Here is a 45,644-nt window from a genome sequence, read left to right on the forward strand (position 1 = left end):
CCGTCCCACACGGTTGGGTTTCGCGTCGGCCTTGTCGAGTTCCACATGGGCTTCGATGTGGCGTTCGGCCTCGCCGAGCGCCTGCAGCACCATCTGGCAGCTCTTGACGAAACAGCCCGCGACCGCGGCCGCCAGGAAATCGACCGGCGTCCACGCATCGGTCGCCCCCCCCGCGTCGGGTCCGTTCCCGGCAAGGTCGAGCCGAAGCTCTCCCCCTTGCGAGAGTTGTGCGGTCATCCTCCACTGCATGCGAGCAATCTCCCTTTTTCCTGAGGCCGAGCTTAGGAAAACCGGGACCGCGCCGGGACGCGAAGAGAGATAGGTTTTTCGTTTTATGGGATAGGTTATCGGCTGATCAGGCCGCGTTTGACGGCCTCGACGATCGCCGAGCCCCGGTCCGCGGTTCCGAGCTTCCTGTACAGGTTCTTGAGGTGGAACCGCACCGTGGGGACCGACACCCCCAACCGTCGCGAGATCGTCTTGTTCGGCGCATCCTCCGCCAGGAGAAAGAGGACCCGCTCCTCCTGTCCCGTCAAACCGCTCCCGACGCGGCCGGAGGGTTTCGCTCCCGCCGACATCACCCGCAGGAAGCGGGCCAGCCGCGACGAGTGTCCCAGCCTTGCCCGCGCCGACCTGTTGCCGATCGCCCGTTCGATGACGGCGCGGTTCTCCTCGATCAGCGCGGGCAGGCCACGGCTTTCCTGCAACTCGAAGAACTTGACGAGGGCGTCGCGCCGCCCTTCATCCTCGCCGGTTTCCAGCATCGCCACCGCCATCCACAGCAGGGCCTGCGCCTGCTGGCGCGCCGTGGCCTGGGGCGCCGCGGCGATGTCGGAAAGGGCGGCGGCGGCAGCCGCGTCGCCGGGGTCGGCGTCAAGCGCGCTGCGCGAAGCGGCAAGAGCAAGGTCGATGTCCTCGGTCTGCCCGTGCAGCATGCGACGCGCGGCAGCGATGTCCGGGGCCGGAAGCGAGGCCCGGTCCGCCGCCGCGCGCGCAAGCAATTCATCGGCCTCCTGCCATCTGCGATGCATCTGGAGAACGGCGATTTCCTGAGCGTTGACGATGCGGAGGAACCGGTCGGAGCGCCAGCCCTGCAGGCGCCAGCGATCCAGGAACGACCTTGCCGCCGCGAGGGTGGAATGCGTCGCGAGCGCCAGAGACCCATAGGCGATGATCGGTTCGGCGACAGCCGGCCAGATCTCGCCGAACCGCGCCTCGGGATCGTCCAGAAACGCGAACGCGATCAAGGGTTGCGGATCGCCCCCTTCGTAGGCGGCGATCAGCTCGAAGGCGGACAGGAGGCGGCGGTCGTTCGGCGAGCCGTCGCCCGAGGAGGAAAGACGGGCCGCCGCGCGTTCGAGCTGGCGCGCGCCTTCGCTCACCCTTCCGCGCGCGAGGTCGATCAGAGCAAGGTAGAGATCGGCATAGAAGGCGAGCAGGGTGGCGTTGGCGCGCTCGTAGTGATGGCGGGAACGAAGGGCGGCCTCGACCGCCGTCTCCCAATTGTGCTGGCGGACGAAAACGTCCGCAGCCACGTTGTAGAGCAGGCCGCGCTGGATGTGGCCGTCAAGCGGCAACCGGCCGAGAAGGGCGAACAGATGCGCCATCTCGCGCTGGCCGATCGTCTCCTCCATGTAGATCGCGTAGATGAACCGGAAGCACTGAAAATCGGTCCCGTGGGCATCGAGAGGCACGCGGCTTGTGGAAAGGCGGGCGCCCGACACGCCGAAACGCTCCTGCACGATGAACTCGGCCCGGCCCACATTGCCGGATTTCAGCGCGTTGACGGCCGCCGCCAGGATGAGCGTCTCGTCGCTGTTGCGAATCTCCTCCGGAAACTGCCGCAGGAGCGATGTCGCCGCGTTCAAGCCGTGAACCATGGAGAGGAACGCGCCGCCCTCGCGGCAGAACTGGACGAGCGCCTCGTCCAGCGCGCCTGACCGGATCAGGCCGTTGATGTTCGGCAAGCCCCGCGTTTCCCGCCCGGCCGCCCGCCGCAGCCTGCGCAACGCCGCCTCCACCACCCCCGCCGCGTCGGGATGGCGGAAGCCGATCACGCCTTCGGCCCGGTCGACGGCGACCAGCGAAGGCAGCAGAAGCTCGATGTCGAGGCGCAGTTCCGCGTCGACGCCGTCCAGGGGCTGGACGCCGCCCTTCGCGGCGAGCCGGCTGAGAAACTCGACGAGTTCGGGCCGCAGGACGCCGAGGAGGTCGCCGGCAAGCGCCGCTGCCACATCGGCGTCTTTCACCCGTCGCCCCATTTGAAGCTGGTGAGTTCCAGCGCCCGGTTTTGCAGGATGGCCTCCATCGAGAAGAGGCCGGTCACCGTCGCTAGGTCGAAATCGGTGATCAGCTTCTGATAGAAGGCGTCGTAGCCGACGATCCCCTTCGCGGTCACCTTGATCAGATAGTCCCAGTCGCCGCCGATGCGGAAGAAATCCGTCACCTCGGGCAGGCCGGTCACATGAGCGCGGAACCGGTCCGCCCATTCCTTCGAATGCTGACGGGTGCGGATCATCACGAACACCGTCAGGTCGAGGCCGAGCGCGGAGAGGTCGATCTCGATCCTGGTGCCGCGAATGATCCCGGCCGCACCGAGCCGTTGCAGCCGGCGCCAGCAGGCATTCTGCGACATCCCGACCCGCTCCGCGAGGTCCCGCTGCGATATGCCGCCATCCTTCTGCAGCGTCGTCAGGATTTTCAGATCATTCCGGTCGATCTTCTGCATTGAAATCTATCATATGACCCAATTTCCTCCGAACCTCGCACAAGAATGGTGAGGTTTCAACCAGCCGCCGTTGTTATGCTGGCGCATCGAAACTGGAGACGGCGACATGTCCGGCACATCGGCTGCACACTCGAACGGGCTTCTTGCACGCTTCGGCGAGCATCTGAAGCAGGGCGACGTTCTCGCCGAGCTCGCCGGAGGGCTTGTCGGCAGGGATGCGACCATCGACGGTCCGTTCGGCCGCAAGCCGCTGGTCTATGCGGACTATGTGGCCTCGGGGCGCGCGCTGATGCAGATCGAGCGCTTCATGATCGAGGAGGTTCTGCCCTTCTACGCCAACAGCCACACCGAGGCGTCCTATTGCGGCGGCTTCATGACGCGGCTGCGCCAGGAGGCGCGCGCCGTCATCGCCGCCCATTGCGGAGCGGGACCCGAGCACGCGGTGATCTTCACGGGCTCCGGCGCGACCGCCGGGATCAACCGCCTGTCCGCCCTGTTCGGCGTCGGGCCGGACACGCTGGTCGTCATCGGTCCCTACGAGCATCATTCCAACATCCTGCCGTGGCGCGAATCCGGCGCCGAGGTCGTCGAGATGCCGGAAACCGAGGCCGGAGGCCCCGATCTCGCCCTTCTCGCCGAGGTCCTGGCGACCGCCGGCAAGGACCGGCGGGTCGTCTGCGCCTTCTCGGCGGCGTCCAACGTGACGGGCATCCTGACCGATGTTCCTGCGGTCACCCGCCTCGTCAAAGATGCTGGCGCCCGGATGATATGGGACTATGCCGGCGGCGGCCCCTACCTTCCCATCGCCATGACCCCGAAACCCGGTGCCGAGATCGATGCGATCGTCGTCTCGCCGCACAAGTTCATCGGCGGGCCGGGCGGATCGGGTCTGCTGGTCGTCAGGCGCGACGCCGTCGTCGCGACGCGCCCCACATGGCCGGGCGGCGGCACGGTCCGCTTCGTCTCGCCGGCCGGGCACGACTACAGCGGCAGCCTGGAAGCGCGCGAGGAAGCCGGAACGCCCAACGTGGTCGGCGACATTCGCGCGGCGCTGGCCGTTCTCGTGAAGGAGGCGATCGGCGCGAAGGCCATGCAGGAGCGCAACAGCGAGCTCGTCGCCCGCGCCGTCGCCGCCTGGTCCGGCGTCGACCGGATCGAACTCCTCGGCTCGCTCTCCGCCCAGCGACTGCCCATCTTCGCCTTCCGGGTTCGAGACGGCCACGGCGGCCATGTGCATCAGCAACTGGTGACGCGGATGCTCAGCGATTGCTACGGTATTCAGGCACGCGGCGGATGCGCCTGCGCCGGACCCTATGTCCACCGCCTCCTCGGCATCGGCTCCGATGAATCCGAAACGATGCGGCAGGCCATCCTCGCCGGCGACGAGGTCCTGAAGCCCGGCTTCACGCGCCTGAATTTCAGCGTCCTCCTGCCGGACGAGAAGGTCGACTTCATCCTCGACAGCGTCGTTCGGCTCGCCTCCGAAGCGCCCGCCCTCGTCGGCCGCTACGAGGTGGACCCGGCGCGGGCGGTGTTCTTTCCCACAGCGGCATGACGGCGCCGCCTCCGCAGCCTGCCGCCGAGATGGGGGACGAATCCTTGCAGAGCCCGAACGTCGCCGCATTCCACGATCCCCGCACCGGGTCGCTGCAATACGTCGTCAGCGACCCCGACACGGGCGACTGCGCGATCATCGATCCGGTTCTGGATTTCGACGAGAAGTCGGGCGGCGTCGCGACGACAAGCGCCGACCGCCTTCTCGAGCATGTCCAGAGCCACGGCCTGCGGCTGCAGTGGATCCTCGACACGCATCCGCATGCCGATCATCTCACCGCCGCCGACTATCTGAAACGCTGCACCGGAGCGCCGACCGCGATCGGCGCCAAGATAACCGCTGTCCAGAAGCTCTGGGCCGACATCTACGACCTGCCCAGCCTGGCAACCGACGGCTCGCAGTGGGACCGGCTGTTCGACCACGGGGATGCGTTCGAGATCGGCAGGATGCCGATGCGCGTGCTGTTTTCTCCGGGCCACACCCTCGCCTCCATCACCTATCTCGTCGGCGACGCCGCCTTCATCCACGACACCCTTTTCATGCCCGACAGCGGCACGGCGAGGGCCGATTTCCCCGGCGGCGATCCGGACGCGCTCTGGAACAGCATCCAGGACATTCTCGCCCTGCCGCGCGGAACGCGGCTGTTCACGGGGCATGACTATCGCCCCGGCGGACGGGAAGCCCGGTGGCAGAGCAGCATCGCCGAACAGAGGACCGCCAACATCCACCTGCCGGAGGCGATCTCCCGGGACGACTTCATCTCCTTCAGAAAGGCGCGCGATGCGGGCCTGCCGATGCCGCGGCTCATCCTCCACGCCCTGCAGGTGAACATCAATGCGGGCCGCCTCCCGGAGTTGGAACGGAACGGGCGGCGCTACCTCAGATTCCCGCTCGACGCCTTGTCCGGCGCCGCCTGGAACTGACGCCCCTTGCGAATGCGACCGAAAGCCGCCGAACCATGGATCCAGACCTCGCACAGCATCTCCTCGGGGCGGCGTCCGGCCTGCTGGTGGGCACGAGCCTCGGGCTGTTCGGCGGCGGCGGGTCGATCCTGGCGGTTCCGCTCCTGGTCAGCCTGCTCGGGACGGGCCAGGTTCATCTGGCCATCGGCACGAGCGCCGTGGCCGTCGCCACCAACGCGCTGTCGGGACTGATCAGCCATACGCTGCGCGGCACGGTGAGATGGCGCTGCGCGATCGCCTTCAGCGTCAGCGGCGTGGCCGGGGCACTGGCAGGTGCGGCGATCGGCAAGATGATCGACGGGGACCGTCTTCTCCTGATGTTCGCAGGCCTCATGGCGGTCGCAGGCGCATTCATGCTGCGACGAAGCCACCCGCGCGCGGGAACCGGCGGCGACTGCACCGGGCGCACCCTGCCCGGCGTTCTCGCCTGCGGTGCGGGCTGCGGAGGCCTTGCCGGCTTCTTCGGCATCGGAGGCGGATTCCTGGTCGTTCCCGGCCTGGTCTGGTCGACCGGCATGCCGCTGATCAACGCCATAGGCACGTCGCTCGTGGTGATCTTCGCCTTCGGCGCGACGACCGCCGCCAGCTATGCGGTTTCCGGCCTCGTCGACTGGGCCCTGGCCATTTCGTTCATGCTGGGCGGCGCGGCCGGCTCCTGGCTCGGTTGTCAGGCGGCGCACCACATCGCGCAGCGTCGAGACCTGCTGCAGCACCTATTTGGAGGCATCCTCTTGATCGTCGCCGCCTACCTCGCCTGGAAATCGTTGTCAGCCCTGTCGACCGGCTAAAGAGGCATCCTGCACCACCACGCAAGCATCTACTACTTGCGCAAACAAGACTGGGCAAGCTTGCGATCGGGTCTAACACCAGCGATTATTTGTCTGGCCTGCTGCCGGTTTCGTGGACACCGAGATAAGGTGTTTTTGACGAAACCGGAGTTTGTGAATGAGAGAAGGAAGTTCAGCCGCGAGTTCAAGCTTGAGGCGGTGAGGTTGGTCAAGGAGCGGGGCGTTTCGGTCGCCCAGGCCTCCCGCGATCTTGATCTCCATGAGAATGTGCTGCGCAAATGGATCAGGGACCTGGCCACTGACCCGCAGCATGCGTTTCCCGGTCACGGGCAGATGAAGCCGGAGCAGTTTGAGATCGAGCGGCTGCGCAAGGAGGTCGCGAAGCTCAAGGCGGAGCGCGACATCCTAAAAAAGGCCGCAGCCTACTTTGCAAAGGACGCGATATGAGGTTCGCCTTCATTGCAAAGCACCGCTCGATCTGGCCGGTGGCATGGCTCTGCGAAGCGCTGGATGTGTCGCGGTCGGGCTTTCATGCCTGGCTCACCCGGACTCCCAGTGCACGGTCGCGGCACGACGAGGTGCTCGTCGGCGCGATCGACCGCAGCTTCAAGAGCAGCGATCGCACCTATGGCGCACGCCGCATCTGGCACGATGTCCTCGCCGACGGCTTCGCCTGCGGTCTGCACCGCGTCGAGCGGCTGATGCGGGAGAACGGTCTGCGGGCGCGACCACGCCGGCGTGGGCTGCCGAAGGACACGGGCGAGCGTGCAGCGGTATCGCAGAACCTTCTCGATCGTGCCTTCGAGGCATCGGCTCCGAACCGGAAGTGGGTGGCCGACTTCACCTACCACTGGACCGCGGAGGGATGGCTTTATGTCGCCGCCGTCATCGACCTGTTCTCGCGCCGCGTCGTCGGCTGGGCGATGAAGGCCGAGATGACGGCGCAACTCGTTACCGACGCCCTCATCATGGCGATCTGGTACAGGGGCAGACCCGACAGCCTCATGCATCATTCGGATCAGGGGAGCCAATATACGAGCGAGCAGCTCCAGCGCCTGATGGCCGACCACGGCATCACCTGCTCGATGAGCCGATCGGGCAATGTCTGGGACAATGCGGCGATGGAGAGCTTCTTCTCCTCGCTCAAGACCGAGCGCACAGCCCGCAAGGTCTACAGGACGAGGGACGACGCCAGGGCGGATGTGTTCGATTACATCGAGCGCTTCTACAATCCGAGACGACGGCACACGACACTGGGCTATCTGAGCCCCGTGGAGTTCGAGGAACGAGCTATGTTAGCTTAACCTCGTGTCCGAAAAACCGGCAGCAGGCCAGTTCGCAATTCTTGCCGCATAATTGACCTCCAATCAGGCCTCATTGGGCTTCCATTCAGCCTTTGCAGCAAAACCCTTCCCGCTCCAACGCTAATTGGCGCTTTGGTCGAACAGGCGAATGGCGTCGAGCATCACCTGCGCGCCCCTGGCCAGCGCCTCCTTGTCGGCCCATTCCTCCGGACAATGGCTGCGCCCCTTCAGGCAGGGAATGAAGATCATTCCGGCCGGCCCGACCTTGGCCATATAGGCCGCGTCGTGCCCCGCACCGCTCGGCATGTGGATGTGCGACAGGCCGTTGGCGCGCGCCGCCTCGGCAAACGCCTCCTGAACCTCTTCGCTGCAGGCCACCGGCGTGCCGGTGCTCACCTTCGTCAAGTCGATATCCAGCTGCGCCTCGGCACATGTGCAGCGTGCGAAGTCGATGAACGCCTCGGCAAAGCGCTCGATCTCGGCACTGCGGTTGGATCGGATTTCAATGGAGAAATCGACGCGGCCCGGCACAACGTTGGAACCGTTCGGCGTCACGTCGAGCTTGCCGATAGTCGCCACCAGATAGGCGCCGCCGGTGTCCTGCGCGCACGCCAGCCTTTCCGCCTCGGCAATCAGCCTGGCCGCACCGACGAGCGCATCGCGCCGACGATTCATCGGCGTGGTTCCGGCGTGCGCCGCCTCGCCGACAATGGTCAGATGGTAACGGGCGATGCCAACGATGTCGGTAACAACGCCGATGTCGACGCCATCCTCCTCAAGTACCACGCCCTGCTCGATGTGCAGTTCAAAAAAGCCAGCCACATCGCCGGCGGCGCGCAATGGAGCTGTCAGGTGTGCCGGATCACCACCCATGGCGGCAATCCCTTCGGCGGTGGTGGTGCCGTCGGGCGCGACAAAGCCAAGCTGCTCCGGGGTCAGCACGCCGGCAAGCGCGCGGCTGCCGATGCACGACAGCCCATACTGATTTGGTTCCTCCGCCAGGAAGTCGACGACCTCGAGTGGATGGCGAAACAGCTCGCCGCTTTCCGAGAGGGTCTCGGCGACTTCTAGCGCAACCAGCACGCCGGCAATGCCGTCGAAACGCCCGCCGCGCGGCACGGTGTCCGTGTGCGAGCCGCAGACGATCGGCGCGCGTTCGTCCTCCGCACCGGCCAATCGTCCGATCAGGTTCGCTCCCGCATCCGTGCTCACGGCGAGGCCGATTGCCTCCATCTCGCCCGTCAGCCATCGACGGCCCTGTTTGTGCAGATCGCTGAAGGCGACGCGGGTCCAGGGCCGGTCGGGTTCGGTGATCTCCGCCAGCGCCTCGATGCGCCGCCACAGGCGGTCGGCGTTGATCGACAGGCGATGCTCGCCGTCCGCAGTCTTGCTTATCGTCATGCCCCCGCCCTCATGCCCGGCCGAACGGCTTGACGAAACCGCCAAACCCTTGATCGACGACAACCTGCTTGCCGTCCCACACCTTCTGTCCGCGCAGATAGGTGGCCTTCACCTGCGGCAGGGACATGCCGTCGTAGAGGCTCCAATCGGAGACGGTCTGGCTGTTCTCAACGCTCCAGCGCGCCTCGCTGGGGTCGATGATGCTGAAATCCGCATCGGCACCCGGCGTCAGCGCGCCCTTGCGCGGCGCAAGCCGGAAGTGCGTGGCAGGGTTGGCCGCAAGAACGCGGGCGGCCATCGACAGGTCGATCCCGCGCGCCAGGCATTGCTTGATCAGGACCGGCACCATGACTTCGATGCTCGGTCCGCCGGAGGCGTTCTTCAGCATGTCCGGATCGTTCTTGCGATCGAGCGACCAGGCGACGTGATCGGTCGATACCAGGTCGATATTGCCAACCGCAAGGTGCCGCCAAAGAGCCTCGCGCTCGCGCGACGGGCGGATAGGCGGGTTGATCTTGCCGAGACCACCGACACGGGCGACGTCCTCGTCCTCGCTGAAAACCAGATAGTGGATGCAGACCTCGACGCTGGCAGCAAAACCCTGGCGGCGGTAGCTTTCGCAGATCTCGATGCCGCGTCCCATGGAACAATGCACCACATGGGCGCGGCAGCCCGTATAGGCGCCGATCTCGTAGATCTCGGCCATGGCCAGCGCCTCGGCGAAATCCGTATGGCTCTTGCCATGCGCCGTATAGTCGGTGAGGCCCGCAGCCTTTACCTGAGCCAGGTCATGCGCCACGGTCTCATGATTTTCATTGTGCACGCCGGCGGCAAGCCCGGAAGGGGCAATGGCGGCGAAGGCGTCGCGCATCAGCCAAGGCGGGATGCGCGGAAAACGGACCGGATCCGTGCCGAAGGTTGAGAATTTGAAGCCGCAGACACCGGCCTCGATCTGCTCGGCGATCTTGCCGACGCCGTCATTGGGATGCACCGTGCCGTAGAGCGCGACATCGACATGAGCCTCGCGCTCCACATCGCCGGCCTTGGAACGAACGGCATCGGCGCTGCACACCAGCAGGCCTTCGTCATAGGGCATCTCGACCATGGTCGTGACGCCGCCGGCGGCTGCCGCCCGCGTACAATTGGCCAGGCCCTCGCTGCCCTTTTGCGAGCGCGAATGCACCTGCGCATCAACCGCGCCGGGAAAGACATAGGCGCCGTCGGCATTCAGGCGCTCCCGCGCGATACCGGGATCCTCGGCAGTGATCGAGACGACCCGCCCGTCCAGAATGCTCAGGTAATGCCCCGGCAAGACCGCGCGCGGCGTCACCACATTTGCGCGCAGAACCAGATCAAACATTTCGCCACCTTTCATTTGATTGTTGCCAGCGCGGGCTGGCCATCCCTTCAACGGGTCAGAATTTCGCTGACGGCGCGCGACGCGCCCGCCTGCACGGGATCGATCACAGCGATGCCGAGCGCGTCCTGAAGCGCCCGGCGGTGCCTGGCCATGCCGGCGCAGCCCAGAACGACGGCACCTGCGCCATATTCGTCGCGAAGCGTCTTGGCGCGCGCCAGAATGCGCGGATAGACGGCAGCATCGCCGACCGCCTCGGCCACGCTAATCTCCAGCGGCAGTTCGCCGGCCAGGCGGTCGCCGACGCCAAGCCGGCGGTAGATCGGTTTGTGCCGCGCAACGGAGGCCCGCGACAGGGCCAGAACGCCGAACTGATCGGACTGCGTCAACGCCGCGTAGATCGCGCACTCGCCAATGCCGAACACCGGCTTGCCTGCCACCTCCCGGCAGGCATTCAACCCCGGATCGAGAAAGCAGCCAATGACGAAGGCGTCGTATCGCGGCCCCTCCTGACGCAGGAGCTCAGCCAGCATCGGCGCCACGGTCACCGCGTCGGTCTCGCTTTCGATGCCGAAGGGCGCGCCCTCTAGCGTCCGCGCTTCGATGCCGACAGGTGCGCCGGCAAGCGGGGCAAGCGCTTCGGCCATGGCTGCCGTGACGGCGGCATTGGCGTTCGGATTGACAACCAGGATCTTAGGTTTCCGGTTAGGCATCTTGCGTGACGCTCCCTCGGGCTTCGTTGCGGGCGGCGACATAGTTGCCGATGATGATGGCGAGGCTCACGACGGAGGCGGCGACAATCAGTTCCACCTTGTCGAAGACGAGACATATACCGCACAGGAGCAGGATTCCGCGCAGCAACCGGCTCATCGGACGGAACGCGAAGCCGGTAAAGCCAATCGCCAGCGACGTGATCGACAGGATGCCGCTGAACAGCGCCAGTGAGAAACTCACCGCGTCGAAATCGATCAGCAGCAGCGTCGGGCTGTAGACGAACATGAAGGGCACGAGCAGCTTCGCAATCGACAGGCGGAACCCGATGAACGCCGTCTTCATCGGATCGGCCTGCGCAAGGGCCGCCCCCGCGAATGCAGCCAGCGCGAAGGGTGGCGTTAGATCCGACAGCAGACCAAAATAGAACACGGCGAAATGCGTCGCAAGCAGCGGCACGCCGAACTCGAATAGGGCGGGCGCGACGATGGCGGACAGGATGATGTAGAGCGGCACCGTGGGAATGCCGCAGCCCATCAGGATGCAAGCGACCGCCGTCAAGACCAGCGCGAAGAAGAGGACAGTGCCCCGGTCGTCGATCAGGTCGAACGGATCGATCATGCTGAGCAGGTCGGCGCCTGCCTGCGCCGCAGAAAGTACCGCCGCCGACAGTTTGAAACCGATGCCGGTCAGGGTAACCGTGCCGAGGATGAAGCCGACGCAGGCGCAGGTGGCCGTAATGACCAGCGTGAAACGGGCGCCCTGCTCGAACGCATCCACGATACGCCTCGGGGTCAGCACCGTGCCGCCGTCGCCCGTCACCAGCCTCGGCATGCCGGCGTAGCGCGCGGCCAGCGGGATGTAGGAGACCAGCACCACGAGGATGATGCCCCAGAACGCGGCGAGGAACGGCGTAAAGCGCATCAGGAGAAGCGCCACCATGACGATAGGCGGTAGCGCCAGATGCCAGTACTGGCGCGCCACGCTCAGCGCGCTCGGAATCTCCTCGTCCGGCAGCGACCCGAGTCCGAGACGCTTGGCTTCGAAATGCACGGACAGCAGAACGGAAAGATAGTGGAAGGCGGCCGGCAGGATGGCGATGAGGATCAGTTCGACATAGGGAATGCCGAGCGATTCCGCCATGACGAAGGCAGCAGCGCCCATGATCGGCGGGGTGATTTGACCGCCAGCGCTGGCGGAGGCTTCAACGGCGCCTGCAAAGGGCGGGCGGAAGCCGGCCCGCTTCATCAGCGGGATCGTCAGCGATCCGGTCGTCACCGTGTTGGCGACAGTCGAGCCCGAGATCATGCCGAACATCGAGGAAGCGACGACCGACACCTTGGCAGGCCCTCCGGAGAACCGCCCGGCGATGGCCGTCGACAGGCCGATGAAGAGCTGGCCGAGACCGGATATCTGCGCGACGACGCCGAACAGGATGAAGTGGAACACGAAGGTGGCGACAACGCCGGTGGCGATGCCGTAAATGCCCTCCGTGCCGAGATAGAGATGATTGATGATGCGCGGCATCGAGAAGCCGCGATGGGCGATGTCAGCCGGCAGCCACTGTCCGGCGACCGCATAGAACAGGCAGAACATGCCGATGGCCGGCAGGGCCGAACCGATGGTTCGCCGCGTCGCCTCCGCCACGAGGATCATCGCCAGCGCGCCCATCAGATAGTCCTGCGCGATCGGCTGACCGACGCGGGCGATGAAGATGTCCTTGAAGAAGACGATCAGATACAGGGAGAAGCTCGCCGCCAGAGCCATCATCAGATAGTCGGCGATGCCGACCTCATTGCCCTTTTCGGCGGCGACCCTGTTTCCCGTCAGATTGGGCAGGGCGAGAACGACGATGAGGCCGATGGCGACCCAGAAGGCCAGCGACAGCGGTGCGGTCGGCTCCAGCCGGAGCGCAGACCAGGCCTGCCAGCTGATCCACAGATAGCAGCCGGTGAAGAACAGTGTTGTGATCGTCGACTTGACTGTCCACCGGCTGTCCGCCCGCGTGAACAAGAGGAAGATCAACGCCATGGATACGGCCAGATGAACGGAGCGGTGGATCACTTCCGTCAGCACACCGAAGCCGGCGGTGTAGAAATGATAAGCCGACAGGCCGAAGGCCAGCAGCGTCACCAGCCGCGCCGTCATGCCGGCGACGACGCGGAAATCCGTTTCCGGATCGACAATGCCATGATCGGGCCCATGACCGAGCGCATGACCGGGATCTTCAACACCCGCGGGGGATTCCTGCTGCATCTTGACGCCGTCGCGGCTCATGGCTGGGATATCTCCTTGTTACAAACGGCAGGCTGCATATCGCGGCAACCGCCCTTCCAGCCGCGCTATCGTGGGCAGAACCGAACAGGCCGCAGGGCAATCGGTCCATCGCCGAAGCGCTGCCCCAGATCAACCGGTTCCAGCGCTATCAGCCTGTTGTTTTGCGCCGCCTGGACGCGAACCACCAGATTGGCAATGGGGCGCTCCAGGGCTAGTTGCAGATGACCGTCGATCCTTTCGAGGCGCTGAGTCGGATCGTCGGTGGTGCTCTCCATCCCGTATCCCGGATCGGTGTAGACTTCCGCGTCCTGGACAATCGCGCCGGCGACAATGCGGTATCGGCTTTCGACAGGCGTGCGAAACACGGAGTGCGTGTAGGTCAACGCGAAGCGCGGGCGATCAGCCTCGAGCGGGACACGCATCAACGGCGCGCCGGATCGCGGCCTCACCATGTCGAGCCACCAGCCGCAATCGGCGGCGCGCTCCCCGGAAGGCTGCCCCGCAGTGGCCTCGATACAGGCCCAGACGAGGGCCGCCATGGCGCTCAGAAGAATGCCATGGCGGCGTCGCTGAATCGTGATCACTCGACCGCCAGACCCTTTTCCTCAAAATAGCGCTTGGCACCTGGGTGCAGAGGAATGGAGATCGATTCCAGAGCCGTTTCCAGCGCGACGTTCTTGCCCTGGACATGCACCTTGGACAGGGTCTCGCTGTTTTCGTAGATCGCCTTGGCCACCTCATAGACCACATCGTCGGCAATCGCGTCGTGGGTGATGAGCAAGGCGCGCAATGCAAGCGTCTTTACTGCCTCATCCTGCCCGTCATAGGTGCCGGCCGGTACGACCGTCGTGGCATAGTAGGGCTGAGATTCGCGAACCTTGGCAATTTCCTCGTCGGTTAGCGCCAGAAGACGCACCTTGTGGCTGCTGGCCAGATCCTGGATCGACACGGTGGGTAGGCCGCCAATCGCGAAGAACGCGTCAATATTGCCGTCGCGCAGTTTGTCGACCGCCTGGCTGAAGCTCGAAAAATCCTCGCTGACATCGGCGCGCGTCATGTCGAAAGCGCCCAGAACGTCACCGAAAAGCTGGTACATGCCGGAGCCGGCCGGGCCGGACGATACCGTCTTGCCTTTGAGATCTTCAAACCCCTTGATGTCGGAATCGGCGCGCACGACGATCTGCACCGTTTCGGGGAACAGCGCGCCGATGGCCCGTAGATTGGCGACCGCGCCATCGTCGAACTGGGCCGTGCCGCGATACGCCTGATCGGCGATGTCGGCGCCCATCATGCCGGCTTCGATCGAGCCCTCCTGCAACAGTCTGGCGTTGGCGACCGAGGCATTGCCGGTCTCGGCCGTGGCGATGACCCGCGCGCCGCCGACTTCAGCATTGTTGGAAATGACCTGCGCGATCATGCCGCCCAGGGGATAGTAGACACCGCCGGTCGAGCCGGTGGCGATGCCGAAGAAAATGCGGTCTGCCGCCGCTGCCGGCGCGCTAAGCCCCGCCACCAGACACAGTCCGGTCAGCGCGACGGCTGCCCTGGATACCCAGCTCTTGCGATACATTGTCGTCCTCCAGTTTTTGCGGCATTCGTTCTTGCCGGCTTTGTTGCATAGGGGGCAGGTCGCCATTTCTTGTCGATGGCTGACGCGTCCATGCCACGAGACCCCAACAGGGTTGGCCTATGGGCGAAGTATCGCAATCGGCCACCAATAATGTCTAATAAATTAACCCACCAACTCAATAACTTCTGATTATTTAATCTGTGCCGCAACAGGCCCTCGCAACGGCCATTTACTCGGCGATCAGCCGCTTCAGCGGATAGTGTTTGCGGCACATGCACAGGCAGTGCTGTGCAACGAGGGATTCCAATCCCTGCACGGTCTTGCGGTTGTCCTCAGTCTGCTCGCGCAGCCAGGCGACCGCTTCCTCCGCCTTGCGCCGCAAGCCGTCATAATCGAAGCTGGTAAAGCGGCGGTTCTCCAGCACGAGCCGGCCATTGACCATGACCGTCTTGACCGAGGTGGAATCCTCGGCGTGAACCAGCAGATTGACCGGATTGTTGAACGGAATGAGATTGATGTTGTTCATGTCGAGGAACACAATGTCGGCGCGCGCGCCGGGCGCAAGACGGCCGATCTCCACCGGGAAATCGACCAGGCCGGCGCCCTTTACCGTCGCCATCTCCAGCGCCTCGGACGCCGATATCCAGCGGTTGACGTCGAGATCGACGATGCGCGAGACGTTTGCCGCAAGGCGGACTGCTTCGAACATGTTCTGATTGTCCGATGAGTTCGACCCGTCCGAACCGACACCGACGCGCACGCCCGCATCGAGCAGTTTGCGGACGGGTGCGACGCCCGATCCCAAACGCAGATTGCTGCCGGGATTATGGGCCACCGAGCAGCCCCGGTCGGCAAGGCGGGCGATGTCGTCATCGTCCAGCCAGATGCCGTGTGCCGCGGTGAAGTTGGCCGCGAGCAGGCCAAGATCGTCCATATGGGCTGTGAGGGATTTTCCATAACGCTCGATCGCCGAGACGGCCTGGGTCTTGGATTCGGCCAGATGGGTGTGCAAGCCGACGCCGTGCTCGCGGGCCAGATCCCGGCAGCGCACCAGAAACGCATCGCTGCAATGCAGCGGGATCGTCGGCGCAAGCGCTGGCTTGACCTCATCCATCGGATGCCGCCAAGTCTCGAGAAGGGTCCGGCACGCCTTCGCACTTTCCTCGAACGGCGCCAGCCGGAACTTGCCGGCCTCCTTCTGCCATGGCTCCGGCAGGCTGTCCCACAGGCCGGGGATCGCATCGTACATGCTGAGATCGGCCAACATCGGCGCAATCACCGTACGCACCCCCACATCGCGGTAGGCCCGGGCGACGGCGTCCATGCCCTCGGGCGTCGGCGTGGGAAACTCGAAATACAGATCATAGGCCGCCGTGCAGCCCTTCATGATCATCTCCGCCGCATTCAGGGCGGCGGCAAGATATTTGTGCTCGAGCGTGCGCATGCCGGAAATCCACGGGCCGGCATTCAGCAGCAAATCGAGCGACCAGCGATCGCCCATCCCCCGTCCGAGGCTGCCGTGCCCATGGGTATGGGCATTGACCATGCCGGGCATGAGCAGGCAATCTGACGCATCGACGATCCGCGCGTCGATGCCCTCGGCGGCTTCCGGCAGCATGATCTCGACGATCGCGCCATTCTCGATCAGGATATCCCGGTGGGGCGCATCCTGCTTGGCGATGTCGAGAACGCGGCCGCCGCGAATACAGATTTTATCGGTCACAACTGATCCTCACTGATGATTTCCGTGTCGCCTGCCGCCGCTCCAACGAAGAACCTGTCTTTCCGCATTTATATCGGCTCAGGCGAAACCACCTGGCTGCAAAATGCCTCAAACCGGTCACGGTCCCTTCGTCACGCCCTTCTGCTCGGTGATACGGCCGTAGAATTCCGGCCGTCGGTGCGCGGCGAAATTGAAGATGTGCGACTTGTAGTATTTGCAGCGGTCGAGATCGCAATCGGCGACGATCAATTCGTCCCCCTCGGTTTCGGCAGCCGCGACGATCTCGCCCGTCGGCGCGACGATGACACTGCCGCCCATCAGCCGGTGACCGTCCTCGACGCCCGCCTTGGCGACCCCCACCACCCAGGTGGAGTTCTGGTAGGCGCCGGCCTGCATCGTCAGGTGATTGTGGAACATGCGCAGTGTCTCCGTTTCCCCGGACAGGGAATCACTCACCGGCGTGTTGTAGCCGATCATGATCAACTCGACATTCTGCAGTCCCATCACACGGTAGGTCTCGACCCAACGGCGGTCGTTGCAGATGGCCATGCCGACCGTGCCGCCGAACGCTTCCCATACCTGGAAACCCGTATTGCCGACCTCGAAATAGCGCTTCTCCAGGTGCTGGTGGCTGCGTTGCGGCTCATATTCCGCATGGCCGGGCAAATGGATCTTGCGGTACTTGCCGACAAGCGTTCCGGCGCGATCGATGAGGATCGAGGTGTTGAATCGGCGCAGACGCCCCTCTTCCTCGACCAGTTCAGCATAACCCAGGCAAAAGCCAATGCCGAGCCTTTTGGCCTCGTCGAAAAGAAGCTGCGTTTCGGGGCCGGGCATCGCCCTGTCGAAGTATTGGTCCATACCATCCCGCTCCAGCGCATACCAGCGTGGGAAAAAGGTACTCAACGCCAGTTCAGGGAACACCACCAGTTCACAGCCACGCTCGCTCGCCTGGCGCAATAGCGCTACCAGCCGAGCCACAATCACGGCCTTTCCATCAGCCTTCGCTATCGGCCCCATCTGGGCGCCCCCGACCTTGATGAGCCGCGTCATGCATGTTCCTCGCAGAAGTGATTTCTGCTTACCCTAGTCAGTAAAATCAATTATGTCGTATCAATAGATCGCCTATCTCTATAATGACTTATTATAGATTGGCGCCTGACAGGAACACAACGCAGGAGTCCCCGATGAAATTGCGCCAGTTGGAAGCTTTTCGCGCCGTGGTGCGCAACGGAACAACCGCCGCCGCCGCGCACGAACTCGGCGTGTCCCAGCCCAATGTCAGCAATCTCGTACGCCACATGGAAGACCAAATCGGTTTCGAGCTGTTTTCGCGGCGCAGCGGCCGTCTGGTGCCAACGGCAGAGGCGGAACGCATCTACCAGGACATCGAGCCCGTCTTCTCCATGCTCAAGGGCGTCGAGCAGCGCATCAAGGACTTGCGCGATTCAAGCGCCGGTTCGCTGCGTATCGTTGCCACGCCCAGCATGGCTTCGTCGATCGTCGGGCACTCGTTGAAGCGGTTTCTCGACAAGTGGCCACGCATCAAGGTGACACTCGACATCCGCCGCATGGAAAACCTGATTGAGCAAATTCAGACCCGTCAGTCGGAGATCGGCGTGGCACTGTCTTTCGAGGAGCACCCGTCGATCCACACCGAGGCGATCCACGAAGGAACATTCGTCGCGGTTCTGGCCAAAACGCATCCGCTGGCCAGCGAGCCAGTCATCACGCCTCGCCTCCTGCAGGGGCACCGCGTCATCTCGCTGGAACGGGGAACGCCGCTCGGCTCAAAGATCGCGCGGGCCTTCAAAGCCTCGCAGGAACACTACGACTGGTCGCTCGAAACGCGCTACGGCTACACGGCCTGCTCGATGGCCGGAATGGGGATCGGCGTAGCGCTGGTCGACGAGTATATCGCGCGGGCCACCGAATTCGCTCATCTCAAATGCCGCCCCTTCAAGCCCGCCGTTCCCGTCGTCGCCTACATGGTCTATTCGCGCGAAACGCCGCTCAGCCGGATCGCCCAGAACTATTCGCGGATTGTCAGGGACGTCATTGCCGAAAGAGCCGTCGCCTTCGGAGCCAGCAGCTAGAACTTCAGTCGCGGAAACAACCGCCGATCCCGCAGCCCCTCATCCGGCCTCTGCCATGGCGTCGCGACTGACACAGGCAATCGGCGTCGGCAGGTCGATGAAAACATCGTTCTCCAGTTCGTCGTGCCGCCACATCTGAATGGCGAACCTGGCTGGACCGCCGCGCGCGCGCATCGGCGCATGCCAGACGCCCGCCGCATAGTGAACGCCGGTATCGGCGTCGCCAGTGAAAGCCCGCAGCCCGGAGAGATCAGGCCCGCCATCCGCAACCTGCGGCGCCACCACCACGAGATAGGCGGTACACAACAGCGGAATGAAGGTCTGCGAGGAAAACGGGTGGCGTTCGAGGCAGGTGATCTGTGCCGCGTTGGCCGCCACTGCCAATTGCGTTGTCGTCAGGCGCGGCATGTCGAGCAGCGGGTGCAGCCGCTGATGGGTAACGAGCGGCCCGCTGGAGCCTGGAGCGGACAGCGAGAATGCCGTCCCGAATGGCTGGAAAGCCTCCGCAGTGAGTTTCGCGACCGGCAAGTGGATGGGAGTGTTCATGGCTGGATCGTTCTTCATGAAATGCATGTCGCCGGGCACGTCGCACCCAGCGATTGGACTGCTAAAAACTAACTGGTCGCCGATGGATGATGTTCTTGCCAATGGCGGGCAATGTCGATGCGGCTGGCGACCCAGACGTCGCGATGCGACTGCACATAGTCGAGGAAGCGCGCCAGACCGGCGGCCTTGCCGGGCCGGCCGGCAACACGCGCATGCAGGCCTATGGACAGCATACGCGGCGTGCTCGCCCCCTCCGCCAGGAGAAAGTCGAAACTGTCCTTCAGGTAGGTGAAGAACTCCTCGCCCGTGCCCAAACCGCCGCCGGGCGCCAGCTTGGTGTCGTTGGTGTCCATGCTGTAGGGCAGAACGAGATGCGGGTGGCCATCGACCGTGGTCCAGTAGGGAAGCTCGTCATTGTAGCTGTCGCTGTCATAGACAAAGCCGCCATGCTCGACGAGCAGCGCTCGCGTATGCGCGCTTGGACCATAGCGGCAGTACCAGCCGAGCGGGCGCTCGCCGGTCAGGCGCTCGATCAGGCGAACGGCTTCGGCGATGTGCTGCCGCTCCTCCTCGCGCGTCAGGCGAAAATGCTCTTCCCAGCGCAGACCGTGACAGCACAAATCGAAGCCATGCCGGCGTATCGCCGCAACCACATCGCGATTGCGCTCGAGCGCCACCGCGCAGGCAAAGATCGTCAGCGGAAGCCGGCGTTCGGCGAACAGGCGAAAGAGGCGCCAGACGCCGACGCGACTGCCGAATTCATACATGCTTTCGAATGCCATATCGCGTTCGCCGCCGGGTACACGTCCGCCAGCGGCATCGGCCAGCCCAACCTCGTTGCGCTTATGTCCGTCATACGCCGAGTATTCGGCGCCCTCTTCGTAGTTGAGGACAAACTGGACCGCCAATCGTGCCCCTTTCGGCCATCTGGGGTCCGGCCAATCTTCACCGTAGCCGACAAAATCTCTTCTTGGGTTCATCACATCTGGTTCTTCAACTGGGTGGGGAATCATTCCCAAGAAACAGGTGGATTGGCAAAATGTCTAATTACTTGCACGCCTGATCGTATAACAGAAAGCTTTCGACCATCGCCGGTCTTCGGCAAACGCGCTCCCAAAAATGCTCATTAGAAATAGCTTGTTGATTGCCGCATCAAAATGATCTCCCTATAGCTGAGTGGCAATTGCATCTTTGTCGGCAGAGGTGGACCCACCTGGTGAGACAATTTGGCAGCTTGGCTAAAGTGGATCGGGTTCGATTCTACGCCGCCAGTCGCTCGGTCATTTTCGATGTAGCATAGACTTCGTCGGGTGCCCTGCTGGCGAAGGTCGAGTGGGGGCGTCGACGGTTATAATAGTCGATCCACAAACCGACGCCGCTGCGCGCTTCTCTAACCGTTTCGAAGGCATCGAGAAACACGCACTCGTATTTGAGGCTGCGCCACAACCGTTCAATGAAGACATTGTCCATCCAGCGGCGACGCAATCTGGCGCGAACCATATCAGGGCATCCCCATGAAGGCCTCGTCGATGATGCGCATCGGTTCGAGGTCCTCCGGGCTCTCGCCTGCGGGCTGCCGGCAAAACGAGGCCCGCGAGATCGAGACCAGTTCGCACTGGCAGCGGATTGAGAGCCATTGGTGATCGGGATCAGTCATCATTCTCCTCCGACTCATGCTCAGTGATCAAAGGCCTTGGCCAAAAACATCCCGCTCGACGACGAGCGGGCCGATCTTGGCGTGCAGCTTCGCCACCTCGGCTTCCCGGCCGACCTGCGTATCAGCAGCCTTGTCATCAAACGCCTTGGCCAGGTTTTCGATGGCCCGCCGCTTCCATTGCGTGATCTGGTTCGGGTGAAGCCGGTGTTTCGTCGCCAGCTCCGAAATTGTCGGATCGCCTCCAGCGCGTCCTTGGCCTTGAACTCGGCCGAGAACCGTCTGCGTGTCCTCAAACTGAATCGTCCTTTTCATCGGTCGATCCACCTCATGCCCCTGTCTCAAGAACCCGCACCACCTCTCTTGATGCTGTGCCCTCGCCAGAGATGCTCAGTACGGACACGGCGACCGGCTTGTAACCTCCACCTCGCCGCATGCGCCCATCCCGCGCAGCGGGTTCGTTCTTCGGCCCAAACCGGCCAGGCGGACAGCACGTTTATGCCGCCAAAAGCCGGGAAAACAATCGGAGGCTATAGCGTATTTCCGGTAGGTGTGTGGATCGACGGTAGCGGTCCTACGATTCGAACCCTGATTGCACTAGCGAACGAGACCACTTCTATGTCTGGCTGTGGCACGCAAGTGACACGCAGTCTCTGCCAACATATTGATTTTTCTAGCGAGCGTCTGCGACGCTTTGCTACTTTTTGTCCTTGTTTCTCTTCTTTTTCGCTGGCGTTGACATCGTAGGGGTCACAGGTTCAATCCCTGTCACGCCCACCATCCGGTTCCCAAGACAGCATTCTTCTGCAGCGGTCCCTTCGGGCCTGTTCCGCCGAATCGCCGCAGCTACCAGGCCCTTGTCGTCACGCTTCAGCGCCCGACCGTGCGGAACCGGTCCTCCAGATAGGACACGAGCCGCACTAGGGGCCACAGCACAATCAGGTACATCACTGCGGCCGCAATCAGCGGAGTCGGATTGGCGGTCAGGGCCTGCGCGTCCGTCGCCTGCTTGAGCAGATCCGGCATCGCCACGACGGAGGCGAGCGAGGTGTCCTTGGCAATGGCCACCGAATTACTGGTATGCGGCGGAATGGCGACACGGAAGGCCTGTGGCAGGATGATTTTGTAGATCACCGCCCAGAACGGCATACCGAGCGCCTTCGCCGCCTCCGCCTGCCCCGCGGGGATCGACTGGATGCCGGCGCGAAACACCTCCGCGGTGAAAGCAGAGAAGACGAGCCCGAGCGCGAGCGTCGCCGAGGTGAAGGCGTTCAGCCGGATGCCGACGAAGGGCAGCGCATAGTAGATCAGCACGAGCACCACGAGGATCGGCAGGGCGCGGAACATGTCCACATGCAGCACCGCAAGCATACGCACCGGGCGCGGCCCGTAGAGGCGGGCGAGGCAGATCAGGACGCCCGCCAGCCCGCCGAGAATGATGGTCGTCAGTGCCAGCAGGATCGTGTTGCCGACGCCCCTCAGCAGCATCGGGAAGATGCGGACGAACACATCCGCGTTCAGGAACGTCTCGACAAAACCCGGCATCGTGCTGTCACCCTCCAATGGTTGCCGCCCATGCGGATCGGCCAAAAAATCTCTTGAAAAAGTCGGTGGAGATGCCCCGGCACTCCCCTTGATCTTCGGGCAGTCCTTCGCAGCCCACCTGTCCGCGCCTAAGGGACCCCCTTCTTCACGGAACCGCTTCGTGCGCCGACCACGGAACGATAGACCATCAGCGTCAGCTGCACATGGGCGCGCATCAGCTCTTCCGCCAATCGGGTGTCGCGGGCCAGTGTCGCCTCCATCAACTGCGTGTGGTGCTCGAGCGCCAGTGCCTGTGAAAGCAGTTTTCGGCTCTCGTGGTCGTATCCTTCCTGCGGTGTCGGCTTTCCCAGTCCGGGATTGAAAAGAAGCGCCTGATGGTGGCGCCGCAGCTGCTCGCTCACCTGGCGCTGAAACGATTTCAACCAGGAGGACGGCGCCGCAGCCACGAGCGCCTGGTGAAAGCCGTCATGTGCCTCCATCCAGTCCGGCACGTCGGCCGCCGCTTCCTGCAGGCTGTGGGCGGCGCGCGACAGCCGGTGATGCGCCGCGACGATTCCTCCCTCCCAGGCGAGGTCTCCATGGGCGATCGCCGCAGTCAGGAGAGCCGTCTCGACCACCGTGCGGGCCTGTTCCAGATCCTCGAGTTCCTCGAGCGAGACCGGGGCGACCCGATAGCCGCGATTGGGCTTGAGCACGGCGAGGCCCGCCGCCTCAAGCCGCGAGAGCGCCTCGCGCAGCGGCGTGTAGCCGACGCCATAGCGCGCCGACAGCGCCATCAGCCGCAGGGGCGCGTCGGGCGCCAGCCGGCCGCTGAGGATGTCGCGCTTCAGCGCCGCGAAGGCGCTTTCGGGTTTCGACGACGCCTGTTCCGGCGTTGTGCTCGCTAAAGATTTCATATAACCCATATTATTATATATAATTATCCGGTCCAACCGGATTTTTTGATCACACCCGCCGAAAGAGAGGAACCCCGCATGCCGGATGCGACGACAGTGCTGGAAAAGGACCGTCAGGACCCGCTGAAGGCGTTTCGTGAGCGGTTCGTCCTGCCCGACGGCGTGATCTATCTCGACGGCAACAGTCTCGGCGTGCTTCCCGCCGGAATGAGCAGGCGCATCGCTGAAGTCGTCGAGCGGGAATGGGGCGAGCGGCTGGTGCGCGGCTGGAACGATGCGGGCTGGATCGACCTGCCAGCACGCGTCGCCGGCAAGATCGCCCGCCTGGTCGGCGCCGGCGACGGCACGGTGGCCGTCGGCGATTCCACGTCGGTCAATGTGTTCAAGACCCTCAGCGCCGCGCTGGCACTGCGGCCGGACCGGCGTGTCATCCTCTCCGACAGCAACAATTTTCCGACCGATCTCTACATCGCCGACGGCCTGGCGCGCCTCATCGGACAGGGCTACGAGCTGCGCACGGCGATGGCGGCGGACATGGATGACGCGATCGACGCATCGGTCGCCGCAGTTCTCCTGACCGAGGTGGATTACCGGACCGGCTGGCGCTACGACATGGCACAGACGACGCGCCGCATCCACGCGGCGGGCGCTTTGGCCATCTGGGATCTGTGCCACAGCGCCGGCGCCTTCCCGGTGCATCTCGAAGAGGCCGACGCGGACTTCGCCATCGGCTGCGGCTACAAATATCTGAACGGCGGACCGGGCGCGCCGGCCTTCCTCTATGTCGCACCCCGCCATCTCGAGGGGATCCGGCCTGCACTGTCGGGGTGGATGGGGCATCAGGCGCCCTTCGCCTTCACGGCGGACTATGCGCCGGCCGAAGGCATCGCCCGCATGACCGTCGGCACGCCGCCGGTCCTCTCCATGTCGGCACTGGATGCCGCGCTCGACGCCTTCGACGGCGTCGACATGGAACTGGTCCGCGCAAAATCCCAGGATTTGTGCGACCTCTTCATCGCCGAGGTCGAGGCGCACTGCCCCGAACTGGAACTCGTGACGCCCAGGGAGCGGTCACAGCGCGGCAGCCAGGTCTCCTTCCGCCATCCGGAAGGCTACGCCATCATGCAGGCGCTGATCGCCGAGGGCGTCATCGGCGACTTCCGTGCGCCCGACATCCTGCGCTTCGGCATGACGCCGCTCTACCTCAGCCATGGTGATGTCGCACGCGCGGCGGAGATCCTCGGGCGCATCATGGGCGAGAAGCGGTGGGACCGTCCGGAATTCCGCACCCGCGCCAAGGTGACGTGATCCTGCCCCGGACGGCTGAAGCACCCGTTTCGGACCCATAGTGGCCCGACCGAAACAGATCCTCCCCCTCTGTTCGACGCGTCATCCCACAAGTCATTGATCTGGTGGGGCGATTTGCCATGAAAAATTGGAGCAGCCTGTCGTGGTCGCACCACGAGCCTTACGATAATTTAATACTAGAGAAGATGAAAACGGCCGCCGAAGCTGTCATAAAGGCAATGGCCCAGCATGGCCGGCCCGCCGGTTCATGAATGCCGCCCAACGCCAACGATCAAGTAGCCGGAGCGTGCATGTCTTTTTGGAAACAGGCGGTTTTCAGTCTTATCGTCCTGATCGCCGCCGGCCTCGCCTGGTTCTGGTATTTTCCCGGCGCCGAGGATGTCCTGGCGCGCGCCGGCCTGCTCGATGCGCGGACGAGCACCGCGCAGGAGAATCCGGCGCGCGGTGCCGCGGGCGGTCAGCGGCAGGGACGCCGCGGCAATGATGCCGGTGGTCTCGTCGTGACGACGCCGATCGCCTTCGCCACCATCAACGACCGCCTGAACGCCATCGGCACCGGTCGCGCCCTGCGTTCCGTGGTGGTCAACCCGCGGACCTCCGGCACGCTGCGCGAGGTGCTGACGGCTTCCGGCGCCACCGTCAGGGCGGGCGACCTGATCGCCCGTCTCGATTCGGACGCCGAGGAGATCGCCCTCGACCGGGCCGGCGTGGCACTCGAGGACGCCAGGACCAAGCTCGAGCGCGTCATGGCGCTGCGCTCGACCAACACGGTCACCGTCGCGCAGCAGAACGAGGCCGAGTTGGCGCTGCGCAACGCCGAACTGGTCAGGCGCGAGGCCGAGCTGGCGCTGGAGCGCCGCTCGATCATCGCGCCGATCGACGGCACGGTCGGCATCCTGCCCATTTCGGCCGGCAGCTACGTGACCAGCAGCAGCGAGATCGCCACCATCGACGACCGCTCGCGCATCCTGGTCGATTTCTGGATCCCCGAGCGCTATGCGAGCCTGATCGACATCGGCTCACCGCTGACGGCGACCTCCGTGGCGCGTGCCGCCTCCGTGCACGAAGGTGCGATCAGCGCGGTCGACAACCGCATCGATCCCGAGAGCCGCACCCTGCGCGTCGAAGGGCAGATCGAGAACCCCGACGACCGGCTGCGCGCCGGCATGGCCTTCAGCATATCGATGCGCTTTCCCGGCGAGACCTATCCGGCAATCGACCCGCTCGCGATCCAGTGGAGCGCCGACGGCCCCTATGTCTGGGTCGTCGAGAACGACCTTGCCCGCCAGAAGTCCGTGCGCATCATCCAGCGCAATGCCGACAGCGTGCTCGTCGACGCGGACTTCACGGAAGGCGCCGCGGTGGTGACCCAGGGCGTCCACAATGTGCGCGAGGGCGCGCCGGTGACGGCCGCGGGCGAGCCCGGCACATCCACCGACGCGCAGACCGTCAGGGCGGAAGGGGCGGCGTCGTGAAGGACAGGATCCACGACGCTCAGACAGGCCTGACGGCGCTTTTCGTCCGCCGCCCCGTTCTCGCCTTCGTCTTCAACACGCTGATCGCCGTTGCCGGCCTTGCCGCCCTGTTCGGCGTCGAGGTGCGCGAGCTGCCCGACGTCGACCGCCCGGTCATCACCGTCTCGACCGACTTTTCCGGCGCTGCCGCCGAAACCATGGACCGCGAGGTGACCGCCATCGTCGAGGGCGCGGTCGCCCGTGTCTCCGGCGTTGCTGCTATTTCGTCGCGTTCCTCCTTCGGCCGCAGCCGCGTGACGATCGAGTTCGCCGACAGCGTCGATCTCGACACCGCGGCCTCGGACCTGCGCGATGCGGTCAGCCGCATCCAGAACAGCCTGCCGGACGACGCCGACGCGCCGCGCATCGTCAAGGCCGACGGCGACGCCCAGGCGGTGATGCGCCTTGCGCTCACCTCGGAAGACATGTCGATCCAGGACATGACCGTGCTGGTGGAGGAGGAGATCGTCGATGCCTTCGCCGCCGTTCCGGGGGTCGCCGACGTCCAGGTCTATGGTGACCGGGCGAAGATCTTCCGCATCGACATCGACCAGACCAAGCTGGCGAGCCTCGGCCTCACCGTCGCCGACGTCTCGCGGGCGCTGGCCTCCATCGCCTTCGACACGCCGGCCGGATCGCTGACCAACAGCACGCAGGACCTGACGGTGCGCGCCACCGCGGCGATAACGACGCCGGAGGAATTCGAGGCGCTCTATCTGAAGGATCATGTCCGACTCGGCGACGTGGCCACAGTGACGCTCGGCCCCGATGTCGGCGAAAGCCAGTTGCGCTCCAACGGCCGGACCGGCATCGGTCTCGGCATCGTCCGTCAGGCACAGTCGAACACGCTCGACATCTCGGCCGGGGTGCGCAAGGCGGTCGAGGAGGTGCGCCGGACGCTGCCGGCCGGCATGACGATCGAGGTGACCAGCGACGACGCCACCTTCATCAACGGCGCCATCCACGAGGTCGAGATCGCGCTCGGCATCTCGGTCACGGTGGTGCTGCTCGTCATCTTCCTGTTCCTGCGCGATTTCCGCGCCACGCTGATCCCCGGTCTTGCCATCCCGGTCGCGCTGATCGGCACGCTTGCCGCGATCTACCTGACCGGCTTCTCGATCAACATACTGACGCTCCTGGCACTGGTCCTGGCGACCGGCCTTGTCGTCGACGACGCCATCGTCGTGCTGGAGAACATCGTCCGACGCCGCAACGAGGGCATGGGCGCGCGCGCCGCCGCCGTGCTCGGCACACAGGAGGTCTTCTTCGCCGTCATCGCCACCACCGCGACGCTGATCGCGGTCTTCGTGCCGATCTCTTTCCTGCCCGGGCAGGCCGGCGGCCTGTTCCGCGAGTTCGGCTTCGTGCTGGCGATCTCGGTTTTCCTGTCGTCGCTGGTCGCCCTGTCGCTGTGCCCGATGCTGGCCTCGCGCATGCTCGCCGCCCATCCGGAGAACGAGGAACGCGAAGCGACCGGCCTGGTCGCCGGGGCCGGTCGCACCCTGTCGGGCCTCTACCGCCGCACCCTGCATGCCTGCCTCGACGCTCCCTTCGTCGTCATCCTGGTTTCGATGCTGTTCGCCGGCGCCGCCTATGGCCTGTTCGGCACCATCAAGTCCGAGGTCACGCCCACCGAGGACCGCTCGGTGGCCTTCATGCGCGTCTCGGCACCGCAGGGCGTCAGCCTCGACTATTTCGCCGAACAGATGCGCCGCATCGAGGCGCTGATCGAACCGATGCGCGAGAGCGGCGAAGTCTTGAGCACCTTCTCCATCGCGGGTCAGGGTTCGGGCAACAGCGGCTTCCTCGTCCTGATGCTCGCCCCCTGGGACGAACGCACGCGCAGCCAGCAGGAAATCGTCGCCGAACTCTCGCAGCGGACGAGTTCCGTGCCGGGCGTGCGCGCTTTCGTCTTCCAGCCGAACAGCCTCGGCATTCGCGGCTCGGGCAGCGGCCTGCAGTTCGCCGTGGCCGGCAACAACTACGCCACGCTCAACAGCGTCGCCGCGGGCATCGTCGCCGAGATGGAGCAGGATCCGCGCTTCCGCCAGCCGCGCCTCTCCAATGACACGACCCAGCCGCAGCTTGCCATCGCCATCGACCGCGAACGCGCCTTCGACATGGGCATCGAGATCGAGGGCCTGGGCAACACCATCCAGGCGATGCTCGACGGGCGCAAGATCGGCTCGGTCTTCATCGACGACCGCAGCGTCGACGTAAAACTCTTGTCGAGCACCAATCCCGTCAACGACCCGACCGATCTGGAGAACATCTTCGTCAAGGCGGGCGACGGGCGTTTCGTTCCCCTTGCGACCATCGCGACGCTGAGGGAGCAGGCCGTCCCGCCCTCCCTGTCGCGCGAAGGACAATTGCGTGCCGTCAGCGTCAGCGCGGCGCTAGCGCCCGGTGTGGCGCTCAGCGACGCCTATGCGCGCGCGCAGGAGATCGCCGCCCCGCTGCTCCAGCCCGGAACGCGCATCATCCCGCTTGCGGAAACCGCGACGCTCGGCGAGACGGCCGGCTCGATGCGGACAATCTTCGGCTTCGCGCTCGTCATCATTCTCCTGGTGCTCGCCGCGCAGTTCGAGAGCTTCGTCAGCGCCCTGATCATCATGGCAACCGTACCGCTCGGCCTTGCCTGCGCCGTCTTCGCCATGGTCGCCACGGGAACGAGCCTCAACGTCTACAGCCAGATCGGCCTCGTGCTCATGGTCGGCATCATGGCGAAGAACGGGATCCTCATCGTCGAGTTCGCCAACCAGCTGCGCGATCGGGGCCTCGGCGTGCGCGAGGCGATCGAACAGGCTTCCCTGATCCGGCTGCGCCCCGTGGCGATGACCATGATCTGCACCATCGTCGGCGGGGTGCCGCTCGTCCTGGCAAGCGGCGCCGGAGCGGAAGCCCGCATCGCGCTCGGCTGGGTCATCGTCGGCGGCCTGGGCCTTGCAGCCCTGTCGACCCTGTTCCTGACCCCCGTCGCCTATCTGCTGCTCGGCCGCTTCATGACGCCGAAGGCGGAGGAAGAAGCGCGTCTCGAGCGGGAGCTGGACCACGCCGCCGGCCTCGACGCCAAGTCCCGATAGCCATTTCCGTCGATGACGCTCTCACCGAAGCGCCGGGTGGGTGACAAGCCGGACGCAAGTCTGTATCTGTGCCCGTCGCGCAAAGAGGCGGGCGAGGCACGGCCTCTCGTTGCCAAGCCGCCTGGATCGTCGTGTGTCCGTTGGGATGCACAACGGACGAGCCGAACGATTGATGGAGCATCGGACCAGCCGAAAACCGGAGTCCGCTTTCCGGTACGGTGCTCTTGAGCGTTGATGCAGTCAGGCGGAATCACCTGACGTCCGCATAAACGCGGAAAAACAAATAGATAGACCCGTTCAACGTTTCTGTGAAAGGGTGAAGGGTCTATAGCATTTTGCAGTCAGGTGGAATCACCTGACGTCCGCAGAAATGCAAAAAACAAATTGATAGAGCGTCCTTGTGCGTCCAAATGGACGCACGGCGCTCTAGCAGAAACGGAGTGGGCCTGTTGAGCGTCGGAACCATCAGCATCGAGAGAGCCCGGGAACTCGTCGGCCAGGAGGTCGGCCTTTCGGACTGGCGCGTCGTGTCGCAGGAGATGATCGACCAGTTCGCGGCGGCGACCGACGATCATCAGTTCATCCATACCGACCCAGAAAGGGCTGCTCGCGAAACTCCCTATGGCGGCACCATCGCCCACGGATTTCTCTCGCTGTCGCTGCTGTCGACCATGGTGTTCGAAGCAGTGCCCCTGCTCGACACCGCCGGCATGGGCGTCAATTTCGGCTTCGAGCGCATCCGCTTTCTGGCTCCGGTGCGCAGCGGCGCGCGCATCCGCGCCCGCTTCGTGCTGGCGAACCTGAACGAGCGGCCATCCGGCATCGTCGAGATCAATTACGACGTCACCGTCGAGATCGAGAATTCGCTGAAGCCGGCCCTGACCGCCCATTGGCTGACACTGGCCATGCCGGACCGTTCTCGCGACGGCTGAGCCGTCCCGTCTCCCTGCCGGTGCGAACGAAAGGCGACCCGGCCCGACCGGAAGACGCTCACACGATGCCGCAGGCGCGCACGAGCTTGAGCAGCCTCGGCAGCGATGGCTGCGTGTTCATGGCACACCACGTCTCGCGCAGTTCCCCGCCATAGCTTTCCTTGTGCCTGGCGAGCGATTGCGTCGGGTAGACGAAGCGCTGCGCCAGCGGGTTGGTGTAGATGAAGCGGAAAGCGCGCCGCGTCAGCCAGTCCTTCTCGAATTCCTGGTCCTCGATGCGGTGAAACGGCATCAGGCCGAAATAGAGCCGCGCCACCCCTTCCGCCTGAAAGGTCTCGATGGCCCGGCGCACCAGGAAATACGCGGCAAGGGGATCCGCCTCCGGCAGCCAGCGGCGGGTCGCCGACAGATAGCCGATCAGCCTGCCGTTTTCATAGAGCGGGTCGAAGAAGGCGAAGGCGATGGGCTGCCCGGCCGCATCGAGGATGAAGAACTTGCGCACGGCAGGCTCGTCGCGGAGCTGGATCGGGCGCACGAGGAAGGAAAGTTCGCGTCGTTTTGTGGTGCGGGTGCGCCGCCAGCCGAGCGAGATCGCTTCGACGCGCCGGGGGTCCAGTTCCGCGAGCGGCAGTTCCGCGACCGTGTGCCCGCTGCGCTCGAAGCGGTTGACCGCTGTCCGGAAGCTGCGCCGGGTCGGTCCCGAAAAATCATAGCCGGACAGGTCGATGAAGTTCTCGACGCCGAGCGCGTTGACCCGGAACCCCTTGGTGGAAAGCAGCTCGGCCATCGGCCGCGAAACCTGCCAGAAGGTGACGTCCCGCTTCTCACCGACAAAGGCGTCGATCAGCGCTGGCCAGTGGACCTGCGGCGCCAGCGGATCGGCCAGCACATAGGCTGTCCTGCCGACCATCCGATAGGCCAGAAACCCGCGTTCGTCCCCGAAATGGCGCAGCCCGGGCTGGTGCGCCACCGAATAGGCGAGCACGAACGCGCCATGGTTTTCAAGCAGCGCATGGCGCACGGATTCTGGGAGACCGCGACTGTCGCTGAAAGGCATATCGGCTGGCACGCGCGCTAGATGGTTCACCGGAAACGACTCACACTCTGCCCCCCCCGGCGCGCCAAGGGATCGCATGGTCTGGGGACACTGGCAAGAACGGATTTGACAATTAAAAAACAAAAAGGTTATTTAATTATAACTGGAGATTCCGACCATGCTGCCGACCCTCACCCCCTCCGAGCTCCTGCCGGCCGATGCGCCGGAAACGGCGGATCAGCGCGCGCTTCTCGCCCTCAAGACGAAGGGCGCGATGACCGCACAGCGCCTCGCCCATCTCCTCGGAATTTCCGCTGTGGCCGTGCGAAAGCAGCTCGCAAGGCTGGAAAGGGCCGGGCTGGTCCGCTTTCAGGAAGAGGTGCGGGGTCCCGGACGCCCGGAGCGCGTCTGGCGGCTCTCGGCGGAGGGGCATGCCCGCTTTCCCGACAGGCACGCGACGCTGACGCTCGACCTGATCTCCTCGATCCGCCGCATCTTCGGCGAAGAAGGGCTCGACCGCCTGATCAGCCAGCGCGAGCAGACCATGGAAGAGACCTATCGTGATGCCCTGGAAAGCGAAGCCAGCCTCGAGGCGCGCGTTTCGCGTCTTGCCGGTCTTCGCGCCCGCGAAGGCTATATGGCGGAGATCGAGAAACTGGAGGACGGCGCCTTCATGCTGATCGAGAACCACTGCCCGATCTGCGCCGCCGCCAGCGTCTGCCAGGGGTTCTGCCGCTCCGAGCTGGACGTGTTCCGGACGGTTCTCGGGCCGCAGACGCGCGTCACACGAACGGATCATATCCTGGCCGGCGCCCGGCGCTGCGCCTATCGCATTGAAACGACAACGCCGGCCTGAGCGCAGCGCGCACCACGGCAGGATCATCGAGGCTACCATGACTGACCATCACTCCGAGGCTTCGCTCGGCAATGCCGGCTGGGCGGCAATCATCAGGACCGGGCAACTGGGACAGTTTTCCCTGCTGTGCCTCGGCATCTGGTTGCATGCGGCCGACACGATGCTGGTCGCCACCGCCATGCCGGCGGCCGTGGCCGAGATCGGCGGCGACCGGCTGGTGAGCTGGACGCTGTCGCTCTATCTGCTGGGTTCGATCCTGTCGGGCGCGGCGGCCGCACTGACGGCCTCCGCCCTCGGCCTGCGGCGCGCCTTCGTGCTCGCCGCCCTCACCTATTCGTCCGGCTGCGTGGTCAGCGCGCTGGCGCCCGACATGATCGTGATGCTGATCGGGCGGTTTGCCCAGGGCGTCGGCGGCGGCATGCTGGTGGCCCTGACCTATGTCGCGATCCAGCGGCTGTTCCCGAAGGACATGTGGCCCCGCCTGATCGCCCTGATGTCCGCCATCTGGGGCGCCTCCGCCTTCTGCGGCCCGCTGATCGGCGGCTTCTTCGCCGATCTCGGCCTGTGGCGCTGGGGTTTCTGGATGTTCGCCGCGCAGGCTCTTCTGCTGGCAGTCCTGGTCCCCGCGTTCATGCGGCCGAGCAAGGGAGAAGCGGCTCCCGCCCAGCGCTTCCCTGTCGTTCGCCTGACGCTGCTGTCGCTGGCGGTCCTGTCCGTCGCCACCGCCGGCATCTACGTGACGCCGGCCGTCTCGCTGCCGCTGGTCGCGGCGGGCGGCCTGTTCTTCTATCTCTTCCTGCGCCGCGACGGCAGCCGCGGGAGCGAGAGGATGTTCCCCACCCGCGCCTTCGACATCCGCACGCCGATCGGCGCCGGCTTCATCGCCAATCTGTCGCTCGGCACGGCGGCCATGTCTTTCACCGTCTACGGTCCCTTCCTGCTCAATCGCATCCACGGCATCTCCGCGCTCGAAGCCGGTTACATCATTGCGGCGGAATCCGTTGCATGGAGCACCACGGCGATCGCCTTTGCCGGCGTCGGCGCGGTGGGCGAGAAGGTGGTGATGCGCACCGGCGCCCTGATGATCGTGCTGGCCATCGCCATGCTTGGCCCGATCATGGCCGAAGGGCCGATCTGGGCGATCCTTGCCATGTCCATAGCGCAGGGAGCGGGATTCGGCCTGCTGTGGGGCTTCCTGATCCGCCGCGTGGTGGCGATGGCGCCCGAGCAGGAGCGCGACAGCGCTTCCGCCGCAATGCCCACCACCCAGCAGATCGCCTTCGCGCTGGGAGCGGCGCTGGCCGGCATCGTCGCCAACATGGCCGGCTTTGCCGACAGCGGAAACCACACGGCCATGCAGAACGTCGCCTGGTGGGTGTTCGTCTCCTTCGTGCCGGTGGCGGCGCTCGGCGCGGCCGCAGCCTGGCGCGTGGCCGGCCCGATGCCCGCGGCGGCGAACGAGGGACAGCCACTTGCAGGGCAAGGCGCGCCCTGACGGACGCTTGCCTGATTCGGAATTACCGCTGCGGCGTCTTCGCGCCCTTGGGACCCTTGCGGCCCGGAGCACCCGCATGGGTCGACGCGGTGACCGAGACAGGGTCGCTGGCGGGAAAGGTCGCCTCCAGCCCCTCTTCCAGCGCATCGTCCTCCTCGACCCCGGCCTTCGCGGAAGGCTTCGGGGATTTCTTTGCGGCGAACTCGTCCGGCGCGCCGGTCCGCGTCGTGCGCGTGATCGACACCGGGTCGCTGGCCGGAAACGTCTCCTCGAGCCCCTCGTTCAGGGCCTCGTCCTCGGCCTCTCGGCGTTTCTCGTCCGAGCGCCGTCCGCTGTTGTTCGGTTTTGAGCTTTTCGATTTCGAGCCGGGCTGCATGTCAAAAATTCCTTTCCTGCAGAACGCGCTCGCCCACCACAGGTTCCGAACCTCATACGTCGCGCGCGGCTGCCTCCATCAGCAGGAGAACATAGTCGCTGAAGGAGCGCCAGCACTCGACGCGAAACGCATCCTCACCGGTGCGCCACAAGACGATCTCGGCCTTGCCGAACATCGTCCGCGAGGCGGCGCCGACGGGAAAGGCGTGAAGCGACAGGTCCTGCGGACAGCCGGCGCTCAGGACATCCGCGGCGCGTGGCCCGGAGACCAGCATCGCCGTGTTGCGATGCGATACATCGACCGCCGCATGAAACGCCGGGACGCCCGCGCATGCCGCCACCAGGTTCGCGCCTGCCTGGTCGATCACCAGCCACTCGTCGGGGCCGAGCCAGAGAGCCGCCCGCGCCCCCTTTGAGCTGGTGGTTTTCGGCGTCCGGGGCAGGTCGAGGCCGAGCGCCGCCGACAGGTCTTCGCAGGCCTCGGCCGACGCGCGCAGCACGAGCCGCGTTGCCGGTTCCGCCGGCAGGACGCGCAGTTCCTCGCCGTCGAACCCACGGCCCTCCAGCGGCGCGATGCGCCGGGTCTCCTCACCCATTGGCCCGTTCTCCCTTTTCATCGAAGAAGACCGTCGAGGTGACCTCGACTGCAATCGCCCCGCCGGGCATCGGCACATGCAGCGTCTCGCCCATGCGGTCATGGCCGCCGGCGACGAGCGCCAGCGCGATTGAACGGCCGCAATTCTCCGACCAGTAGGACGACGTCACATGACCGAGCATCGTCATCGGCACGGGTTGGTTCGGATCGGCGACGATCTGCGCCCCCTCGTCGAGCACGACGTCCGGATCCTTGGTCTTCAGCCCGACAAGCTGCTTGCGCCCGGGCGCAACGAGATCGGCCCGCCGCAGGCCGCGCATGCCGACGAAATCCGCCTTGTTCCTGCCGATGGCCCAGCCGAGGCCGGCATCGTGCGGCGTCACCGTCCCGTCCGTTTCCTGGCCGACGATGATGAACCCCTTCTCGGCGCGCAGCACATGCATGGCTTCCGTGCCATAGGCACAGGCATCATGCTTGCGGCCTTCGGCCCAGACCGCTTCCCAAACCGCGCGGCCGAAATCCGCCGGCACGTTGATCTCGAAGCCGCGCTCGCCGGTGAACGACATGCGGAACAGCCGCGTCGGCACGCCGCAGATGCTGCCTTCGCGGACCGACATATGCGGCATGGCCTCGTCGGAGAGGTCGATCCGCTCCACGAGGGGAGCGATGATGTCCCGGCTGCGCGGCCCCTGGACCGCGATCACCGCCCATTGCTCCGATGTCGAGGTGAGGAAGACCCGCAGATCCGGGAACTCGGTCTGCAGGTAGTCCTCCATGTGGTTCAGCACGCGCGGCGCACCGCCGGTGGTTGTGGTCACATGGAACCGGTCCTCCGCAAGTCGCCCGACGACGCCGTCGTCGTAGATGAAGCCGTCCTCGCGCAGCATGACGCCATAGCGGCAGCGTCCGACGCCGAGCTTGGTCCATGGATTGGTATACATCAGTTCCATGAAGCGCGCGGCATCCGGCCCCACCACTTCGATCTTGCCGAGGGTCGAGGCATCGAAAATGCCGGCGCTCGCCCGCACCGTTCGGCATTCGCGCGCCACCGCCGCATGCAGCTCCTCGCCGTTGCGCGGAAAGTACCAGGCCCGCTTCCACTGGCCGACATCCTCGAACTCCGCGCCGTTCTCCTCCGCCCAGGAATGGATCGGCGTGCGCCGCACGGGTTCGAACAGGGCCCCGCGGCTGTGTCCTGCCAGCGCGCCGAAGGTCACCGGCGTGTAGGGCGCCCGGAAGGTCGTCAGCCCCACCTCGGGGATCGGCTTGCCAAGCATTGCCGCGGCAATCGCCAAACCATGCATGTTCGAGGTCTTGCCCTGGTCTGTCGCCATACCGGTGGTGGTGAACCGCTTGACGTGCTCGATGGAGCGCATGCCCTCGCGCACCGCCTGGCGGATGTCCTTCGCGGTGACGTCGTTCTGGAAATCGACGAAAGCCTTGGCGCCCGTGCCGTTATCGGCGGGGCCGAGCATTCCGCCCGTCCAGCTTTCGCCACGCGCCTCTCTCACCGCTACTGTCCTGCCGCCCGTCGCTCCGCCGGCCCTGGCACCCGCTTCCAGCCCCTGCTCCACCGTCTCGGCGAGGCCGCTCGCCCCGGCGCAGGCACCTGCACAGGCAACATCCTGCGCGTTGCTGCCCGGCAGGAAGCGCTGCGTCTCCGCCTCGAAGACGAGCTTGCCGCGCGATTGCGAAAAGAGATGGACCGCAGGGGTCCAGCCGGCCGATGTCAGCAGCGCATCGCAGGCGATGTCGCGGGCAGCGCCGCCGGCGACGGGGCTGACCCGGATCGAGGACACCCGCAGCCGCCCCGTGGTCCCTGTCACCGCATGGGCCGGCAGGCAGGCGACGCCGAGCCGCTTCGCCTCCTCCACATGCGGCCCGGCGACGTCGGCCCGCGCATCGACGATGGCCGCTACGCCGACGCCCGCCCTGTGAAGGTCGAGCGCCGCGAGCCACGCGCCGTCATCGGCCGCATAGACCGCGATATTGCGGCCGACCGCGACGCCAAAATGATTGAGATAGGTGCGCGCGGCTGAAGCCAGCATGATCCCCGGCCGGTCATTGCCCGGAAAGACCATGTGCCGCTCGATGGCTCCGGTGGCAAGCACGGCGCGCTTCGCCCGCACCTGCCACAGCCGCTCGCGCGGCCGCGCCGGATCGGGCGCTGCAAGATGATCGGTCAGCCGCTCGACCAGCCCGACCATGTTCTGCGCGTAATAGCCGAAGCCGGTGGTGCGGGTCAGGAGGCGCACATTGTCCCGCGCCGCGAGATCGGCGGTCACCGTCTGCGCCCAGTCCCAGCCGGCCTGCCCGTCGATGACGGCCCCGGTCTCGTAGCGCAACGCGCCACCCGTCTGCGCCTGTTCGTCGGCAAGGATCACCTGCGCCCCGGTTTCGGCGGCGGCGAGCGCTGCCGCGAGGCCCGCCGCGCCCCCGCCGATGACCAGCACGTCGCAATGCGCGAACCGGTTGGCATAGAGGTCCGGATCGGGCCGGTCCGGCGCCACGCCAAGCCCCGCCGCCCGGCGGATGAAGGGTTCGTAAAGCCGCTCCCAGGCGGCCTTCGGCCACATGAAGGTCTTGTAGTAGAAGCCCGCCGAGAAGAATGGTGAGGCGACATCGTTCAGCGCCCCGACATCGAAGGCGAGCGACGGCCATCGGTTCTGCGAGACGGCTTCGAGCCCCTCATACACTTCCTGCACGGTCGCCCGGACATTCGGCGTGCGCCGCGCCGCGTCGCGATGGATGCCGACCAGCGCGTTCGGCTCCTCCGCCCCCGCCGAGACGATGCCGCGCGGGCGGTGATACTTGAACGAGCGGCCGACGAGATGGATGCCGTTGGCGATGAGCGCGGAAGCCAGCGTATCGCCGGAGAGACCCATGAGGATTCTGCCGTCGAAGCTGAAACGGACGGGATCGGCATGGCCGAGCCGCCCGGCGGTCGCGATGCGGAAGGGCTGGGTCATCGGGTGCCCTCCCATTGCTGCGAGTGTTCACCCCCCTCTGCCCTGCCGGGCATCTCCCCCTCAAGGGGGGAGATCGGCAGTTGCATGTGATGGTGCTTACGCTGGTTGCGTTGTGCATGAGGTCGATGAAGAGACAATCTCCCCCCTTGAGGGGGAGATGGCCGGCAGGCCAGAGGGGGGTGAACGGCCCGCACCATCACGCACCCTCCCCGTCCAGCGCAGGCTTCGGATCACCCGCCCGGTAGGTCGCAAGAAACCGGTCGGACACCGTGTCGCGCGCGGCGTTGAAGAAGCGGGCGCAGCCATGGATGTGCCGCCACCGTTCGAACACGATGCCCTTCGGATTCGAACGAATGAAGAAGAACCGCTCGAAATCGGCATCCGAGAGCGCCGCCATGTCAGTCGGCCGGGCGATATGCGCCTCGCCGGCATGGCGGAACTCCAACTCCGGCCGTTCTTCCTGGCAATAGGGGCAATGAATGAGAAGCATGGAACCCTCGGAAAGCTAGTGCGCGACAGCGGCGGCCGCCGCCTCGTCGATCAGCCGCCCGCCGCGGAACCGCTCCAGCGTGAACGGCGCGTTGATCCTGTGCGGCTCGTCGCGGGCGATGGTGTGGGCGAAGACATGCGCAGAACTCGGCGTCGCCTTGAAGCCGCCCGTCCCCCAGCCGCAATTGACATACAGCCCCTTCACCGGCGTCTTCGCCAGGATCGGCGAGCGGTCGGGCGTCACGTCGACGATGCCGCCCCAGCTGCGCAGCATCTTCATGCGGGTGAACATCGGAAACATCTCGACGATCGCGTCGAGCGTGTGCTGGATGATGTGCAGGCCGCCGGTCTGCGAATAGGACGTGTACTGGTCGGTTCCCGCCCCGATGACCAGCTCTCCCTTATCGGACTGCGAGATATAGGCGTGCACAGTGTTTGACATGACGACGCAGGGAAACACCGGCTTCACCGGTTCCGACACCAGCGCCTGCAGAGGATAGGATTCGAGCGGCACCTGCACCCCGGCCATCTGCATCAGCACCGATGAATGGCCGGCCGCGACGACGCCGACCTTCGCCGCGCCGATCGTCCCGCGCGTCGTCTCCACGCCCGTCACCGCCCCGTCCGGGCCCCGGTTGATGCCGGTCACCTCGCAGTTCTGGATGATGTCGACACCACGCGCCGAGGCAGCCCTTGCATAGCCCCAGGCGACCGCGTCGTGCCTGGCCGTGCCGCCCCGCCGCTGCAGGGCGGCGCCCATCACCGGATAGCGCGCGTTCCGCGAAATGTTGAGCGGCGGGCAGTAGGCCTTCGCCTCCTCTGGCGTCAGCCATTCATTGTCGACGCCGTTCAGTCGGTTGGCGTGGATGTGCCGCTTGAAGACCTGCACGTCGTGGACGTTGTGGGCGAGCATCATCACGCCGCGCGGCGAGTACATGACGTTGTAGTTCAGATCCTGGCTGAGACCGTCCCAGAGACGCACCGCGTGATCGTAGATGCCGGCGCTCTCGTCATAGAGATAGTTGGAGCGGATGATCGTCGTGTTGCGGCCGGTATTGCCGCCGCCGAGCCAGCCTTTCTCGAGCACAGCGACATTGGTGATGCCGTGCTCCTTGGCGAGGTAATAGGCGGTGCCCAGCCCGTGCCCGCCAGCGCCCACGATGATCACATCGTAGCGCTTCTTCGGCTCCGGCGAGGCCCATTGCTCCGGCCAGCCCCGGTGGCCGCGCATGGCCTCGCGGGCAATGGCAAAGACGGAATATCTGCGCATGGGCCTCCCCGCATCAGGCATCGCGCCGCAGGCGGCGCTTCGGTCCTCAGGGTAGCAGTAGCGAAATCCGTTGCAACGCCGTGCGCTGATTGCGACGGGCCTTGCCGTTTTGCGCCATGCGGACGGCGAAACGGCGGTGTCCGCTATCGGGTGGCTGGCCACCCGGGGCTTTGGCATGGTCCGCACGCCCAGGTTCAGCGGGCCTTCCCAGGAAACAGGACAGGAATAGTCGTGATGTTCTCACTGACCAACAAGGTAGCAATTGTCACCGGCGCCAGCGCCGGCATCGGCCGGGCGACGGCGAAGCTGTTCGCCGCCCACGGCGCCAGGATCATCGTCACCGCGCGCGGGCAGGCGGGGCTCGATTCGCTTGTCGCCGAGATCACCGATGAAGACGGTGAAGCCATCGCGCTCGCCGGCGACGTGCGCGATGCCGCGCACAACAAGGCGCTGGTGGACCTGGCGGAGGCCCGGTTCGGCGGCCTCGACATCGCCTTCAACAACGCCGGCGCGGTCGGGCTGATGGCGCCGCTCGACGCGTTGGAGAAACAGGACTGGGACCTCGTCATGGAAACCAATCTCGGTTCCGCTTTCCTGGCCGCCAAGCATCAGATCCCAGCCATGCGCCGGCGCGGTCAGGGTTCCCTGATCTTCACCTCCAGCTTCGTCGGATACCAGACCGCGGGAATGCCCGGCATGACGGCCTACGCGGCGGCCAAGGCCGGACTTGTCGGTCTGACAAAGGCATTGGCCGCCGATCTAGGCCCGGAGGGTATTCGCGTCAATGCGCTTCTGCCGGGCGGCACCGACACGCAGATGGCGACGTTCGAGACGGACGAGCAGCGCAGGTTCGTCGAAGGTCTTCATGCCTTGAAACGCATCGCAAGGCCCGAGGAGATCGCCCAGGCGGCACTCTATCTCGCTTCCGAGGCATCGAGCTTCACCACCGGCACGGCGCTGCTCGCCGATGGCGGTGTTTCCATCAACAAGATGTAGAGCGTCTTGCAGTCGGGTGGAATCATCTGACGTCCGCATAAACGCGGAAAAACAATGACCTAGACCCTCATGGATGCTGGCGAAACCGTCCCGCCAGCATCCAGCCATGGATCATGAACAGAAGCGCGATGTAAAACTCGCGCACCTCCGACAGCTCGTAGCCGTCCACCATGGCGCTGCCGCGGAACAGGAACACCAACTTCGTTCCCGCGTAGACGAGAGCCAGCGCGATCGCCGCATTGCGCAATTCCCGCGAGGCCAGGCGGCAGACGATGTCCACGCCGATCATCAGGCTCAGAAAGAACCAGACCTGGTAGGGAACGATGTTCCAGGACTCATACATCAGGGAGGCGATGGGCAGCGCCAGGAGCGCGAAAACGCGCGGCGGCACATAGAGCGCCACCTGGCCGGCGATACCGCCGGTGCCGCGCGGCCAGCACCACGGCAGCACGACGAAGCACAGGATGGCGCTGGTGTAGTAGATGGCCTCGAACTGGTAGGTGTAGAAATTGTGGATGTTGGTCTCGTTCTGGATATTGTCCCTGAACAGATCGGGCGTCGCCCATCCGAGCCAGTGCTGCCCCCACGACATTTCCTCCATCAGGATCAGGAAGACGACCGCCGCCATGCCTGCCAGCACCCAGGAGGGCGAGAGGAGCCCGAGCAGCCGCGGTGCGTTGGACGACAACGCCCGCCGGGCTGCCAGCAGAAGGAGCGCGATCGCCGCGAGCAGGAGAAACTCCGTGGCGATGCCGAGCGGCTGCATCTCGCGCACATAGTCGTTCAGCGAGGTCGGGACGAAATGAACGGCAGCAGCGACGGCGAGCAGGAAGATGAGGGCCGAGCCGATGGCGCCCAGCCCGGCACCGCGCGCGATCGCCTCGTCTTCAGCCGGGCCGCGCGAGAACGGCTTCAGCGCTGCGAAGAACAGTAGCGCGGCGACGAACGACACGACGATGCGCGCTCGGCCGAAAGGCGTGAAGTCCGGGTCTTCCTTGCGCAGCAGGCCGTAGCCATGGACGAGTTCGCCATAGAGCGCGGACGCCGCGATCAGCAGCGCGCCGCCGATGCCGAACCCGATGCTCGGCAGGCAGGTCTTCCAGGTCAACGCAATCTTTCCGTGCTCGTCAGCCGCCATGATACACCCCAAATAGCAGGACAAACGATCTAATGACGCTTTCTTTTCTCCGCGTTAACGGCGGCGCTCGAACGCGGCGATAGCGACATTTTCATGAAAACACTCGACACGGCGCGGAGGCTCTGCTATGAGCCGCCGCTATTCGTGGCAAAATTCTGCCGCGGATGCCTTTGCCCGTGGGCAATTGGAAAGAACAATTCGGCGTTTAGAAAAGCAACCTTCTGACAGGAAACCCAGGTGCAGGTACTCGTCCGCGACAACAATGTTGACCAGGCGCTTCGCGCTCTGAAGAAGAAAATGCAGCGCGAAGGCATTTTTCGCGAGATGAAGATGCGCGGGCACTACGAAAAGCCCTCCGAGAAGCGTGCCCGCGAGAAGGCTGAGGCCGTCCGCCGCGCCCGCAAGCTGGCGCGCAAGCGCGCCCAGCGCGAAGGACTGGTCGGCGGCGGTCGCGTCGCCGCGGCGCGTCCCTGACAGCGCCCATCTTTCGACGATTTCTACATGTATCCAGCGCGGTGCGATCGACTGATCGTACCGCGTTTTGTGTATCCGGGATTTGGGTCGGGAACCGCAATGGCTTGGTTTGGCGGGAAGGTTATGGCATTAGGAACGATGACTTCTAACCTGACGACGCCTTCCATGAAGCTGCGCCGCGGCCTTGCCGGCTTCGCGCTTCTGGCCCTCGCCCCTCTCGCCGCCTGCCAGTCGAGCAATCCCGCCACGGATCTCAGCCGCATCGACACGGCGCAGGGTTCGGCGGAGAACATCAGCTCCCTGAGCTCCGTCATCGACCGCACCCCGAACGAGCCCGAGGCCTACAATATGCGCGGCGCCGCCTATGGACGCGCCGGGCGCTACAATGAGGCGCTGAAGGATTTCGACAAGGCCATCGCACTCAATCCCCGCTCGCACAACGCCTATGCCAACCGCGCGCTGATCCACCGCTATCTGGGCCAGAACGACCGCGCCATGGCCGACTACAATCAGGCGATCTCGCTGAACCCCAACTACGACACCGCCTATATCGGCCGCGCGGAGATCTACCGTCTCGCCGGTCGCAGCACCGAGGCGCTCGCCGATCTCGAGCGCGCGATCGGTCTCGACACAACGGACCCGCGGGCCTTCTACCGGCGCGGCCTGCTCTACCAGGCGAGCGGTCAGCATCCCTACGCCATCGAGGATTTCGCCGCCTCCATCTCCCTCGCTCCGGACGCGCCCTACGGGTACAATGGGCGCGGCCTGTCCTATCTCGCGCAGGGCGACGACGAGAACGCCTTCTCGGACTTCAACACGGCCATCCGGCTCGACGACAAGATCGCCGAGAGCTGGGCCAACCAGGCGCTGGTCTATGAAAAGCGCGGCGAGAACGCCAAGGCATTCAAGTCCTATACGCGCGCCTTGCAGCTCGACCCCGACTACGCGCCGGCGCGCGATGGTCTGAGCCGCACCAGCAGCTAGATCATTGACTGAGCGTCGGAGTAACCGAAAACCGGATTCCGCTTTTCGGCCGATGCTCGAAAATCGTTAATTTTCAAAAACTTCAAAGGATCGTTTGGGCACTGGAGCGCCGGCGCCTTGCGCGCGTGCGGCGAAAAATCCGGAACCTTGCCGGGGCTTGCGGGTTGTGAGCCGGAACCAAGCAAGGAGTTCAGTGATGAAGAAAGCAATCATTCTCGCCACGGTCCTGGCCGCTTCGACGGCAGCGCCCGCTCTCGCGCAGGAGCGCGTCGAACTTGGCGTCCTCGATTGCGTCATCGAGGGTGGTGCCGGCGTGGTCGTCGCGTCCTCGAAGGAACTGGCATGCACCTTCACTCCGGCCGACGAGGCGCGGCCGGCCGAAAACTATTTCGGCGTGGTCAACAAGTTCGGCCTTGATGTCGGCGTGACCGACCCCGCCGTACTGCAGTGGGTGGTACTGGCTCCGACCGTCGATGCCTATGCTCCCGGGGCTCTGGCCGGCGATTTCATCGGAGCGAGTGCCGAGATTTCCGCCGGCTTCGGCGCGGGCGCGAACATTCTGGTCAGCAAGGAGAGCGACAGCCTGATGCTCCAGCCGGTCAGCCTGCAGGGGCAGACGGGGATCAACGTCGCGCTCGGCGTCACCGAGTTCCAGATCAGGTCGTCGGCCGAGTAGTTTCGTTTCAGGGTTCCCTGCCCGAACAGGAAAGCCCGGCGTCTCCGCCGGGCTTTTTGGTTTCGAGGCTTTGGCGTTCAGTGTTCCATTGCCTTGACGATGTCGTCGGTCATCTTCTTTGCGTCGCCGAGGAGCATCATGGTTCCGTCCTTGTAGAACAGCGTGTTGTCGATGCCGGCATAGCCGGAGCCGAGCGAGCGCTTGACGAACAGGCAGGTGCGGGCCTTGTCGACCTCGAGGATCGGCATGCCGTAGATGGGCGAGGCCTTGTCGTCGCGCGCCGCCGGATTGGTGACGTCGTTGGCGCCGATCACATAGGCGACATCCGCCTGGGCGAACTCGGAGTTGATGTCCTCCAGCTCGAACACCTCGTCATAGGGCACCTGCGCCTCGGCCAGCAGCACGTTCATGTGGCCCGGCATGCGGCCCGCCACCGGGTGGATCGCGTACTTCACCTCGACGCCCGCCTCCTTCAGCTTGTCGGCCAGCTCGCGCACCGCATGCTGCGCCTGCGCCACCGCCATGCCGTAGCCCGGCACGATGATCACCTTCTGCGCATTGGCCATCAGATAGGCCGCATCGTCGGCCGATCCCTGCTTGACCGTCCGCTCGATGCCGTCGTCGCTGGCCGCCGCCGTCTCGCCGCCGAAGCCGCCGAGGATCACCGAGATGAACGAGCGGTTCATCCCCTTGCACATGATGTAGCTGAGGATCGCGCCCGACGAGCCGACCAGCGCGCCGGTGATGATCAGCGCCAGATTGCCCAGCGTGAAGCCGATGCCGGCCGCCGCCCACCCCGAATAGGAGTTCAGCATCGACACCACCACCGGCATGTCCGCGCCGCCGATCGGCACGATGATCAGAACGCCCAGCACCAGCGACGCCGCGACGATCATCCAGAACACCGTCGTCGACTGCGTCGTCACCAGCAGCACGATCAGCACCACCAGCGCGATCGCCAGCCCCGCATTGACGATGTGGCGCATCGGCAGCAGGATCGGCTTGCCGGACATGCGCCCGTCGAGCTTCAGGAAGGCGATGATCGAGCCGGTGAAGGTGATCGCGCCGATGGCGACGCCGAGCGACATCTCCACCAGCGCCTGCGCGTGGATCGCGCCGACCGTGCCGATGCCAAAACTCTCCGGCGCATACATCGCCGCCGCCGCCACCATCACCGCGGCAAGGCCGACCAGGCTGTGGAAGGCGGCCACCAGCTGCGGCATCGCCGTCATGGCGATGCGCCTGGCAATCACCGCGCCGATGCCGCCGCCGAGGGCGATGCCGGCGACGATCAGCACGAAGCCGTTGAACGACGGCGTCGCATAGACCAGCGTCGTGACGATGGCGATGGCCATGCCCGCCATGCCGTACAGATTGCCCTTGCGGCTGGTCGTCGGATGCGACAGGCCGCGCAGCGCCATGATGAACAGGACGCCGGAGACCAGGTACAGGAAGGATGCGAGATTGGCGCTCAAGTCACTTGTCCTTCTTCTTGTACATGGCCAGCATCCGGCTGGTCACCAGGAAGCCGCCGAAGATGTTGACCGAGGCCAGCACCAGGGCGACGAAGCCGAAGCCGGTGGCAAGCCCGGAGGCCGAGATGCCCACTGCCAGAAGCGCGCCGACCACGATCACCGAGGAGATCGCGTTGGTCACCGACATCAGCGGCGTGTGCAGCGCCGGCGTCACCGACCAGACCACGTAGTAGCCGACGAAGATCGCCAGCACGAAGATCGCCAGGCGGAACACGAACGGGTCGATCGCCCCGCCCGAGGCGCCATGCGCCAGCGCGCCGGCCGCATCGGCCACCTCCGCCGCCTGCAGGTTCTCCATCGCCGCGCGCACGCTGGCAACCGCGCCGTCGAGCTGGTCGAGCGCCCGTTCGAGTGCTGTTGGTTCCATCAGGCTTCTCCCCCCGATCTGGCTGCCGCGGGCGTCTTCGCCGGGCTCTTCGCCCCGGCCGCCCCGGTAGCGGGTTTCTTCGGTGCGGGCTTCTTGGCTGCAGGCTTCTTCACCGCAGGCTTCTTCGCCGGCGCCTTCTTCGGCGCAGCGGCCGTTCCGGCAGCGCCCTTGCCCGCATCCGCGAAGGCCGGATGCACGATCCTGCCGTCATGCGTCAGCATGGTCGCCTTCACCAGCTCGTCATTCATGTCGATGGCGAGCGTCTTCTTCTCCTTGTCGACCATGGTCTCCAGGAAGGCGAACAGGTTCTTCGCATAGAGCAGCGACGCCGACGCCGCCACCCGGCCCGGCACGTTGAGATGGCCGAGGATTTTTACGTCGTTCTTCGTCGTCACCACCTTGCCGGCGACCGCGCCCTCGACATTGCCGCCGCGCTCGA

Annotated in this window: 39 protein-coding genes and 2 pseudogenes (1 of these 41 only partly in view); 15 read left to right on the forward strand and 26 right to left on the reverse strand. The window is 65.1% G+C overall.

Annotated features, from left to right (window positions below; genetic code table 11):
• From NA2_RS16715 to NA2_RS16725, 3 genes are all read right to left on the reverse strand, one after another.
• Window positions 1-237, reverse strand: the 5' portion of a protein-coding gene (locus NA2_RS16715) for an OsmC family protein (protein ID WP_051011671.1). It extends 123 nt beyond the left edge of the window; 237 of the gene's 360 nt are visible here — the first part of the coding sequence; its start codon is at window positions 235-237; its stop codon lies off the left edge, out of view.
• 107 nt (window positions 238-344) lie between these two features.
• Window positions 345-2,249, reverse strand: a complete 1,905-nt coding sequence (locus tag NA2_RS16720) for a helix-turn-helix transcriptional regulator (RefSeq protein ID WP_157188277.1) — start codon at window positions 2,247-2,249, stop codon at window positions 345-347.
• Window positions 2,246-2,728 carry an Lrp/AsnC family transcriptional regulator gene (locus tag NA2_RS16725; protein ID WP_008598220.1) on the reverse strand — a complete coding sequence of 161 codons (483 nt, stop codon included), beginning with the start codon at window positions 2,726-2,728 and terminating at the stop codon, window positions 2,246-2,248. Before NA2_RS16725 ends, NA2_RS16720 begins: the two co-directional genes overlap by 4 nt.
• Window positions 2,729-2,834: 106 nt before the next feature.
• Here NA2_RS16725 and NA2_RS16730 point away from each other — a divergent pair, with 106 nt between their 5' ends.
• The 4 genes from NA2_RS16730 (at window position 2,835) to NA2_RS16750 (ending at window position 7,337) form a co-directional block, all read left to right on the forward strand.
• Window positions 2,835-4,283, forward strand: coding sequence for an aminotransferase class V-fold PLP-dependent enzyme (locus NA2_RS16730; RefSeq protein ID WP_008598221.1), 1,449 nt, complete (start codon window positions 2,835-2,837; stop codon window positions 4,281-4,283).
• The gene (locus tag NA2_RS16735) at window positions 4,280-5,206 is read left to right on the forward strand and encodes an MBL fold metallo-hydrolase (protein ID WP_008598222.1); all 927 of its coding nucleotides are present in this window, start codon (window positions 4,280-4,282) and stop codon (window positions 5,204-5,206) included. The genes NA2_RS16730 and NA2_RS16735 overlap by 4 nt, the downstream gene beginning before the upstream one ends.
• A 35-nt stretch (window positions 5,207-5,241) precedes the next feature.
• Window positions 5,242-6,033 carry a sulfite exporter TauE/SafE family protein gene (locus tag NA2_RS16740; RefSeq protein ID WP_008598223.1) on the forward strand — a complete coding sequence of 264 codons (792 nt, stop codon included), beginning with the start codon at window positions 5,242-5,244 and terminating at the stop codon, window positions 6,031-6,033.
• A 153-nt stretch (window positions 6,034-6,186) separates the two neighbouring features.
• A protein-coding gene (locus NA2_RS16750; protein ID WP_086005977.1) for an IS3 family transposase occupies window positions 6,187-7,337 on the forward strand; the annotation gives its coding sequence in 2 pieces (ribosomal slippage) (window positions 6,187-6,448 and window positions 6,448-7,337; 1,152 coding nt in all).
• Window positions 7,338-7,457: 120 nt separating this feature from the next.
• Here NA2_RS16750 and NA2_RS16755 read toward each other — a convergent pair.
• The 8 genes from NA2_RS16755 to NA2_RS16790 form a co-directional block, all read right to left on the reverse strand.
• Complete coding sequence (locus NA2_RS16755; protein ID WP_008598226.1) at window positions 7,458-8,738, reverse strand: Zn-dependent hydrolase; 1,281 nt, start codon at window positions 8,736-8,738, stop codon at window positions 7,458-7,460.
• A 10-nt stretch (window positions 8,739-8,748) separates the two neighbouring features.
• On the reverse strand, window positions 8,749-10,098 hold the full coding sequence (locus tag NA2_RS16760; RefSeq protein ID WP_008598227.1) for a dihydroorotase: 1,350 nt from the start codon (window positions 10,096-10,098) through the stop codon (window positions 8,749-8,751).
• A gap of 47 nt (window positions 10,099-10,145) precedes the next feature.
• Window positions 10,146-10,808 carry an aspartate/glutamate racemase family protein gene (locus tag NA2_RS16765; protein ID WP_008598228.1) on the reverse strand — a complete coding sequence of 221 codons (663 nt, stop codon included), beginning with the start codon at window positions 10,806-10,808 and terminating at the stop codon, window positions 10,146-10,148.
• Window positions 10,801-13,083, reverse strand: a complete 2,283-nt coding sequence (locus NA2_RS16770) for a TRAP transporter permease (RefSeq protein WP_008598229.1) — start codon at window positions 13,081-13,083, stop codon at window positions 10,801-10,803. The genes NA2_RS16765 and NA2_RS16770 overlap by 8 nt, the downstream gene beginning before the upstream one ends.
• 65 nt (window positions 13,084-13,148) lie before the next feature.
• Window positions 13,149-13,667 (reverse strand): DUF1850 domain-containing protein, encoded by a 519-nt coding sequence (locus tag NA2_RS16775; protein WP_008598230.1) that lies wholly within the window; start codon window positions 13,665-13,667, stop codon window positions 13,149-13,151.
• Entirely contained in the window at window positions 13,664-14,719 is a 1,056-nt protein-coding gene (locus NA2_RS16780) for a TAXI family TRAP transporter solute-binding subunit (protein ID WP_244423665.1), read from the reverse strand. The genes NA2_RS16775 and NA2_RS16780 overlap by 4 nt, the downstream gene beginning before the upstream one ends.
• Window positions 14,720-14,882: 163 nt before the next feature.
• On the reverse strand, window positions 14,883-16,376 hold the full coding sequence (locus NA2_RS16785; RefSeq protein ID WP_008598232.1) for an amidohydrolase family protein: 1,494 nt from the start codon (window positions 16,374-16,376) through the stop codon (window positions 14,883-14,885).
• A 117-nt stretch (window positions 16,377-16,493) separates the two neighbouring features.
• Window positions 16,494-17,429 carry an N-carbamoyl-D-amino-acid hydrolase gene (locus NA2_RS16790; protein WP_040678260.1) on the reverse strand — a complete coding sequence of 312 codons (936 nt, stop codon included), beginning with the start codon at window positions 17,427-17,429 and terminating at the stop codon, window positions 16,494-16,496.
• 98 nt (window positions 17,430-17,527) lie between these two features.
• Between NA2_RS16790 and NA2_RS16795 the strand changes: the two genes are divergently transcribed.
• Window positions 17,528-18,472, forward strand: a complete 945-nt coding sequence (locus NA2_RS16795; protein WP_244423666.1) for a LysR family transcriptional regulator — start codon at window positions 17,528-17,530, stop codon at window positions 18,470-18,472.
• Window positions 18,473-18,511: 39 nt separating this feature from the next.
• On the opposite strand, the gene NA2_RS16800 is transcribed toward NA2_RS16795, so the two are convergent.
• The 5 genes and pseudogenes from NA2_RS16800 to NA2_RS16825 form a co-directional block, all read right to left on the reverse strand.
• Window positions 18,512-19,057 (reverse strand): ureidoglycolate lyase, encoded by a 546-nt coding sequence (locus NA2_RS16800; protein WP_008598235.1) that lies wholly within the window; start codon window positions 19,055-19,057, stop codon window positions 18,512-18,514.
• A 29-nt stretch (window positions 19,058-19,086) separates the two neighbouring features.
• Entirely contained in the window at window positions 19,087-19,926 is an 840-nt protein-coding gene (locus tag NA2_RS16805; protein ID WP_008598236.1) for a polysaccharide deacetylase family protein, read from the reverse strand.
• A gap of 352 nt (window positions 19,927-20,278) precedes the next feature.
• Window positions 20,279-20,968, reverse strand: a pseudogene (locus NA2_RS22335) (integrase core domain-containing protein).
• Window positions 20,969-21,542: 574 nt separating this feature from the next.
• Window positions 21,543-22,217: an amino acid ABC transporter permease gene (locus NA2_RS16820; RefSeq protein ID WP_008598240.1), complete on the reverse strand. Its 675-nt coding sequence runs from the start codon at window positions 22,215-22,217 to the stop codon at window positions 21,543-21,545.
• Between the two features lie 128 nt (window positions 22,218-22,345).
• Window positions 22,346-23,113 (reverse strand): GntR family transcriptional regulator, encoded by a 768-nt coding sequence (locus NA2_RS16825; protein ID WP_040678269.1) that lies wholly within the window; start codon window positions 23,111-23,113, stop codon window positions 22,346-22,348.
• Between the two features lie 78 nt (window positions 23,114-23,191).
• On the opposite strand from NA2_RS16825, the gene kynU reads away from it, so the two are divergent.
• The 4 genes from kynU (at window position 23,192) to NA2_RS16845 (ending at window position 29,950) form a co-directional block, all read left to right on the forward strand.
• Window positions 23,192-24,421, forward strand: coding sequence for a kynureninase (gene kynU / locus NA2_RS16830; protein WP_008598242.1), 1,230 nt, complete (start codon window positions 23,192-23,194; stop codon window positions 24,419-24,421).
• A 290-nt stretch (window positions 24,422-24,711) separates the two neighbouring features.
• Window positions 24,712-25,896 (forward strand): efflux RND transporter periplasmic adaptor subunit, encoded by a 1,185-nt coding sequence (locus tag NA2_RS16835; protein WP_008598243.1) that lies wholly within the window; start codon window positions 24,712-24,714, stop codon window positions 25,894-25,896.
• A complete protein-coding gene (locus NA2_RS16840) occupies window positions 25,893-29,018 on the forward strand; it encodes an efflux RND transporter permease subunit (RefSeq protein WP_008598244.1) in 3,126 nt (1,041 codons plus the stop codon). Before NA2_RS16835 ends, NA2_RS16840 begins: the two co-directional genes overlap by 4 nt.
• A 449-nt stretch (window positions 29,019-29,467) precedes the next feature.
• Window positions 29,468-29,950, forward strand: coding sequence for a MaoC family dehydratase (locus tag NA2_RS16845; RefSeq protein ID WP_040678315.1), 483 nt, complete (start codon window positions 29,468-29,470; stop codon window positions 29,948-29,950).
• Window positions 29,951-30,008: 58 nt separating this feature from the next.
• Here NA2_RS16845 and NA2_RS16850 read toward each other — a convergent pair whose 3' ends face one another.
• The gene (locus NA2_RS16850; protein ID WP_008598246.1) at window positions 30,009-30,971 is read right to left on the reverse strand and encodes a DUF2156 domain-containing protein; all 963 of its coding nucleotides are present in this window, start codon (window positions 30,969-30,971) and stop codon (window positions 30,009-30,011) included.
• A gap of 193 nt (window positions 30,972-31,164) precedes the next feature.
• On the opposite strand from NA2_RS16850, the gene NA2_RS16855 reads away from it, so the two are divergent.
• Both NA2_RS16855 and NA2_RS16860 read left to right on the forward strand, forming a co-directional pair.
• A complete protein-coding gene (locus NA2_RS16855) occupies window positions 31,165-31,842 on the forward strand; it encodes a helix-turn-helix transcriptional regulator (protein WP_008598247.1) in 678 nt (225 codons plus the stop codon).
• Window positions 31,843-31,879: 37 nt separating this feature from the next.
• A complete protein-coding gene (locus tag NA2_RS16860; RefSeq protein WP_008598248.1) occupies window positions 31,880-33,337 on the forward strand; it encodes an MFS transporter in 1,458 nt (485 codons plus the stop codon).
• Window positions 33,338-33,359: 22 nt separating this feature from the next.
• Here NA2_RS16860 and NA2_RS16865 read toward each other — a convergent pair whose 3' ends face one another.
• From NA2_RS16865 to NA2_RS16885, 5 genes are all read right to left on the reverse strand, one after another.
• Window positions 33,360-33,713, reverse strand: a complete 354-nt coding sequence (locus tag NA2_RS16865) for a hypothetical protein (protein WP_008598249.1) — start codon at window positions 33,711-33,713, stop codon at window positions 33,360-33,362.
• Between the two features lie 52 nt (window positions 33,714-33,765).
• The gene (locus NA2_RS16870; protein WP_008598250.1) at window positions 33,766-34,308 is read right to left on the reverse strand and encodes a sarcosine oxidase subunit gamma; all 543 of its coding nucleotides are present in this window, start codon (window positions 34,306-34,308) and stop codon (window positions 33,766-33,768) included.
• Window positions 34,301-37,276, reverse strand: coding sequence for a sarcosine oxidase subunit alpha (locus NA2_RS16875; RefSeq protein ID WP_008598251.1), 2,976 nt, complete (start codon window positions 37,274-37,276; stop codon window positions 34,301-34,303). The genes NA2_RS16870 and NA2_RS16875 overlap by 8 nt, the downstream gene beginning before the upstream one ends.
• 196 nt (window positions 37,277-37,472) lie before the next feature.
• Window positions 37,473-37,766, reverse strand: coding sequence for a sarcosine oxidase subunit delta (locus tag NA2_RS16880; protein WP_008598252.1), 294 nt, complete (start codon window positions 37,764-37,766; stop codon window positions 37,473-37,475).
• A 15-nt stretch (window positions 37,767-37,781) separates the two neighbouring features.
• Window positions 37,782-39,035, reverse strand: a complete 1,254-nt coding sequence (locus tag NA2_RS16885; RefSeq protein WP_008598253.1) for a sarcosine oxidase subunit beta — start codon at window positions 39,033-39,035, stop codon at window positions 37,782-37,784.
• A 234-nt stretch (window positions 39,036-39,269) separates the two neighbouring features.
• Between NA2_RS16885 and NA2_RS16890 the strand changes: the two genes are divergently transcribed.
• Window positions 39,270-40,031, forward strand: a complete 762-nt coding sequence (locus NA2_RS16890; RefSeq protein ID WP_008598254.1) for an SDR family oxidoreductase — start codon at window positions 39,270-39,272, stop codon at window positions 40,029-40,031.
• Window positions 40,032-40,098: 67 nt separating this feature from the next.
• Here NA2_RS16890 and NA2_RS16895 read toward each other — a convergent pair whose 3' ends face one another.
• Window positions 40,099-41,139: a hypothetical protein gene (locus tag NA2_RS16895; protein WP_008598255.1), complete on the reverse strand. Its 1,041-nt coding sequence runs from the start codon at window positions 41,137-41,139 to the stop codon at window positions 40,099-40,101.
• Between the two features lie 267 nt (window positions 41,140-41,406).
• Here NA2_RS16895 and rpsU point away from each other — a divergent pair, with 267 nt between their 5' ends.
• The 3 genes from rpsU to NA2_RS16910 all read left to right on the forward strand — a co-directional run bounded on the left by rpsU (window position 41,407) and on the right by NA2_RS16910 (window position 43,303).
• A complete protein-coding gene (rpsU, locus tag NA2_RS16900) occupies window positions 41,407-41,643 on the forward strand; it encodes a 30S ribosomal protein S21 (RefSeq protein ID WP_008598256.1) in 237 nt (78 codons plus the stop codon).
• 165 nt (window positions 41,644-41,808) lie between these two features.
• Window positions 41,809-42,627, forward strand: a complete 819-nt coding sequence (locus NA2_RS16905) for a tetratricopeptide repeat protein (RefSeq protein ID WP_008598257.1) — start codon at window positions 41,809-41,811, stop codon at window positions 42,625-42,627.
• A gap of 196 nt (window positions 42,628-42,823) precedes the next feature.
• The gene (locus NA2_RS16910; RefSeq protein ID WP_008598258.1) at window positions 42,824-43,303 is read left to right on the forward strand and encodes a DUF992 domain-containing protein; all 480 of its coding nucleotides are present in this window, start codon (window positions 42,824-42,826) and stop codon (window positions 43,301-43,303) included.
• Window positions 43,304-43,380: 77 nt separating this feature from the next.
• Here the strand turns inward: NA2_RS16910 and NA2_RS16915 are convergent, their stop codons facing one another.
• The 3 genes and pseudogenes from NA2_RS16915 to NA2_RS16925 form a co-directional block, all read right to left on the reverse strand.
• The gene (locus tag NA2_RS16915; RefSeq protein ID WP_008598259.1) at window positions 43,381-44,778 is read right to left on the reverse strand and encodes an NAD(P)(+) transhydrogenase (Re/Si-specific) subunit beta; all 1,398 of its coding nucleotides are present in this window, start codon (window positions 44,776-44,778) and stop codon (window positions 43,381-43,383) included.
• A gap of 1 nt (window position 44,779) precedes the next feature.
• Complete coding sequence (locus NA2_RS16920; RefSeq protein WP_008598260.1) at window positions 44,780-45,205, reverse strand: NAD(P) transhydrogenase subunit alpha part 2; 426 nt, start codon at window positions 45,203-45,205, stop codon at window positions 44,780-44,782.
• Window positions 45,205-45,644, reverse strand: a pseudogene (locus tag NA2_RS16925) (Re/Si-specific NAD(P)(+) transhydrogenase subunit alpha); the annotation flags it as partial. The gene NA2_RS16920 and the pseudogene NA2_RS16925, both read right to left, overlap by 1 nt.

The organism is Nitratireductor pacificus pht-3B (assembly GCF_000300335.1).
GTDB classification, from domain to species: domain Bacteria; phylum Pseudomonadota; class Alphaproteobacteria; order Rhizobiales; family Rhizobiaceae; genus Nitratireductor; species Nitratireductor pacificus.

What these genes read in the sequence shown, in the direction of transcription:
- NA2_RS16790 (WP_040678260.1), bottom strand. Translation starts at nt 17,429, where the DNA reads ATGACGCGGCTCATCAAGGTCGGGGGCGCCCAGATGGGGCCGATAGCG.
- NA2_RS16865 (WP_008598249.1), bottom strand. Translation starts at nt 33,713, where the DNA reads ATGCAGCCCGGCTCGAAATCGAAAAGCTCAAAACCGAACAACAGCGGA.
- NA2_RS16730 (WP_008598221.1), top strand. Translation starts at nt 2,835, where the DNA reads ATGTCCGGCACATCGGCTGCACACTCGAACGGGCTTCTTGCACGCTTC.
- NA2_RS16820 (WP_008598240.1), bottom strand. Translation starts at nt 22,217, where the DNA reads ATGCCGGGTTTTGTCGAGACGTTCCTGAACGCGGATGTGTTCGTCCGC.
- NA2_RS16760 (WP_008598227.1), bottom strand. Translation starts at nt 10,098, where the DNA reads ATGTTTGATCTGGTTCTGCGCGCAAATGTGGTGACGCCGCGCGCGGTC.
- NA2_RS16905 (WP_008598257.1), top strand. Translation starts at nt 41,809, where the DNA reads ATGAAGCTGCGCCGCGGCCTTGCCGGCTTCGCGCTTCTGGCCCTCGCC.
- NA2_RS16780 (WP_244423665.1), bottom strand. Translation starts at nt 14,719, where the DNA reads ATGGCGACCTGCCCCCTATGCAACAAAGCCGGCAAGAACGAATGCCGC.
- NA2_RS16885 (WP_008598253.1), bottom strand. Translation starts at nt 39,035, where the DNA reads ATGCGCAGATATTCCGTCTTTGCCATTGCCCGCGAGGCCATGCGCGGC.
- NA2_RS16860 (WP_008598248.1), top strand. Translation starts at nt 31,880, where the DNA reads ATGACTGACCATCACTCCGAGGCTTCGCTCGGCAATGCCGGCTGGGCG.
- NA2_RS16755 (WP_008598226.1), bottom strand. Translation starts at nt 8,738, where the DNA reads ATGACGATAAGCAAGACTGCGGACGGCGAGCATCGCCTGTCGATCAAC.
- NA2_RS16855 (WP_008598247.1), top strand. Translation starts at nt 31,165, where the DNA reads ATGCTGCCGACCCTCACCCCCTCCGAGCTCCTGCCGGCCGATGCGCCG.
- NA2_RS16880 (WP_008598252.1), bottom strand. Translation starts at nt 37,766, where the DNA reads ATGCTTCTCATTCATTGCCCCTATTGCCAGGAAGAACGGCCGGAGTTG.
- NA2_RS16910 (WP_008598258.1), top strand. Translation starts at nt 42,824, where the DNA reads ATGAAGAAAGCAATCATTCTCGCCACGGTCCTGGCCGCTTCGACGGCA.
- NA2_RS16890 (WP_008598254.1), top strand. Translation starts at nt 39,270, where the DNA reads ATGTTCTCACTGACCAACAAGGTAGCAATTGTCACCGGCGCCAGCGCC.
- NA2_RS16765 (WP_008598228.1), bottom strand. Translation starts at nt 10,808, where the DNA reads ATGCCTAACCGGAAACCTAAGATCCTGGTTGTCAATCCGAACGCCAAT.
- NA2_RS16735 (WP_008598222.1), top strand. Translation starts at nt 4,280, where the DNA reads ATGACGGCGCCGCCTCCGCAGCCTGCCGCCGAGATGGGGGACGAATCC.
- NA2_RS16770 (WP_008598229.1), bottom strand. Translation starts at nt 13,083, where the DNA reads ATGAGCCGCGACGGCGTCAAGATGCAGCAGGAATCCCCCGCGGGTGTT.
- NA2_RS16875 (WP_008598251.1), bottom strand. Translation starts at nt 37,276, where the DNA reads ATGACCCAGCCCTTCCGCATCGCGACCGCCGGGCGGCTCGGCCATGCC.
- NA2_RS16920 (WP_008598260.1), bottom strand. Translation starts at nt 45,205, where the DNA reads ATGGAACCAACAGCACTCGAACGGGCGCTCGACCAGCTCGACGGCGCG.
- NA2_RS16825 (WP_040678269.1), bottom strand. Translation starts at nt 23,113, where the DNA reads ATGAAATCTTTAGCGAGCACAACGCCGGAACAGGCGTCGTCGAAACCC.
- NA2_RS16870 (WP_008598250.1), bottom strand. Translation starts at nt 34,308, where the DNA reads ATGGGTGAGGAGACCCGGCGCATCGCGCCGCTGGAGGGCCGTGGGTTC.
- NA2_RS16725 (WP_008598220.1), bottom strand. Translation starts at nt 2,728, where the DNA reads ATGCAGAAGATCGACCGGAATGATCTGAAAATCCTGACGACGCTGCAG.
- NA2_RS16740 (WP_008598223.1), top strand. Translation starts at nt 5,242, where the DNA reads ATGGATCCAGACCTCGCACAGCATCTCCTCGGGGCGGCGTCCGGCCTG.
- kynU (WP_008598242.1), top strand. Translation starts at nt 23,192, where the DNA reads ATGCCGGATGCGACGACAGTGCTGGAAAAGGACCGTCAGGACCCGCTG.
- NA2_RS16835 (WP_008598243.1), top strand. Translation starts at nt 24,712, where the DNA reads ATGTCTTTTTGGAAACAGGCGGTTTTCAGTCTTATCGTCCTGATCGCC.